Source organism: Vibrio fortis (assembly GCF_024347475.1).
GTDB lineage: Bacteria > Pseudomonadota > Gammaproteobacteria > Enterobacterales > Vibrionaceae > Vibrio > Vibrio fortis.
On record NZ_AP025487.1, the window covers coordinates 2883576 to 2938785 of the forward strand.

The window sequence follows — 55210 nt, forward strand, 5'->3', positions numbered from 1 at the left end:
GAGCAAAAATTCGACCATTGCCCGGAACAGTACGGATCAGGTGGTGGAATTGACGCTTAATCGCCTCAAGATCGTCGAAAATATCCGCATGATCAAACTCGAGATTATTCATAACCAAGGTGCGCGGATGGTAGTGAACAAACTTAGAACGCTTATCAAAAAAAGCACTGTCGTACTCGTCAGCTTCGACGACAAAAAACATGCTTTCACCCAGTCGCGCTGAGATACCAAAGTTACCCAACACCCCGCCAACTAAGAAGCCCGGCGCATAACCACAATCTTCGAGAACCCATGCCAGCATACTGGCAGTCGTGGTTTTTCCGTGTGTCCCTGAAACAGCAAGAACCCAACGGTCATGCAGCAGGAACTCTTGCAACCACTGCGGACCTGAGGTGTATTTCAGGTTGTTATCCAGTACATATTCAACACAAGGATTACCACGGCTCATCGCATTGCCAATCACGACCAAATCAGGTCTTGGCTCTAACTGGCTTGGGTCAAAACCTTCAATAATTTCGATACCTTGAGACTCTAATAGTGTGCTCATTGGCGGGTACACATTGGCATCACAACCTGTCACTTTGTGACCTAATTGACGGGCTAATACCGCTGCACCACCCATAAAGGTGCCGCAAATTCCTAAGATATGAATATGCATATATCGCTTCCAAAAACGGGGCAAAAAGACTGATTTCTTAATCAAGATTATGTGCATTTCTTATCATGAATCGCCCAACAAAAGCGAGTCACAATGCAAAACAAATTTAGTCGACATTCTAAGTGAGATCTGTGTCGCTTACTTCATTACCATTAAAAAGATCTAAAGCTTAGAATTTAAGTAAGCGACTAGATGAATAATGCCCACTTAAGAGGCAACCCAGTAGCGCTTGAATCCCCCAATTATTCAGAGAAGTTTAAGGAAATAACATGTCTGAGATGCGCACCCTTGGTGAGTTCATTGTTGAGAAACAAAGTGACTTTCCCCATGCAAGTGGTGATCTATCATCCCTTTTATCGTCGATCCGTCTTGCTGCGAAAATCGTTAACCGAGAAATCAATAAAGCGGGTCTTGTCGACATTACAGGTGCTGTCGGCACCGACAACGTACAAGGCGAAGCTCAACAGAAGCTTGACCTTTACGCGAATGACAAATTCAAAGCAGCTCTGGAAGCTCGTGACCAAGTATGTGGTGTAGCTAGTGAAGAGGAAGACGAAGCGGTAGCATTCAATAAAGAATTGAATAAAAACGCTAAGTACGTGGTGCTAATGGATCCTCTAGATGGTTCATCAAACATCGATGTGAACGTTTCTGTGGGTACGATCTTCTCGATCTACCGCCGCGTATCACCGATTGGTACTCCACCGACTCAAGAAGACTTCCTACAGCCTGGCAACAAACAGGTTGCTGCAGGTTACGTAATTTACGGCTCTTCAACCATGCTGGTTTACACAACAGGTAATGGCGTAAATGGCTTCACTTACGACCCATCGTTGGGCACTTTCTGTCTTTCTCACGAAAACATGATGATTCCTGACGAAGGTAAGATCTACTCAATCAACGAAGGTAACTACATTCGTTTCCCAACGGGCGTGAAGAAGTACATCAAGTACTGCCAAGAGAATGAGCCAAGTGATAACCGTCCATACACTTCACGTTACATTGGTTCTCTGGTATCAGACTTCCACCGTAACCTTCTAAAAGGCGGTATTTACCTGTACCCAAGCACGCAAAGCCACCCGAATGGTAAACTGCGTCTTCTTTATGAGTGCAACCCTATTGCCTTCATCATGGAACAAGCAGGCGGCGTAGCTTCTGATGGTGTTCAGCGTATTATGGACATCAAGCCAACTGAACTGCACCAACGTGTGCCATTCTTTGTTGGTTCCAAGAAAATGGTAAACAAGGTAGAAGAGTTCCTTGAGCTAAACCGAGATGAAGCTTAAAACTTAATTCTCCCTGAAACTAAAAAGCCAGTACTCACGTACTGGCTTTATTGTTTTTAGAGTTTCGAAAGGTCTAGCGAAGATCAAACTTCGACTGCGCACCACCTTCAAACTTAATACGGAACCACTTGTCTATATCATCACAGATACCGTGGTATTGCTCACCTTTACGACCTAATGATCTTGGATTCTGAGAGCAATACTCAATTCGTCCCGCCTCGTATCCTTTGTCATAAGCCGCATAAAGTTCAGAATCAACAGGTGATGCAGCTGACTTAGACAGTGTCGCTTCATCTTTTTTCGTGTAACCCTTCATCGCAGTTTGTTCACCAAACAACTGCCAATCATCAACATTCGATGTAGATGGTGGGGATTGAGCACAACCGAAAAGCACTAAAGAAAACACCAATACTAGATATTTCATAATTTCCTCCTACTAGAAAGACTCACTGAGACTCTAACTACTACGTCGGAACTTTACTCCTGGCTCATACTTCAAACACTTATTTTCGTTTACACCAGTCACCAGAAAGAATCTCTCGTTGCTCAGATAAATCAAACTGATACAAATAAACCCACGCTAATCCAAATATAGTCTCAATTTGTTCACGACGGTACTCAATAGGTACATCTTCGAGCCGATCGAGCGAAGCCAAAACATCGTCGTTGACTATATAGACCTCCCCAACCACTTTTTTCTTTCCGAAAATCATGCCTGGGTAGCGGCCTAAATCGTACAGTGCAAATTGAGCTGGGGTTACCCAATCGCCCAACTTCTTGCTCTGCTTTAGAAAGTGATGGTTATGCTGCCCTTTTCTAAGCGTCCCATAGACAAATACAAGGTGCGACATCATCTAGCCCAACTCATTTATCGATTACTCAAACTCGAACTGATAGAGCAGGTCTACCGCACTATCTACGCCAGACACCGCTTCTACATATAGGTCTTGCATCAAACGGTAACGCACAGTGAACTCGCCCAAAGAGTCGAAGATACCAACACCGTATTTCACTTGTAAGCCAGGTAAGATATAACCACTCACTGTCACTTGTGAGTCTTCACCAGAACCCGCGGTATCAAGCTGAAGATCTTGGACACCGAAGGCCTCACCAATCTCTCCCACCACCTTACCGCTCTTAGCTAAGCTTAAGCCAATCAAGGTTGTTGTCATCGAGCCACTACCCGCTTCACCATCGATATCTTGTCCACGAAGCAGGTACGAAAGCGCATTAGCTTGTGGCATCGAAGGTTCCGAGTAGATATCAATTGTTGGTTCCGTCGCTGGTCCTGTCACCCTAACACCCGCGGTCACATCATCTTGGGTATTGTCAGGGTTTCGAATTGCGTTGATTGCGACATAAGGCTGATCAGGTGGACCATTCATCAAGATCTTACCTTCTTCAATGATCAAATCCTGCCCAAAGGATTGGTACGTACCATCAACGATATTAACCTCCCCCGTAATGAATGGGCCTTGATCTTTTTGAGCCACATTCAATTTACCGACTAGGTCACCTTCAAGGCCGAACGCCGACAGTTTAAAGTCATCACCAATCGAAATATTGATATTCGTTTCGACATTAAATGGAACTTTAGTTTCGCCCTCTGGTTGCAAGTCTTTATTGAGAATCACTTGATCCGAAGATATGCCAACAGCACTTGGTGGCAGCTCTTCAACCACTATCCGTCCCCAAGGCAGTGCAATATCACCCGTGATACGAGCAAGCTTTGGAGAGACATCAATCGTCATGTCAGGTACAACTTTCACTTTGACCATTGGCGGGACATCGACCATCAGGTCATCTGCAAATACTCGCACCTGAGTACTCCACGCCTCAAGATCTTGCCATTGCCCGGTACCTTCAACATCTAGTTGCCCATCAGGGGTAACGATGTCTGCGTCCAGTTTTGCACTATAGCCATCAAAATCGAGTCCGATACGCCCATCTTTAATATCAACAGGCGTAATGTCGCCCTTCATTTGCATGTCATCTACCGCAAATGAGCCAAAGACTTGAGGGTGCATCAGAGAACCTTGTACCTTAAGGTCACTCGACAAGTTTGCTTGTAATAAGCTGTATTCACCTAATAGCGGCGCAAGGAAATCAAGGTGGAAAGTGCTGAGCTTGAGCGCAGCTTCTACTTGCTTATCTTCAACCACAACATCAGGCAATACCAGTGAGCCGGTTAGGTCTCCATTATCGGTCACATCAAGTAGCCAATCTGCCTCAAGTCGATTGTCCTTCAACTCGGCATTAACGGTTATGCTCTCCCAGCCTAATGTGATGGACTCTCCTGCATCTTGAATCACTTGACCTTTTGGCAGCTCTACTTGAGCGTTCACTTGAGGTGCGAGCTTCTCATCCCACTTCGCTTCAGCTTGAACATTTATTGAACCTGTTAGTTGAGTGGCCTTAGGGATGAACTGTTTTACCTGCTCAAAGTCGAAATCAGTGATCGCAAGTTTAGCTGCACCAGATTTACCCGCTCTAATATCTTCCGTTAAACAGACACTTGAACCAGCCTGTAACCAACAGTGCGCGGCAACGTCGGCAAATTGCTTATCAATATCCGCTGTGATAGCAACTGGCTTCTCAAGTCGCCATGGCCCCTGCTCTGTTGTGATCGTCACGCGTTCAAGTGCACCTTTCCAGATCATTGATGGCTTCTGAACCAATTCACCAGAGATAGCCAGACTGGTTGAGACAATGTCGGACACCACATCTAGAGTGAGCTTATGGTTCTTCTCACCGCCATCAACTCTGAGCTCAACACTCTCTACTTTCTGTTCTTGATAGCTGATGCCATTAGCATTGAGCACAATGTCAGCTTGAGGAGCCGGTAATGGTGTCACAGAGCCGTTTAAAGCTAAGCTGTCGAGTGTTGCCTCGTCTTTCCATTTAACGCTATTGATGTTCAGACCCAAATCGACATTTGGCTCTTTCATTGGACCCGATAGAACGATATCGCCAATCAAGGTACCTCTTAAATCAGGGACACTTTTCACCAACTCAGGGAAATCAATGGATACATTCATATCCCATTGCTTATCAAGCTTACCCACTACGTTGATAGCATTGATACCATGCGATAAACGTAATCCAGATGTCTGAACGCTTGGTTCTCCAGAGGCTGTTTTATCAGATGCGGAAAGCTGACCTTGAATATTGAGGGGGTACTCTCTCAAGATGCCATCGATATCTAAAGTTGGTAGCTCCACCTGCCAGCCACCAGCCTCAGTTAAACTGCCTGATGTTTTTAGGTTACCACTGATGTCCCCTTCGGCTTCTGGCCATTGCAACCCAGGCTGAATATGTTGTAAGCCAATGTCCGCTTGCCAGTTCACAAGGTCTTTCCAATTGGCTTTCACAGCACCAGTGACATGCCCACCCAATGTTGCGATATCAAGGCTCTGCAAGTCGATGTGCTCTGTGCTACCCGCACCTTCAACATTAAGACCAATATCCGGGATATCTTTCCCCTTAGCGTCCGCATCCAGATTTAATTGGAAACCTTCCAAAGAGCCATTGGCTTTTAGTTGTTTGATAGCAACCTGATAATCACTACTCCCTTTCAAAGGCCATTGCGCTTGCCCATCCGTCAGTTTAAGGTCAAACGGCAAGGTAGGTTCTAGAGGTTTAAGTTCGCCAGAGAGCTTTGCTTCAATCAAATCCGATAAGGTAGCATCCAGCGTCAACTCTTCCACGCTGCCGTTTGCTGATAGTTGTAGCTTTTGCCCAGCAACATCGGTCTCTTTAACCAATGCACTGAGGTCAAGTTCAAGAGGATAGCCGCCCTTTAGAGCCACTTTTGCTGCTAGGTTTGCTGTGGCTTGTGGCATGTCCAGCTCAAGTGTTTGCACATCCACATCATGTCCACCGACTTTCGCTTCTAGCCCTAGGTGATGAACGACAATGGGTGTCTCTTGCTCAAGCGTAAAGCGATTCAAATCAAAGCGTTCTAAAGCGATGGTCAATGGAATCCAAGCTTCTGGTAAAACTATTGCTTCGGCTTCTTTAGTTGCTTCAGGTTTTGCATCCTCTTCAACGGAAGGCTCTGCTTCCGCAAGCTTAACCGTTAGATCATCGAACAAGGTCGGAGAGATGGTTAACACGTCCCCTTTCATATTCATCGCCGTAGAAAAACGCTGCCAATCGACCTTATTTCCCAAGATATCGAGGGAGATATCCTCAAAATTGATTCGATTCAATGTAATAGGTAACGGCGTCGAGATAGAAGTCAGTGGTGCTGTTGGTTCTGGCTCTTCTTCTGCTGGGGGTGGCAGTTCAGTAAAGGCGAAATCGAGCCCTTTTAGCGTCAGTTCATCTACGCATACCTGAGGGTCGAGTAAACATCTTGGATTGATCGCCAGCTCAACCTTTTCGAGCTGAGTATTGATATGTAGGCTGTCATCGACAAATTGGACATTATGAAGGCTAAAACGAGGGAAAAGCGCCCCTTTGGTGCTCTCAACCTTTAGTTGTGGTAACGCTTTTTCGGCTCCCCAAAGCACAGCATTTAAGCCTGGATTGGTAAACAGAGCGAGGCCAACTAAGGTCAAGACAAGAAGCAAAATAGAGACGATAGAGATCGAAGTCCATTTGAAAATTTTGCCGATCACTTTAATCATAACTCAGGTCCTAAAGTGAAGTGGATTTGGAATTCATCACCTGGGTCTGCATCTAGACCCCATGCGAAGTCTAGGCTAACCGGCCCCACTGGAGATGCCCAACGAATACCGACACCAGTACCTGATTTTAAATCAGGTGTATCATTGAAGGCATCACCAACATCATAGAACATAGCCCCCCACCAGTTGCCATAGAGACGATACTGATACTCAAAGCTTGCTGTGGTCATAAACTTTGCACCCGTTAGTGCATTACTCTCATCTCGGGGGGAGATAGACTCATACCCATAACCACGAATACTATTGTCACCACCCACGAAGAATCGCAGAGATGGCGATAGCTTTTCAAATTCATCCGCAAAGTTAGCGCCATATTCCAAGCGCGTCAGGCCGCGATGATTCTCACCAAGGCTACGAATCCAAGCTGTACTGCCCTGAAAACGAATCACCTTAGTCTCAGACAGTAGTGAATCATCACCTGCTTCCAACATAATAGTTTGCTTGTCACCCCACATCGGCATCGCCCCACCACGAGTTCGTGTGCGAGAGAAAGAGACACCCGGCAAAACAAACTGAGCGACATCATCTTGAAGACCCTGCTCATAGTTCTCTAATAGGTAACGAACAAACACCGTGCGTTGCCAACCATTGTCCAAACGCCAATAGCGCTCAAGTTTCAGGTTTGACTCCAAGCTCTTAGTATCTCGGTTATCGACATTTTTCATACCGTAAGTGACTTGGTAGTAGTCGTTAAGCACATCATCAAGCGGTATTTTATAACTCGCCGTAATGGTCTGTTCTGGTTTTGAGATTGAGAGACTGCTATTGAAGCTGTGGCCGCTGCTATTTACCCACGGTTTTTTCCATTTCAGGCTACCTTTAACCCCTAAATCAGTAGAAACACCAATACCCGTTTCAATCTGATTTCGAGCTTGAGGCGCTAAACTCACCTTCATTGGAATCTCGCGGCCGCTGCCTAATTGACCAAGGTCGGGTTCAACGAACACAGAAGAGAACCAATCAGTGTTAGAGAGGTTTTGGTTATATTCCCCCACTTTAGCGATTTCGTAAGGCTGACCTTGCTCAAAAGGCTTCAATGACTGCACTTTATCGTCTTCAATCTGGCTGCCTGTCACGGTCGTTTCACCAAAGTGATAGCGAATCCCACTGTCGTAATGCAATCGAACATAAGCGCGATTCAGTTCGGGAGCGACCTCTAAGCGACTCAATTCGTAATTGCCATCAAAGTAGCCTTTGGCTAAACCCAGATTACGCATTGATGACTTTAACGAGTCGTAATGGCTGTGGTTAAGAACTTTTCCCTTCTCTAGGTTGCTCTTTTCTACTAACGCTAAGAAGTCAGGATCGTTTTCCGCTTCACCAGAAATAACAATATCAGAGGTGTAGATGATAACAGGCTCACCAGGCTTAACGTTGACCAAGAGTTCAGTGTTGTCTTCAGAGGGCGTGAAGGTAATTTTAGGGTGGTAATAGCCGAGCGCGTTAACCGCTTCTTTGATCATCGATTCTAGACGGGATTGAAAACGTAAAGATACAGAATACTCCTCTTCTGGAATGGCGCTTAGGTAAGCATCTACATTATCTTCAAGCGCACCATCTAGCCCCTCAATCTCAAGAGAGACATCGGCAAAGGCAAGGCTTGATGACAGCAAAGTGCCAATCAGAACTGGTAAAGTTTTTCTTATCATGTTTAATTGGTGAAAGTTATCAATACGTTAAGAATCAAAGGGAAATCATACCGCTAATTCAATGTCGCGTCTGTAATAATTCAAGCAATAAAACGGTCTAATTTAAAGAGTTAGTCGTATATTTAAAGACGTTTAAAGCGTAATGATACCTCTAAAAGGAACACAGACATGCTTAACAAACAACAAATGGTTTCTGAAGCAACGGCTTTGCCAGGGAACCTTCACCCCATCACAGTATCTGAACCACATTTCGTCAACCAAAGTGATCTGTCTGCTCCACCAGCCGCTGGACAACAAGAAATATTACTTGGCCTTGGGTGTTTTTGGGGGGCTGAGCGCTTGTTCTGGCAGCTTGAGGGGGTCGTTTCAACCTCTGTCGGTTATGCTGGTGGCTTCACTAAAAACCCGACATACCAACAGGTTTGTACTGGTGAAACAGGTCATACAGAAGTAGTACGCGTGATATTCGACCCGAGTATCTTACCTCTTGAAACACTGCTCAAAACGTTTTGGGAACGTCATGACCCAACTCAAGGTATGCGCCAAGGGAATGATTTAGGAACACAATATCGCTCTGCAATCTACACCTTTAGTGAGCAACAACAATCAATTGCTGAATCCTCGAAACAGAGTTACCAAAAAGCAATGCAAGCTGCGCGAGGATCAGAGATCACCACTGAGATACAACCAGCCGGTGAGTACTTTTATGCAGAAGATTATCATCAACAATATTTAGCTAAGAACCCAAACGGCTATTGTGGACTAGGCGGAACAGGAGTTTGTTTCCCACCTCAGTAACACGAGTCACTCATCGACAGAAACAAAAAAGGGCTTTGATATCTCAAGCCCTTTCATTCCAGCTATATCAGTCAAGCAATTACATCGACATACAAGCGATGGTGCCATTCACTTCTTTAAATACATTTAGCTTTTTTTGATCCGTTACTTCAGGAAGAAGAACTTTACCTTGGTCGAATCTAAATTCACCGATACCTTCGATGCTGAATTGACCTTTGAATAGGACTTTAACGAAACGCGCCACTTGACGAGGGCGGTAAGTAGAAAATTCACGTAGCATAAACAACCTCAATTCCTTTTGAGTACAACAGTTTGTGATCAGCTCTTCACTTTTGAGCAAAGCACAAATAACAGCCATATCCGTTGGCTGATAGCAAGAAAACCTGCCGATTCCCCTGATATAGTTGCATTATACCCTTTAGTAACAACTCCGCAACACCTTTCGACAACGTACGATAAAAAAGTAAGCAAGGCATTTTGTTTATTTCATATTATACTTCGAGGGCAAACCAACAAGCGGAACAAAAATATAATGAAAAACAAAACTCTACTGGCTTTATTAGCCGCAGCCTCTCCACTCTTCGCCAATGCTCACAACCTAACGGTCGGCGAAACTCTACCACCTGTCAGCGTCACTGCTCATGGTGAAATCACCTTAAATGACGGTTCGACAGGCTATCAAGCTTGGGCAACCACAGACATGCTAGGTAAGGTACGCGTTGTTCAAGCGATTGCTGGACGCAGCAGCTCGAAAGAGCTCAATGCTCCTCTAATGGCAGCGATTACCGCTTCTAAATTTCCAGAAGATGCTTACCAAACCACAACCATCATTAACCAAGATGATGCCATCTGGGGTACCGGTTCTTTTGTGAAGTCATCGGCAGAAAGCAGCAAGGAAGAGTTTCCTTGGTCTTCAATGGTACTGGATGAAGAAGGTACCGCAGCATCTGCTTGGGCTCTACAAGAAGAGAGCTCTGCGATTATCGTTCAAGACAAACAAGGTAAAGTCCTATTTGTAAAAGAAGGGGCGTTAAACGAATCCGAAGTCTCTGAAGTCATTCAACTTATTAAAGCAAATCTTTAATAATAATTACTCTCTTTTACGAGATTTCTTGAAAGGACATTGTTATATTATAACAACGTCCTTTTTCTTTTTTGGTTCAACTCATCATGATCTGGCGAGCCCACTCACTCACAACTAGACGTTCTGTCCTGTGCATGCTCGGGTTAATGATCATGTTGTCGTGGTCTGTGGCCCACCACATCGTTGATGCCGACATTGAACACCACACACACCATCAATGTGAACTTTTTTCAGCCAGTCAGCTTGGTTTTGCTCACGATTTACCACAACTGCCTGAATTAAGTATCAATTTCATTGTCCTAACCAGTGAACCAGCTCGTAAGCTACAAAGACTATACTTTGCTTATCTCGCGCGTTCACCACCTGTGAAGATGACTTAATCAATTAACCTGCTTTTAATTCATCTTTTTTATTTAGGAATACCCAATGAAACCTTCTATTTTAGCCGCTGTTATCGGCATGACTGTATCTGCTACCGCTATCGCTGATGATCACTTCCGTTCTCATGATGCTCACGTTCACGGAGCGGTTGAAGTCAATATCGCTCAAGATGGCAACGAGCTTTTGGTTGAAGTAACCGCTCCAGGTGCTGATGTTGTTGGTTTTGAGCACGCACCTCAGACACCAGAGCAAGTCGCAGCACTAGAAAAAGCAACTGCGCTACTGAATCAACCAAGTAAGCTATTCATGTTCGAAGGTGCGGATTGTACGCTAGAGTACAAATCTGTAACTCATACCTTGGGTGAAGACGAGCATGAAGGCCATGATCACGACGACCACAAAGGTCACGACCATGACAAACATGATCATGATGACCACGAAGGGCACGACCATGACAAACATGATCACGATGACCACGAAGGTCACGACCATGACAAGCATGAGCACCATGACCACGAAGGTCACGACCATGACAAGCATGAGCACCATGACCACGAAGGTCACGACCATGCTGCAGGTGGGCACGGTGAGTTCACTATTGAATACCATTACCAATGTTCAAACGTGGCTAAATTAGACACAGTTGAGACACAGTGGTTTTCTAACTTTGCCAATACAGAATCAATCACAGTTAATCTATTAACAGATCGTGTACAGACTCAACAGAAGCTAGCACCAAACAACACTAGCTTCCGTTTCTAACACTGTATTGATACAGAAGCACAACGTACAGCAGCCAAGTGAGCACTCACTTGGCTGCCTTGCTCTCAAACCAGTAGAGTTGCCCCAATGGTGATTCCTTGAGCAACTATTAAGAATATCGATTTAAGCAAAACCGCTTAGCGAGCAGGAGCTTATATGTCCTTTGACCAATCATCGCTTGTCGTTAAATTGGAAAATGTCAGTTTCCGATGGAAGCCAGACCTACCACCAACGCTCGAAATACCCTCTCTTCATATCCATGCCAAAGAGCACCTTTTTATTAAAGGGCCAAGTGGCTGTGGAAAATCAACATTACTAGGGTTATTGACGGGAATAAACCAAGCACAGCAAGGTGAGGTTTCTATCTTAGGTCAAGACCTAAACCAACTATCGCCGCGTCAACGCGACAAGTTTAGAGCCGACCACATAGGCTATATTTTCCAGCAATTTAATCTGTTGCCCTATCTATCTGTAACGGACAACGTGACACTACCTTGCCAGTTTTCCAACATCAGAAAGCAAAATGTCATTCAGGGAAATAGTGGATTAAAGGCAACCGCAGAAACCCTTCTTCAAAGGCTTAAATTGCCGGAAGCATTGATGGATAAGCCAGTAACCGAGCTCAGCATTGGCCAACAACAACGTGTTGCGGCCGCAAGAGCGTTAATGGGGCAGCCACAAATCATTATTGCCGATGAACCAACATCCGCACTAGACCATGACAACAGAGAAGCCTTCATTGAACTGCTGCTCGAGCAAGCGGACCAAGCTAACTCTACGCTTATCTTTGTGAGTCACGATCCCACACTGGAAAAGCTGTTCACACGCAGCATCGACCTTACGACCGTAAACCAAGCGAAGGCTATCGTATGAAAGTAATTACTCACTTAGCACTCAAAAGTGTGCTAAATCGTAAGGCCACCGCCATTCTTACGATTCTTACCGTAGCCGTTTCCGTCATTCTTTTGCTTGGCGTAGAGCGTGTACGTACAGAAGCCAAAAGCAGTTTCGCCAACACCATTTCAGGAACTGACCTTATTGTTGGCGGCCGTTCTGGACAGGTTAACTTGCTGCTCTATTCAGTATTTAGAATCGGCAACGCAACGAATAACATCGACTGGAAAAGCTACCAAGAGTTCAGCCAGCACAAAGCGGTAAAATGGGCGATCCCAATCTCACTCGGTGATTCGCACAAAGGTTTCCGCGTCATGGGTACTAACCACAGCTATTTTGAACACTATCGCTACGGCAGTAAGCAACTACTTACTATCGAGCAAGGACGTGAGTTTAATGAGCTATTTGATGTGGTTATCGGTGCTGATATCGCGAAAAAGCTCAACTATAAGATTGGCGATAAAATCATCTTAGCGCACGGTATTAGTGATGTGGCATTCAGTCGCCACGACAACCTGCCATTTACTGTCGTCGGTATCATTGCTCCAACAGGAACACCAGTAGACAAAACGGTACACGTGTCACTGGAAGCTATTGAAGCTATTCACGTTGGCTGGGAGTCAGGGGCTAACCTCGGCCATACACCAGATGCCGAGACACTTAAAACCTACGACTTTCAACCAAAACAGATCACGGCAATGATGCTTGGCTTAAACTCCAAGATTCAGACATTCGCACTGCAACGTGAAATCAACACCTACCATCAAGAACCACTGAGCGCAATCATGCCTGGTATTGCTTTACATGAATTATGGGGCATGATGGCGGTTGCGGAGCAGGCACTACTCGTTGTATCTGGTTTTGTCGTTGTGGCGGGACTACTCGGCATGCTCAGCAGTCTACTGACTAGCTTGCAAGAGCGTCGCAGAGAGATGGCTATCTTACGAGCGATGGGCGCAAGACCAAGGCATGTATTCGGTCTACTGATCAGTGAAGCCAGTGCGCTTACTTTCCTTGGTATTACGTTAGGCGTCGGATTACTCTTTGGTTTAATTGCAGTAGTTGCTCCTATCGTGCAACAAAGTTATGGTATCAACATATCAATATCCGCAATCACCCCACATGAGTGGAAACTCATTATGATGGTTCAGGTTGCTGGAATTATCATTGGCTTTATTCCCGCATTCCGAGCGTATCGTCAATCTCTTGCTGATGGCATGACCATTCGAATCTAATATAGGAACACATTATGCAGCACAAACTCTTGCTGATCCTTGGGTTGCTTCTTTTTCCGTTTGCGACAACCGCATACGCAGAAGCACCATCAACAGAAGAATCCGTCCTTACTTTGGAATGGATTGACCTAATTCCAGAATCGGAACGTGCCCAGCTCGACCCTTTTGGCATGCCAACCGTCGATCACAGCCAGGAAAGCCCTCAACAATCTAAACTAGGCGCTGTTCGTCCAGAACTGAATGGCAGCAAAGTAAAGATTCCAGGTTTTGTTATCCCGCTTGAAGGAGATGAGAATATGATCACCGAGTTTCTACTGGTGCCATATTTCGGAGCATGTATTCACGTTCCGCCACCGCCACCAAACCAGATCATCTATGTGAAGTTTCCAAAAGGCGCACCGATTCAACAATTGTGGGATGTTATCTATTTAGTGGGAACACTGAAAACAGAAACCATTACGCACGATTTGGCGCAGACTGGCTATCTAATTGAAGGGGTAGCAATCGAAGAATACGACGATATGTAGGGATATCGACTTATCGATTATGAAGATGGTAGCTCAATTGGGCTGCCATTTTTTATAGGCAACGTTTATAAGCAACTAGTGTTATAACAATTTTCTAACGATGAAGTATCGCTAGGTTAAGCAATATATTTAGACAGATACGCTAGAATAGCGACATAACTAACGAGTAATAGTCCGATTGCCAGCTGTTTCTTCAGCTTATTATCATTCACCTGATTCATAACTCCTCCTTGGATTACACAACAAATTTAACATTTTATTATCATCAGAAAAAGTAAATTTTGTTTAATCCTTCAACTTTACTCGTAATATCTAGTCACAAGTTCAATAAAGAGTTACATTTTAACCAGTTAGATTTCTGTCTTAAGGTTTGTAGGTATCGTTATGTCTGACTCTCAACAACCCGTGATCATTGAACACGTGAATGACACCGCTCCCAAGCAAGAAAAAAAGCCCCATATTGCTGACAGCGCCAGTCGCATGCTCAATATCGCCCAGAACTTCGGTTTAGATGCTCTGCTTAGCCCAGGAAGTAAATCGTCAGATAAAGGTGAGAAATCGCTAATAGAGCGAGCACTGCTGCGAGAAAAGAAGCGTAAAGAGCTACGTCAAAAGAACCTTGAACAGATCCTAAAATTAGCGCACATGTCGTGCAAAGATGAAGCAGCTGGCGACCCAGACCAAGACTGGCTGTATCGATTTTTCGACATGGCTCAAGAGATCCATAATAGCTCGATGCAGAGATTGTGGGCTCAAGTGCTAAAGAGAGAAGTGACCAATCCAGGCTCGACCTCAATGAAGGCACTGAAAATCCTGCAAGATATGACACCTAAAGAGGCACTAACTCTACAACGCGCTGCTTCGTTAGCATGTAGCTTTGGTAGCGACCATAGCCGCAAGCTATTGCTCGGTTTCAAAACGCAGGCGGGCTTATTCAGTTTTGGTAAAAGAACTGGCGCTAGCACTATCAATTTGGGCAGCCATAACCTGCCCTATTCAAGCTTATTGCATCTCATTGAGCTCGGTATTCTGCATGGAACAGAATTGGAATCCGGTGAAATTGATTTTGACCCAGCACTCAACCTAACCTATCAAGGAAAGCAGATGGCCATTACGCCGCTCTCAAAAGGGGTGAAACTTGTCTATTATCGCTTCAGCCCAACCGGTAATGAACTGTGTGTGCTGCTCGGAAATAAGCCTAATAGTGCCTATTATGACCAGCTTATTGCGCTGTTAAATCAGAAGTTTACGGTACAGGCCGAAGCGAAACCTGGCAGCGTAAACCACACCGTATAAAACAAAATAGCCTTGGTGATAAACCAAGGCTACATAGAGTTATGTTGACGATAACTTATTGTTAGTTAGCAATAATCTGGCGAGCTTCTAATGCTTCAATACACTGCTCCACCAGCTCATCTAATGTCTTATCACCAGCAGGAAGATCGATCTCTGGCGTTTCAGGAGCCTCATAAACGGAGCTGATGCCTGTAAAATTCGGGATCTCACCTGCTCTTGCTTTCTTATAAAGTCCTTTAGGGTCACGCTGCTCACACACCTCGATTGGCGTGTTCACATAAACCTCTAAAAACTCACCATCGGGTAATAGATTTCGTACTAACTCACGCTCAGCTTTATGAGGAGAGATAAAGGCAGAAAGTACGATGAGACCGGCATCGGCCATCAGCTTGGCGAGCTCACCAATACGACGAATGTTCTCACGGCGATCTTGCTCTGAAAAACCCAGATCACTACACAATCCATGTCGAACATTATCGCCATCGAGAAGATAAGTATGGTAACCCAGCTGTGCTAAGCGAGTTTCTAACGCACCAGCCACCGTCGATTTACCTGAACCCGATAACCCTGTAAACCACAATACCGCTGGTTTTTGTGACTTGAGTTGAGAGCGAAAGGCTTTATCAACAGAGTGCTCATGCCACACGATATTCTCGTCTTTCGGTTTCACTGCAGTGGTCATAATTAGTCCTTTAAATAAACAGCATTAAAATGGGAAAAAATAGGGGATTAGCGTGAGTACTAGCCCAGAATAAACAATGGAGATCGGGATACCGATACGCAGATAATCTGTCAGGTGGTAGTTGCCTACGCTATACACCAATAAATTGGTTTGATAGCCATAAGGGGAGATGAAACTCGCACTGGCTCCAAACAGAACTGCCATAATAAACGGCATAGGATCAACACCATAACCAACCGCCATGCTGTAGCCGATTGGAAAAGAGAGTGCTGCTGCGGCGTTGTTGGTCACCAGTTCAGTTAACACTAAGGTCATTAAATAGGTCGCCACCAGCGCACCAAATACGCCCCAGCCATTAAACGCTTCAATAAACATCTGCCCCATCTGTTCAGATAAACCAGATGAAATCATCAATTGTGCAATCGACAGCGCAGAGCCAACGATCACCACAATATCAACTGGGAAGCGACGTCTTAGCTCACTCAGCTGTACCACTCCAAACGCAACCAGCAATAACAGAAAACCAGCTAACCCTTTGATAATCGGTAGCATGTTAGTAAGCGCTAGGCCTATTACAGCCGCAAACCCCAATAAAACCAAGGCTGACTTATCCGAATCCAACTTGGCACTTGAATCCAAATCATTCATCAACACAAACTCTTTGCTGTGTTGCTGGCGTTGCTCTTCAAAGCGTTTACCCGGTACCAACACCAAAGTATCACCCGCCGTTAATGTGATGTTTCCTAACCCACCCTCAAGGCGTTCATGGCCGCGACGAATCGCCACGACTACCGCGTCAAATCGTTCTCTAAATTGGCTAGTTTTCAATGTTTTATTACAGAAGCTTGCTGATGAGCTCACGACCACTTCAACAAAGCTCTGGCCATTGAGATGATGCTGACCAAACAGAGTTAGTCCTTGGATTTCTTGCAGAGTCGCGACACTCTCGACATCGCCACAAAACAACAATCGGTCGCGTGCTTGCAACACGAAATCAGGGTCAATTGATGCCGTTGTCTTGCCATCACGAATGACTTCCGCCAGAAACAGTTTACGCAGTGCTCTGAGGTTATTTTCGCTTACGCTACGCCCTACCAGAGGAGAGCCAGGTTCAACACGAGCTTCCAAGAAATAAGGTAACTCATCTTGCGAGCCGTCATCGTAGCTTGGTAGGAAATAACTCAACGGAATCAAGATCAGTACACCACCGACTAACACCGCCAAGCCGATCAACGTCGGTGTGAAGAAGTTCAAACTCGGTAAGCCAGCGTCTTCCACAAAGCTATTGATGATCAAATTGGTTGAGGTGCCGATCAAGGTTAAGGTACCACCCAAAATCGCAGCATACGAAAGTGGGATCAGTAGCTTAGAAGGTGCATGTTGTTGATTGCGTTTGATCGCACCGATCAACGACACCACAACCGCAGTATTATTAGTAAAAGAAGAAAGTAACGCTGTGGAAACACCCAACTTTGCCACAACTGTACCAAGCCGACCTTCTGAAATGTTCCGGCTTACCCAGCTGATTAAGCGAGTTTTCTCCAACGCACTTGAAGCGAGAATTAGCAGCACTAAGGTAAGTAGTGATGAATTTGTGAAATTGCCAGCCAGACTGGATACATCGATCATTCCAGCCATAAACGCAATGAAAGCCGCACCTGCAAAAATAAAGCTCGGTTTAATACGCGTCGTTAGAAGGCAAGTTACGATGCCAAGCAATAGCGCTAATACAAATCTTTGTTGCCACATATACCTGTCCTTGTATGGCGAGAGCCTAAGCTCTCGCCGATTGCTTTACATCGAAGCTGAATTACTTAAGTAATTGACTGATATCTTTGGCATCCCAGTGTGGGAAATGCTTACGAACCAGAGCATTAAATTCGATCTCAAATGCTGAGAAGTCACCGACTTTTTGCTCAACAGAATCTAAGCGTTCACGGATTAAACCAGCACCAACCGTTACATTGGTTAGACGGTCAATCACGATGAAACCACCGGTATCCGCACTATCGCGATATTTATCCAGTGCAACGGTTTCATTTAATGACCACTCGCACAGACCAATACCATTAAGCGGCAGCTCAGAGGCATCATGTGTTGCAAGATTATTGATGTCGTATTGATGACGAACCGCTGTCACCTGACCTACCGTCTTCTTGCCCGCGATTTTGATATCGTACTCACGACCCGGTTGCAGAGCTTGCTCCGTCATCCAAACCACGTCAGCCAGGATGTGATTGGTTGATTGCACTTCAGCACTCTCAAGCACAATCAAATCACCACGACTGATATCGATCTCGTCTTCAAGCGTCAACGTCACAGCAAGGCCAGCCTGCGCCGACTCTAGATCACCATCAAAGGTAACAATGCGTGCTACTTTCGAGGTTTTACCTGATGGAAGCGCCTTGATTTCGTCACCCACTTTCACACTGCCAGAAGCTATCGTGCCGGCAAAGCCACGAAAATCTAGGTTTGGACGGTTCACATACTGAACAGGGAAGCGGAACTCACCTGCCGAGCGTTTCTGGTCGATATCAACGTTCTCAAGTACTTCAAGTAGCGATGGACCTTCAAACCAAGCCAGCTCTTTACTCGCCGCAGCAACGTTTGCACCCTCTAGCGCTGAAACCGGTAGGATTTGAATATTCGTCTCGCCCTCTAGGTTTTCTGCAAACTCTAGGTATTCGTCACGAATCTCTTCAAAGCGATCTTGTGAGTAATCGACGAGATCCATCTTGTTAACCGCAACCACGAAATGTTTCAAACCTAGTAGGTTAGAAATGAACGAGTGGCGACGAGTTTGATCCAGTACGCCCTTACGTGCATCAATCAAGATCACCGCCAGATCACAAGTCGATGCACCGGTTGCCATGTTACGTGTGTACTGCTCATGCCCTGGAGTATCAGCAATAATAAATTTACGTTTTTGAGTCGAGAAATAACGGTATGCCACATCAATGGTAATGCCTTGCTCACGCTCCGCTTGCAAACCATCAACAAGTAGCGCTAGGTCAGGTTTCTCACCCGTAGTACCTACGCGTTGGCTATCGTTATGAACCGCTGCCAGTTGATCTTCATAGATCTGTTGGGTGTCATGGAGTAAGCGACCGATCAAAGTACTCTTACCATCATCGACCGAACCACATGTTAGGAATCTAAGCATCGATTTATGTTGGTGCTGACTTAGGTAACCTTCGATCCCAAGTTCAGCCAATTCAGCTTCTACTGCACTATTCATTTTTCTTTCCTTAGATCCTTAGAAATAACCTTGACGCTTTTTCAGCTCCATGGAGCCCGATTGATCGTGGTCGATCGCTCGCCCTTGACGCTCACTGGATGTCGCCACCAGCATCTCTTCAATGATGCCTGTTAATGTATTGGCTTCAGATTCAATTGCCCCTGTCAGTGGGTAGCAACCAAGTGTACGGAAACGAACACTCTTCTCTTCAATCACCTCGCCTTCTTGCAGCTCCATACGGTCGTCATCAACCATAATCAGCATGCCATCACGCTCAACAACGGGACGCTTCTCTGAAAGGTAAAGCGGTACAATCTCGATGTTTTCTAGGTAGATGTATTGCCAGATATCCAGCTCAGTCCAGTTTGACAGCGGGAATACACGAATGCTCTCGCCTTTGTTTACCTGGCCGTTGTAGGTTTTCCATAGCTCTGGACGTTGGTTTTTCGGGTCCCATGTGTGGTTCTTGTCACGGAAAGAGTAAACACGCTCTTTCGCACGCGACTTCTCTTCATCACGACGAGCACCACCAAAGGCTGCATCAAAACCGTACTTGTTTAACGCCTGCTTCAAGCCCTGAGTCTTCATTATATCGGTGTGCTTTGATGAGCCGTGGACAAACGGGCTACAACCCATTGCTAAACCTTCTGGATTCTTATGAACCAAAAGATCGAAGCCGTACTTCTCAGCAGTACGATCACGAAACTCAATCATTTCACGGAATTTCCAGTCGGTATCCACGTGTAGAAGAGGGAAAGGGATTTTGCCCGGATAAAACGCTTTGCGAGCTAGGTGAAGCATCACAGAAGAGTCTTTACCGATGGAGTACATCATCACTGGGTTATCAAACTCAGCCGCTACTTCACGGATGATATGTATACTCTCCGCTTCAAGCTGTTTTAGGTGGGTTAAACGTTCTTGGTCCATTTCAGTGCTTCCTTTAAGGCTCGTATCACGAGCGATGCAATACTTGGTTCAACCAAGCATGGGAGTTAACTCATTCACCGTGATGTGAATTGGCGTATTCGGTAGCAACAAAAAATCTTTGCTATGCATTCAAGCCCAATACGCCCTCAATAAAAACATTATGACGAGCCTCTCATATTACTGGAAATTCTAAAATTTCATTTTTTATTCGAAAAGCTGATAAGGAATGGTTGTAACATTTATTCCTTATAGAAATGAATGGGCTACCTTTAATAAACGCTTGTTGCGTATGGATTGAGCGGTTTGGGATAAGGGTGGCAGAACAGCATAAAGTAATAAGATCCATGTCACGAATTAGCACATGTCGTACTCATTGTTTCATTCCACTTTGTTACATTACGCAACAAATTCTTCCCCATCCAATCTTGGAGCTCCATAATGAAAGTTGCAATGAAACCTTTATCGCTAGCGGTACTGGCTGGACTAGGTTTGACTCTAGCTGGCTGTACAACCACCCCAGACACAGATGAAGTAATCAAACTGCGCGTCGTAGAAACGACTGACATTCATACTAACCTAATGGATTACGACTACTACAAAGACAAGCCATCACAGAAGATCGGTTTAGCGCGTACTGCAACTCTTGTAAAAGAAGCTCAAAGTGAAGTAACGAACAGCATTCTTGTTGATAACGGTGACTTGCTGCAAGGTAGCCCTATGGGTGACTACATGGCAGACAAAGGCATTGTTGCTGGTGAAGTTCACCCAGCATACAAAGCGATGAATCAACTAGATTACGATGCAGCAAACATCGGTAACCACGAGTTCAACTACGGTCTTGAGTTCCTAGAAGAATCTATAAACGATGCTGATTTCCCATACATCAGTGCTAACGTTTACGATGCAGAAACTAAAGAACACTACTTCACGCCTTACATCATTAAAACTCACACCTTTGCAGATACTGCAGGTGTAGAGCATGAAGTAAAAGTGGGTTACATCGGTTTTGTTCCACCACAAATCATGACTTGGGATAAGAAGAACCTTGAAGGCAAAGTTATCGCTCGCGACATCCTAGAGACTGCGAATGAACTGGTTCCTCAAATGAAAGCTGAAGGCGCTGAGGTTATCGTTGCGATTCCTCACTCTGGCGTTTCTCAAGACCCATACAAAGCGGGCGAAGAAAACTCAACGCTTTACCTATCTGAAGTAGAAGGCATCGATGCGATTGCATTTGGTCACTCTCACGCGGTATTCCCAGGCAAAGGCTTTGACAACATCCAAGGTGTTGACAACCAAGCGGGCACAATGAACGGCGTTGCGGCGGTTATGCCAGGTCGTTGGGGTAGCCACGTAGGTATTATGGACCTAACGCTGGCACAGAAAGACGGCAAATGGGAAGTAGTAAAAGGTCAATCTGAAGCTCGTCCTATCTACGACAAAGTAGAGAAGAAATCACTGGCTGCGGCAGATGAAGGCATTGTGACAGCTCTGGAAAAAGATCACGCAGGTACTCGTGACTTTGTAAACCAACCAATCGGCCAAGCTGATGACGTGATGTACAGCTTCCTATCTCTTGTACAAGATGACCCTACGGTTCAAATCGTTAACCTTGCACAGAAAGACTACGTTGAGCGCTTTATTCAAGGCGACCCAGACCTGGACGGTACACCAGTACTTTCTGCAGCCGCTCCGTTTAAAGCAGGTGGCCGTAAGAATGACCCAGCAAACTTCACTGAAGTAGAGTCTGGTCAACTGACTTTCCGTAACGCTGCCGATCTATACCTATACCCGAACACGCTTGTTGCAATGAAGGTAAAAGGTAAAGAAGTTAAAGAGTGGCTAGAGTGTTCAGCAGGTCAATTCAACCAAATCGACGCGAACTCTACAGCTCCACAATCACTGATTGAGTGGGATAACTTCCGCACTTACAACTTCGATGTTATTGACGGTGTGAACTACCAAATCGACGTTACACAGCCAGCAAAATACGACGCGAACTGTAAAGTGGTTAACCCTGAGTCAGAGCGTATCATTGGCCTAACCTACCAAGGTAAGCCAATCGACATGAACCAAGATTTCTTGATTGCGACCAACAACTACCGTGCTTACAGTGCTAAGTTCCCAGGTACAGGTGTTGAGTACATCGCTTTTGATGCACCGGACGAGAACCGTACTGTTCTTGCAAACTACATCTCTCGCGTAAGCAAAGAGCAAGGTAAAGTAAGCCCAACAGCGGATAACAACTGGTCTTTTGCTCCAATCGAGACAAGCAAAAAGTTAGACATTCGCTTTGAAACATCACCAAGCGAGAAAGCGGCACAGTTCATCAAAGAGAAGGGTCAATACCCGATGAAACGTGTTGCGACTGACGATGTTGGCTTTGGCGTTTACCAAATCGACCTAACTAAATAAGATTTTTCAATCATCTTTAGTTAATGTTTCAAAAGGCTGAATTTAACGATTCAGCCTTTTTTTATATAGGTAAATCATCTCTGTAAAAATCTTTATTTTTCTGGATGTTAATCGTCAAAATCGTTTAATTTTAAGCAAGTCCCTTATCCCATAAATTCACAATTCCCTCCCCCTATTTCAGCTCTCAAGAGCGAACAGCAAGTACAAAAAGTCTACAACTCACTGCAAGTTTTTATCCACTGCCCGTGTCTATTTCATTTACTACACTCAATGAGTGGTCAGTAAGGCATTCATTTATACGATAGATAGGGACATTTGATGGGCACCATCGAAAGCATTCAAGCGTGGTTACATTCAGGGGAAGAGTCTCTGCTCTGGCTGATGCTCGGTACCATTGTGCTCTCTTATCTACTTGAAGACTTAGCCATTGTGTCTGCGGCAGGACTGGCGACTCAAGGCCTCTTGCCAGCACAGTATGCACTATTGGCTATTTTCATCGGTATCGCAACCGGTGACTTGGGGCTCTATTACCTTGGTAAATCAGGGCGATATTTTAGAGGTGTCCGTTATAAAGCTCTGACTAACCGTTACTTTCGCACGCTTCGAACCAAGCTTCGTCACAACTCATTCAGTAGCCTTTTTATCATTCGCTTTATTCCAGGGCTGCGCACTGTTGGTTTTACCTTAAGTGGCTTTTTCGTCATCCCTCTTCCGATTTTCTTATTGGCCGTTATCAGTGCGACTGCGCTCTGGACTGGTGTGGTCTTCTCTACCATCTACTATTTAGGGACATCAGCGTGGCTGCAAACCTCTGAATATCAATGGGTCGTTATCCCGTGTGCTATTGCATTGCTGTTTATCAGTAATCGATTAATGAATAAAACCTACTCTAGAGGACTGTCATGAGTTCACCGCAAGATATTCACATCATTCCAGCACATCAAATCAATGCCGGGATGCCCTTACTCGAAAAAGATACCGTGCGTAGCGTTTCTCCCTATGAGTTTCTTCCTGCTTGGTTTTTCTACACGCCAGTGGTGGCTCAGAGTTTGATTCAAGGGTTACGGCATTTTGACTGGGCCCTGCCTTTAGTTGCCAACCCAAGCATCAAACTCAGTGGCATGGTTGGAGAGTCAAAGCACGATATCTTGAGTCTTGCAGGATCATACAGTCAGCGCTGGATCTCTCCCTTTATTACGTTAACCAAAACCGATCTCAACAGTGAAAAACAGGCAGAGGATGCACACCGAGCCTTGATCCAATCGAATCTTGATTTCCCCGTCGTCGCTAAGCCGGATCTTGGCTGTCGCGGTGCGGGCGTTAAATTGATCAATACTCAAAATCAGCTAGAACAATATGTTGAGTCCTTCCCTCAAGGCGCTCGTTTTTTGCTACAAGAAAAAGCGCCTTACCAAGCAGAAGCGGGACTGTTTTACGTTCGTTATCCCAATCGTCGCCAAGGAGAGATCATTTCGATCACACTCAAATACGCGCCAATGGTGACAGGCGATGGCACATCTACAGTCAAGCAGTTAATTGAAAGCAGCCCACGCGCGGGACAGCTCAGCCACCTTTACCTGCCAAGGCATCAAGATAAGTTGGATCATGTACTTGCTGATGGCGAAGAGTTTCAACTCGCTTTTGCTGGCAGCCATAGCCGTGGCTCTATTTTTAGAGATGGTAATCAGTACATCACCAAAGCGCTAACCGAACGCCTAGATGAGATATTTAACGATTTTGATGGATTCCACTATGGAAGATTAGACGTCAAGTTCAAAGACATTCATAGCCTGATGAGGGGCGAAGAATTTACGATTCTTGAGGTCAACGGGGCGAGCAGTGAGGCAGCACACATCTGGGATCGAAACACCCCACTACGAGAAATATTTTCTACGCTGCTTCAGCAATATCGCATTCTTTTTGATATTGGCGCGCAACAGAAACAGCGAGGCCATCAGCCACCTTCTTTTAAAAGTCTGTTTGCTGCGTGGCAAGAAGAGCGACGCCTTGTTCAACAATACCCGACCACTGACTAACCTTATACGAGGATCATGAATGAACCCGATAGCCCAACCAAGCGCCTTCACTTCTTTCTCTCCTAGTATCCAAGGAGCTGTTGAAATATTGAATCAAGGCCAAGAGTTCTTGTTAGCCATCTCTGACAGTGACTACCTGATACGTGCTAAGCCACACGTCTCAAGCTCCATTGGTGAGCATACTCGCCACACGCTTGATCTCTTTCATGCTCTGATTTTAAAAGAGAACGCGACCATTGATTACAACACACGTCGCCGCGGTCATCCAGTCGAGTTCGACCGCTCGATTGCCTTAAAAGAGATCCAATATGTCATCAACTGGCTTGAGCGATTAGATCATGATGATCTCAAAGCTCCTATAACGGTCCAAACCGAGGTTTCAATGGATACTCAGGTGCTTGCAAATTTGCCTTCAACGCTCGAAAGAGAGATCACTTTTGCTGCCCTACATGCGAATCATCATTACGCAATGATCAAGGTGATCACCACCTTCCTTGACGTAGAAACCTGCAACACCTTTGGCTATGCCCCAACCACCAATAGCTACCTGAGGGAGCAGTAATCATGTGTTCAGTATCTTGGCTTCTCGAAGAAAATGGCTATCAGGTCTTTTTTAATCGTGATGAGCAGAAAACACGAGCGTTAGCTATGCCGCCGAAGCAATATCAGGTTAACGGTGTCGATATCATTATGCCGCTTGACCCTGCTGGAGGTGGTAGTTGGATCAGCATTAACGAGTTTGGTCTTTCACTGTGCTTGCTCAATAACTACCAAGGTATTGTGCCAGATGGTCCATTGACTAGCCGTGGGATATTGCTTAAGAACATGTCGTCATGTCGCAATATCAATCAGCTCACAGAGGCATTTCAGCGACTAGATTTGAATGCTTTCGCGCCATTTACCCTGCTCGCTTTCGCCCCCAATTTGACCCAACACAACGGTGTCGTCGTCGCTTACAAGTGGGATGGACTTGAGCACAACATTGTTGAAACCGATTCGCCACTGTTCTCTTCAGGCATCGATTTGGCAAGAGTGCAGGCCCACCGACAAGCAAAATACGACCAGCTTATCTCTGCAGGTAAGAACCAACAAAGTTTATTGAAGTTCCACTCTCACCATCACAGTGAACAACCCCATTTGGGTACTTGTATGCACCGTACCGATGCTCACACAGTCAGCTTTACCCATTTACGTAATCAGCAGGGCCAAGCGTCGATGTTCTACGCATCGGGAGCTCCCTGTGAACCGCTACAACCTGCTCAGATAAACCAGCAACGTTTCACCTTCGACCTTGCCCCAGCAATCAACTTATAGATGGAGTCTATTATGAGAAAACTACTCACGATGATCATGCTACTTGTAAGCCCATACGTGCTTGCCGCCGATGAAATCTATACCGGCTTTTTCAGCAATAAAGCACTCGATGGCTACGATACAGTCGCCTACTTCACTTCTGGCCAGCCCATTGAAGGAAGTAAAAAGTTCAGCACCGAATACAAAGGCGCGGATTGGTACTTCTCTTCTGAAAAGAATCTGACTTTATTTGTTAATAATCCTGAAAAGTATGCGCCTCAGTATGGTGGTTATTGCGCATGGGCCGTTTCTGCCAAAAACGACTTTGCACCTGGCGATCCACAATATTGGACCATAGTTGATGACAAACTTTACCTTAACTACGACCAAGAGATTCAAGAGACGTGGGAGCAAGACCGTGCACAACACATTCAACAAGCCGATAAAGCTTGGCCGAAGCTGATCAAGTAAGGGAATCACGAGGCATATTCCTAGCTTAACAACCTCCTTTAATAAGGTAGCTATATTATGATTGATAGTCCTTTTCGTTTACCACGTTACACGCCTTTTGGCCTAGGAGAGTCTGTTGTCGAGTGGGCAACTGGGCTATCTAAGCTAGACCGACTCTATCAAGATCGACAAGACGAGTTATCTAGCTTTGAATTCATGAATTACACCCTATCGGCACTCAATATTGACTACTCCATTGCATCGGGAAGCACGGACAACATCCCCAAAGAGGGGCCTGTGGTGATCGTGGCAAACCACCCGCTTGGCGCCATTGAAGGAGTGATCCTTGCTGATCTCGTCGGATCGGTTAGAAAGGATGTGAAGGTACTGGCCAATGAACTGCTCAAGCGACTGCCTGAGTTGGATGATCTTTTCATTGGTGTCGATGTCTTCAATAGCAAAGAATCAAAACGAACCAATGCCAAAGCGATCAGAGACGCTAATCGTCACTTAGCTGACGGCGGATTACTGATTGTATTTCCGGCTGGCGAAGTGTCTAGCTACCGTAAAGGAGCAAAAACACTCACTGATATCGAATGGAGCAAATCAGTCGCGAAATTCGTTAAACGTCATCAAGCCACAACAGTTCCTATCTTTATCAATGGCAAAAACAGTGAGCTTTTCTATCAAGCAGGGCGTGTTCACCCGCTGCTAAGGACGGCTTTACTTGGTCGTGAGCTCCTAAACAAGCAAGCGACAACCATCTCTATTTCAATTGGCGCTTCCATCCCTTATTCAGAGATAAAGTCGTTTGAACAAGAGATGGATATCGTCAACTACCTGAGGCTCAATACCTACCTAATGAGTCAACAAGCGAGTTCTGATAGCCCCATCCAAGCGCCCTCTTTTGATACTCAAGTGATCGCCCCAATTCCATCAGAGGTATTAGCGATTGAGGTTGGTTCACTTCCCAATGAAATGAAGCTCCTTGAGCAAGGCGAGTTTGAGGTCTACTGTACACCAAGCCAATCTATTCCTAATCTGATGCGTGAAATTGGCCGAGTTAGAGAAGAGAGCTTTCGAGAAGTCGGCGAAGGCAGTGGACTCGCCTGTGATTTAGATGAATACGACCTTTACTACCATCAACTGTTCGTATGGAACAAAGCCAGGGCGGAGCTGGTTGGTGCCTATAGATTGGGTATGGTGGACAAACTGATAGCCGAACACGGACTTGATCAGCTCTACTCCCGTAGCCTGTTTAACTACAATCAAGAGTTCATTGATACCCTTGAAAACAGCATTGAGCTGGGGCGTTCAGTGGTGAGTAAGCCTTATCAAAAGAGTCTTAATTCACTGTTGCTACTGTGGAAAGGCATCGCGACCTTTGTGTCTCGTCACCCACAATACACTCATCTTTTTGGCCCAGTCAGCATCAGCAACGATTACAGTCATAACGCACGATTGTTGATCGCCACGACCTTATCTATCCACCACTACGATGAAGAGAAAGCTAACCTAGTTTCACCATCATCGCCTTTGAACAGCAGTAGTCATGTGTTCTGGCAAAATCACTTGCTCTCTTCTTTGGCGAGTGTCCCATTGCTCTCCAAAGTCCTTGCACGCATGGAGCAAGGAAAAGGCCTTCCGGTGTTACTTCGCCAATATCTGGGCATGAACGGCAAACTGGTGTGTTTTAATGTCGACCCATCTTTTAATGACGCCTTAGATGGTTTGATTGTCGTGAACCTTAAAAAAGTACCGCTAAAAACGCTTGGTAAATACATGGGTAGAGAGCAAGCTCAAGATTACTTGGATTCTCATACCTCCTCTCAAGCTAAGTAATTCAACATAAGCTAGCGCTATACCTAAGCCATAGAAAGTGCGATTATCTTTGCATTGAAATGGCTTAGGTAGTGACCATGCACCACGCATTAACAGAACAATTAGAAAGCTTTGGCTTTACCCCATCCCAAATCGAGTCTCTCCTTGAGATAGCTAAACCACTAGAGTTGCCTACTCGACATATCCTCACCAATCAAGGCGAGGTGCCAGACTCGTTTTACTTCATTGTTGAAGGCCTATGCCACGCGTGTTATCTAACGCAAGAAGGTAAACAGTTCAGCAAAGAGTTCTATTGGGAGCATGATTGGGTGATAGGCTTTGAAAGCCTGATTAAGCAACAACCGTCTCCATACCTGTTAGAGACATTGACGCCAATCTCACTGTTTGAGCTACCAATGCAAGCCCTGACAGAGTGGCGCGATACGAACAACCCTCTGTACCTCAAGCTGCTCGAGACTCAATTGATGCACAAAGAGAACAAAGAACGCTTTATGTTGCTCTATACCCCAGAGCAGCGCTACCAACTGTTCTGTGAACATTACCCAGACTTGCTGCAGCGCTTGAACGACAATCAAATTGCAGCCTACCTTGGCATTACTGCAATCAGCCTGAGCAGAATCAAGAGCAGAATTAACAATGGTTAATGCACGGCATCCTCGGTGCTGCTAGATTGGCGCCAAGTACAGATTTAGGAAGATATTATGATCACTTGGTCTACCCCAACCTTTGCCGAATTAACCACAACCGAGCTTTATGAGTTACTGAAGCTGCGAGTAGACGTGTTTGTTGTCGAGCAAACTTGTCCCTACCCAGAACTGGATGGCAAAGACACTCAGCCTGGTGTGCGCCACCTCTTGGGGTATGAAGGCGGCCAACTGGTCGCTTGCGCTCGTTTGCTGCCTGCGGGTACCACCTATGACAATGTCAGTATTGGTAGAATCGCAACCAAAGCCGAAGCTCGAGGTGCCGGTTTAGGCCATAAGCTTTTAACGGAAGCCATCAAGCATAGCCATGAGCTGTGGCCAAATAGCACCATTGATATCGGTGCTCAACAACACTTAGAAGCCTTTTATCAAAGTCACGGCTTTGTCACGATCTCAGAGATGTACCTTGAGGACGATATTCCGCATATCGATATGAGATTACAGGGCTAATGTCCAACATTACACTTGGGATTTTGCTGCTGGTGGCGGGTAATTTTTTTGCTTCGCTCTCTGATGTGGCAGTAAAACTGCTCGATGGTGAAGTTCCGCCACTGCAATACATCTTCTTTCGCCAACTATTGTCGCTGCTCTTAATCACACCACTATGGCTGAGGCAAGACAAAGCAAAGCGCCGACTCAAACAGGCAAAAATAACCTTTGCTCGTGGTCAGCTTATACTCATCGGTAGTGGATGTATGGTTGTGGCCATCACTCACTTACCATTGGCAACAGCCAATGCCGTGTTTTATGTAGCGCCGCTGTTGATGTTGCCACTATCGATACTGCTATTAAGTGAACGACCAGCATTGGGGAAAGTGGTTGCCACAACGGTAGGTTTTATCGGTGCGCTCATCGTACTAAGACCATCACAATTTCATTGGGCTGCGGTGTTTGCACTTGGTACCGCATGCACGCTTGCACTGTTCAATGTATTGGTTCGCAAGCTCCCAAGTGAGCAATCCGTCGTTACAACCCTTTGGTGGACAACGCTGTTCTCGCTACCTGTGTCAATAGTACTGTGTATACTATTTTGGTCACCGGTGTCATGGGTTCATCTTAGCTACATAGCCTTAAGCGCAACGCTGATCTTGGCTTATAACGGGTTGGCAGTTTCGGCTTATCAGAAAGCACATTCGAGCCAAATTGCCCTAGCAGAATACTCGGGGTTAGTTTTCGTAGCGCTCATCGGTATGATTTGGTTTAACGAAGTCCCAGATATTCTCACTTTCATCGGTATTCTTTTGATTGTACTGCCATTAGCGCCAATTCCGCGCATAAAAAAAGGAGCGAGATAATCGCTCCTTTCTGAATTTTTTAATACTTACTTGCTGCGGCCAAAACCACCATCAGATAGGCGGAAGAACATCACCGAGCTGCTGCCTTTCTCAAGCTGAAGAATGTCTAACTGACCATTCTCTGCGAGCTTAAATCGAACTAATTGGCCTTTTCTGATCTGACTCAGAGGTTTATCGTCGCCCTCGATGCGTACCAGCGCATTAAGGTCAGACAACGGCAGTTGGTTATTACGAAATACCTGCGCTAAGGTATCCCCTTGTTGTACCAAGTACTCTTTCCAATGGCTTGATTTTAGAGACTGCTGTTGCTCACTTTTCTGCTCGCTCAAACCGACAGTATTAATCTCAAGCTCGACGCGGCTAGTTGCCGGCTCGCTTTGAGTCATTTCTGATTTTGGAAAAGGGACGATTAATAGCAACAATACGACAGGCGTCAGCACCATCAAAGCGCGTTGGTGTAATTTAGGCAAGCTCTGCCATAAGCCACTAATCTTATTTTTGACTTCGCCAAATTCGATGGCATTGAATTTATCTTTGCACAGCTGCAAATAATCTACTTGTTGTTTCTTCTTATGACGACGATTCATACGGCTGCGCCCTAACTATTGATTAACTACAGTATAAAAACCAAAACTTGAACAGTATAGATTTTTCCTTCATTACGGGAGCAATGCAATAAAAATAGTGCCATTGTGATTTGAGTACGTGAAAGCTAGGGCGAATCAGGGTGTAGCCGTTTCTTCGAGCTGTTAATACTGGTATTCTTACCTTTTTCGTACTGACACAAAAAGAGTAACTTTCATGTCTGAAGTAAAATTTGAAACTGTAGAGCAAAAAGCTAGCTACGGTATCGGTCTACAAATGGGCCAACAACTAGCTGGTTCTGGTCTTGAAGGCCTAAACGTTGACGCAATCGCTGCTGGTATCGCAACTGCACTAACTGGTGACATGCCAGCTATCGAAGTTGACGAAATCAACAAAGCTCTTCAAGAGCTTCACACTCGCGCAGAAGCAATCCGTCAAGAAGCAGCTAAAGCAGCAGCAGCTGACGGCGAAGCGTTCCTAACTGACAACGCTCTACGTCCAGAAGTAACTGTTCTTGAGTCTGGTCTACAGTACGAAGTAATCACTGAAGGTACTGGTGAAATCCCAACTGCTGATAAGCAAGTTCGCGTTCACTACCACGGTGAGCTAACAGACGGTACTGTATTTGACAGCTCTGTATCTCGCGGTCAACCAGCTGAGTTCCCAGTAACTGGTGTTATCCAAGGTTGGGTTCAAGCTCTACAAATGATGCCTGTAGGTTCTAAGTGGAAACTATACATCCCACAAGATCTTGCATACGGTGAGCGTGGCGCAGGTGCTGCTATCCCTCCATTTGCAGCTCTAGTATTCGAAGTAGAACTTCTAGCTATCCTTTAATTTTAAAAGCCCTTGGTAAACAATCTACTAAGAGCAAAATAAAGTTAAATTAATACAACGGCGATGTAACAACATCGCCGTTTTTCGTTTATAGTGAAAGTGACGATTACTTTATTACTTAAGGAAGAATAATGAAGAAAGCACTCATCACTGTATTCAGCGCATTGGCTGTTGCCTCTTGCGCAAGCACTTCAGACCAAGCTTCAACAAGCGCTGCCGCAACGACTGACTATTCTCAACTGACTCAAACAGCACTAATGGCTGCTGTAAACCTCTGGTCACAGCAAAATGAATCGACGCCTTTGGCAGATACTGTTGCTGAACAAGCATCTGTAAGTAGCGATCAAGCACTGGGTGGTATTGGTTCAATGCTGGCACTAGCACAAAACTCTCTAAGCAGTGCCGATAACAAAGAACTGTCTTCACTGATTCCAGGCATGTCGACGCTTGAATCGACAGGTTTAACTTCTATCCTAAATTCACAAGGTGCTGTAGAAAGTGCATTCTCTGGTCTAGGTATGGACTCTTCAATGATCACGACTTTTGCACCAATTATCCTACAAGCGCTTCAATCTCAAGGCGCAACGACTGGGTTACTTGATTCGTTATCGGCGATTTGGGGCTAATCCTTCAACCGATATGAGTTTAGATAGTTTGTATTAAGGGCACTTCGGTGCTCTTTTTTGTGGGTGTTAGAAATTGAGATACGAGATACGAGATACGAGATACGAGATACGAGATACGAGATACGAGATACGAGATACGAGATACGAGATACGAGATACGAGATACGAGATACGAGATACGAGATACGAGATACGAGATATTTTGAGAAAGGAACGCCGTAAAGCAAGAGAAAGTGCCAAGTATCATGATGCAAGATTGAAAAGTACCAGATACAAAAAAGCCGAGCTAGGCTCGGCTTTTTGTATTAACAATCTAGTATAGATTACTCAGCAGCTTCTTCAGCAGCTGGGCGGTCTACAAGCTCAATGTATGCCATTGGAGCTTTATCACCAGTACGGAAACCACATTTAAGAATGCGAGTGTAACCACCTTGGCGAGCCGCGAAACGCGGGCCTAGTTCATTAAATAGTTTTGCAACAACTTCGTTATCACGAGTGCGTGCGAATGCAAGACGACGGTTAGCAACACTGTCTGTCTTAGCTAGGGTAATCAACGGCTCAATTACGCGACGTAGTTCTTTTGCTTTTGGCACGGTAGTTTTGATAACTTCGTGACGAACAAGAGAGCTAGCCATGTTGCTGAACATCGCTTTGCGATGACTGCTGTTGCGGTTGAGTTGACGACCACTCTTACGATGGCGCATGACCTAATCCTTCTAACTTTTTCGATTAATCTTCAGCGATTGACGCTGGTGGCCAGTTTTCTAGACGCATGCCTAGAGATAGACCACGTGAAGCAAGCACATCTTTAATCTCTGTAAGAGATTTCTTACCAAGGTTTGGCGTTTTAAGTAGCTCAACCTCAGTGCGCTGTACAAGATCACCGATGTAGTGAATCGCTTCTGCTTTCAAACAGTTAGCAGAGCGAACTGTTAGTTCAAGATCGTCTACAGGACGTAGTAGGATAGGATCGAATTCTGGCTTCTCTTCCTTCTCCTCAGGTACACGTACATCACGTAGATCTACGAACGCATCCAGTTGTTCAGCTAGGATAGTAGCTGCGCGACGGATTGCTTCCTCAGGTTCTAGAGTACCGTTCGTTTCCATATCGATAACAAGCTTGTCTAAGTCAGTACGTTGTTCTACACGTGCCGCTTCTACAGCGTAAGCGATTTTATCAACCGGGCTGTAAGTAGCGTCAACTAGTAGACGACCGATTGGACGCTCATCTTCTTCAGTATGGATACGAGCTGAAGCTGGAACGTAACCACGACCACGTTCTACTTTGATACGCATAGCGATCTCAGCGTTGTCATCCGTTAGGTGACAAATTACGTGCTCAGGGTTAGCGATCTCTACATCACCATCGTGGGTGATGTCACCTGCAACAACAGGGCCTGAGCCTGATTTGTTCAGTGTAATAAACACTTCATCTTTGCCTTCAGCAACGCGTACAGCCAAACCTTTTAGGTTTAGAAGGATTTCAAGGATATCTTCCTGAACGCCTTCTTTAGTGCTGTATTCGTGTAGCACACCTTCAATTTCAACTTCTGTTACGGCACAACCCGGCATAGAAGATAGAAGAATGCGGCGAAGAGCATTACCTAGAGTATGGCCGAAACCGCGCTCTAATGGCTCAAGAGTTACTTTTGCGTGTGTCGTATTGATCTGTTCAATGTCAACAAGACGCGGCTTAAGAAATTCTGTTACAGAACCCTGCATTGTGTCCTCTCTTTTTTTAACCTTACTTAGAGTAAAGTTCGACGATCAAGTGTTCGTTGATGTCAGCTGATAGGTCAGAACGCTCAGGCATACGCTTGAATGTACCTTCCATTTTGCCAGCATCTACTTCAATCCAAGTTGGTTTTTCACGTTGTTCAGCAACTTCTAGAGCAGCTTTAATACGAGATTGCTGTTTAGCTTTCTCGCGGATAGAAACAACGTCATTAGCCGCTACTTTGAAAGAAGGAACGTTTACAACTTTACCGTTAACTAGGATAGCTTTGTGGCTAACTAGTTGACGAGATTCAGCGCGAGTTGCACCAAAGCCCATGCGGTAAACTACGTTATCAAGACGACCTTCAAGAAGCTGAAGTAGGTTTTCACCTGTGTTGCCTTTAAGACGTGCAGCTTCTTTGTAGTAGTTACGGAATTGTTTTTCTAGAACGCCGTAGATACGACGAACTTTTTGCTTCTCACGAAGCTGAACGCCATACTCAGATAGACGACCGCGACGAGCGCCGTGTACACCTGGTGCGTTATCAATTTTACACTTGGTATCGATCGCGCGAACACCAGACTTAAGAAATAAGTCAGTGCCTTCACGACGGCTAAGCTTCAGCTTAGGACCCAAATATCTTGCCATGATCTTTCTCCAATTATCCTAGAAACGAATTAAACGCGACGTTTCTTAGGTGGACGACAACCGTTATGAGGGATTGGAGTCGCATCAACAATGTTTGTGATACGGAAACCAGCAGCGTTCAGTGCGCGAACAGTAGATTCACGACCTGGACCTGGACCCTTAACCATAACTTCCAAGTTCTTTAGGCCATATTCTTTAGCCATTTCACCACAACGCTCAGCTGCAACTTGTGCTGCGAACGGAGTAGATTTACGAGAACCACGGAAACCTGAACCACCTGCTGTAGCCCATGCAAGAGCGTTGCCTTGACGGTCAGTGATAGTTACGATTGTGTTGTTGAAAGAAGCATGGATGTGCGCTACGCCATCAGCTACTTGCTTGCGTACGCGCTTACGAGCGCGAGTTGGTTGTTTTGCCATTGTACTCTACCTTATCCGATTATTTCTTGATCGGCTTGCGCGGACCCTTACGGGTGCGAGCGTTGGTTTTAGTACGCTGTCCACGTAGTGGTAGACTGCGACGATGACGAAGACCGCGGTAACAGCCAAGGTCCATAAGACGCTTGATGTTCATCGATACTTCACGACGTAGATCACCTTCTACAGTGTACTTAGCTACACCATCACGCAGTTGATCGATCTGCTCTTCAGTTAGTTCACTGATCTTAGCATCTTCAGCAATACCCACTTCAGCTAGAATAGCTTGAGAGCGAGTTTTACCGATACCGTAGATTGCAGTAAGTGCAATCACAGAATGCTTGTGATCAGGAATGTTAATGCCTGCTATACGGGCCATTATTCACTCCAATGTTTCATAAAAGAATTATCCGCAGCAAAGCCCGTTATGGATACGCTGCGGCATACTACTTCTTTTGCACGCAAAAGGTAGGCCGAGAAATATACTCGACTCTACCTTGTATTTCAAGTAAAAATTTCTGCTAATTAGCCTTGGCGTTGCTTATGCTTTGGCTCACTGCAAATCACGCGAACGACACCGTTACGCTTGATAACTTTACAGTTACGGCAGATTTTTTTAACGGAAGCACGAACTTTCATTGCTAAACTCCGTAAATGGAACTGAACGTCACCGCCGGATTAACGGCCGTAACCTTTCAGATTCGCTTTCTTTAACACAGAATCATACTGTTGGGACATCAGATGAGTCTGTACCTGTGCCATGAAATCCATGATAACAACAACTACGATTAGTAGTGATGTACCGCCGAAGTAGAAACGTACGTTCCACGCGACCATCATGAATTCAGGAATCAGACAGATAAAGGTAATGTATAGAGCGCCCGCTAGGGTCAATCTTGTCATCACTTTATCGATATACTTCGCTGTCTGCTCACCTGGGCGGATACCGGGTACGAATGCACCAGACTTCTTCAAGTTATCAGCTGTTTCACGTGGGTTAAACACCAACGCTGTATAGAAGAAACAGAAGAAGATTATAGCTGCAGCATATAGCATTACATACAGAGGTTGACCTGGGCTAAGAGCCAATGACACGTCAGTTAACCAACCGAACGCGCTGCTCTCACCATTCTGACCAAACCACTGAGCCAATGTTCCTGGGAACAAGATAATGCTCGATGCAAAGATTGCTGGAATAACACCTGCCATGTTGATTTTCAACGGTAGGTGCGAGCTTTGTGCTGCAAATACTTTACGACCTTGTTGACGCTTCGCGTAGTTAACAACGATTCGGCGTTGACCACGTTCCATGAAAACAACGAAGTAAATTACAGCAAAAGACAGTACAGCAATTAACAGCAGAAGAAGCACATGCAATTCACCTTGACGCGCTTGCTCGATTGTTTGACCGATTGCAGAAGGCAATCCAGCAACAATACCTGCAAAAATCAGAATGGAGATACCATTACCGATTCCTCGCTCAGTGATTTGTTCACCTAACCACATTAAGAACATGGTACCAGTTACTAAACTCACGGTAGCAATAAGCGTAAACATGGTTTGGTTGATAACAACCAGATTATCGACCATGTTTGGTAAGCCCGTTGCAATACCAATAGCTTGGAATGTTGCAAGTACAAGCGTGCCGTAGCGTGTATATTGGCTGATCTTACGACGGCCTGCTTCACCCTCTTTCTTGAGTTCCGCTAACGCTGGATGAACTACAGTTAACAATTGGACTACGATCGATGCCGAAATATACGGCATGATACCCAATGCTAATATAGATGCACGCTCAAGAGCACCACCGGAGAACATGTTAAACATTTCAACGATGGTACCTTTTTGCTGTTCGAACAAATCGGCAAGTACAGCAGCGTCAATACCAGGGATCGGCACAAAAGAGCCTGCTCGGAATACTAAAAGTGCACCAATTACGAATAATAAGCGCGACTTTAGTTCACTTAAGCCGCTCTGAGCACTACGAAAATCTTGTCCTGGTTTCTTAGCCATCTGTACCTCGTTCCTCGAGATTATTCCTCGATTTTACCGCCTGCAGCTTCGATTGCAGCTTTAGCGCCTTTAGTCACGCGTAGACCTTTAACAGTCACAGCTTTGCTAAGTTCACCAGAAAGAACGATCTTAACGAATTCGATGTTCTTAGTGATAACGTTAGCAGCTTTTAGGCTGTTCAGATCAACTACGTCACCAGTTACTTTCGCTAGCTCAGCTAGACGAACTTCAGCAGACACTAGGCTCTTACGAGAAGTGAAACCGAATTTTGGTAGACGCTGTTTCAGAGGCATTTGACCGCCTTCGAAACCTGGACGAACTGAACCGCCAGAGCGTGATTTTTGACCTTTGTGACCGCGGCCACCTGTTTTACCAAGGCCAGAACCGATACCACGACCTACACGCTTCTTAGAAGGTTTAGAGCCAGCAGCCGGTGATAGAGTATTCAAACGCATTCTGATTACTCCTCAATCTTAACCATGTAGTAAACCTTGTTGATCATACCGCGTACGCACGGAGTATCTTCAAGTTCTACTGTATGGTTGATGCGACGAAGGCCTAGACCTTTAAGACACGCTTTGTGCTTAGGTAGGCGACCAATTGAGCTTTTAGTTTGAGTTACTTTAATAGTTGCCATCGTGTGCTTACTCCGAAATAGATTCAACAGTTAGACCACGTTTAGCAGCAACCATTTCTGGTGACTTAACGTCTACTAGAGCACCAATCGTTGCACGAACGATGTTGATAGGGTTCGTAGAACCGTATGCTTTAGAAAGTACGTTGTGTACACCTGCAACTTCAAGTACAGCACGCATTGCACCACCGGCAATTACACCTGTACCTTCTGCAGCTGGCTGCATGTAAACTTTAGAGCCCGAATGACGACCTTTCACCGGGTGGTGAAGTGTGCCTTCGTTCAGCGCAACAGTAACCATATTACGACGCGCCTTTTCCATTGCTTTTTGGATCGCTGCAGGTACTTCACGAGCTTTGCCGTAACCGAAACCTACACGACCGTTACCGTCACCAACTACTGTTAGTGCAGTGAAGCTCATGATTCGACCACCTTTAACCGTCTTAGAAACACGGTTAACTGCGATCAGCTTTTCTTGCAAATCATTAGCTTGTTGTTGTTCTTTAGCCATCTTCCAACCCTACCTTAGAATTTCAGACCAGCTTCGCGAGCAGAATCTGCTAGCGCCGCTACTCGACCGTGGTATTGGAAACCAGAACGATCAAATGCAACAGCAGTTACGCCTTTTTCAAGAGCGCGCTCAGCAACAGCTTTACCTACTGCTTTAGCTGCATCGATGTTACCAGTGTTCTTAACTTGCTCACGGATCGCTTTTTCTACAGTAGAAGCAGCTGCGATAACCTCAGAGCCGTTTGCCGCGATAACTTGTGCGTATACGTGACGAGGAGTACGGTGTACTACTAGACGCTCAACGCGAAGTTCTGCAATCTTACGACGTGCACGTGTAGCACGACGGATGCGAGATGCTTTCTTATCCATAGTGATACCTTACTTCTTCTTAGCTTCTTTAGTACGCACATTTTCATCTGCGTAACGTACACCCTTGCCTTTGTATGGCTCAGGTTCACGGTAAGAACGAATGTCAGCCGCAACTTGACCAACTAGTTGCTTGTCACAACCAGTTACAACGATCTCAGTTTGGCTAGGGCACTCAGCTTTAATACCTTCAGGTAGAGCGTGCTCTACTGGGTGAGAAAAACCAAGAGTTAGAGCTACAGAGTTGCCTTTCATAGCAGCACGGTAACCAACACCCTTTAGAGTTAGCTTCTTAGTGAAGCCCTCAGTAACACCCACAACCATGTTGTTAACTAGAGCGCGAGCTGTACCAGCTTGTGCCCATGCGTTAGCAACACCTTCTTTCGGACCGAAAGTTAGGTTGTTTTCTTCCTGTGCGATAACTACGGCGTCGTTAAGAACGCGAGTAAGCTCACCTTTACCACCTTTTACAGTGATTTCTTGGCCGTTTAGTTTCACCTCTACGCCAGCTGGAATAGCGACAGGTGCTTTAGCAACACGAGACATAATCTACTCCTTATTAAGCTACGTAACAGATGATTTCACCGCCAAGACCTGCTTTGCGAGCAGCACGGTCAGTCATAAGACCCTTGGAAGTAGAAACAACTGCAATACCAAGACCACCCATCACTGTTGGTAGCGAGTCTTTATTTTTATAAACTCGTAGACCAGGGCGTGATACGCGCTTGATTTGCTCGATTACAGGTTTAGCTTGGAAGTACTTAAGAGTAACTTCTAGCTCAGGTTTTGCTTCGCCTTCTACAGCGAAGTCAGTGATGTAACCTTCAGCTTTTAATAGTGCAGCAATTGCAACTTTAAGCTTTGAAGAAGGCATTTTAACAGCAACTTTGTTTGCTGCCTGACCGTTACGAACGCGGGTCAGCATATCCGAAATCGGATCTTGCATGCTCATAAGATTTACTCCAAATGATTAAGTGGCAATTACCAGCTAGCCTTACGAAGTCCAGGAATCTCGCCTTTCATGCAAGCTTCACGAACTTTGATACGGCTTAGACCGAACTTACGTAGGTAACCGTGTGGACGACCAGTTTGGTTACAACGGTTGCGCTGACGTGATGCACTTGAATCACGTGGAAGAGCTTGCAGTTTAAGAACTGCGTTCCAACGTTCTTCTTCAGATGCGTTTACATCGCTGATTAGAGCTTTTAGTGCTGAACGCTTTTCAGCGAATTTAGCAACTAGCTTCGCACGCTTAGCTTCACGTGCTTTCATTGATTGTTTAGCCATAACAGTAACCCTTCACCTTACTTACGGAATGGGAAGTTAAAGGCAGCCAGCAGAGCACGGCCTTCCGCATCAGTGCCAGCAGACGTCGTGATAGTAATATCAAGACCGCGCACACGATCGACTTTATCGTAGTCGATTTCCGGGAAGATGATTTGCTCGCGAACGCCCATGCTGTAGTTACCGCGACCGTCAAAAGACTTAGCGCTAACACCACGGAAATCACGTACACGTGGAAGAGCGATAGAGATAAGACGCTCTAGGAACTCCCACATACGTTCGCCACGTAAGGTTACTTTACAACCAATTGGGTAGCCTTCACGAATTTTGAAACCTGCAACAGATTTACGCGCTTTAGTGATAAGAGGCTTTTGACCAGAGATCGTTGCCATATCAGCTGCTGCGTTTTCTAGCAGTTTCTTATCGTTGATTGCTTCACCAACGCCCATGTTTAGGGTGATTTTCTCAATCCTAGGGACTTGCATGACGCTTGTGTAGCCGAACTCTTTGGTAAGCTCAGCGACTACAGACGACTTGTAGTAATCATGCAGTTTCGCCATAGTAGAACTCCAAATTACTTCTAATTAGTTAGAAACAGTTTCGCCGTTAGACTTAAAGAAACGAACTTTCTTACCATCTTCGATACGGAAACCGATGCGGTCTGCTTTACCAGTAGCCGCGTTAAAGATTGCAACGTTAGAAGCATCGATTGCTGCTTCTTGTTCAACGATGCCACCTTGTTGACCTAGAGCCGGTTGAGGCTTTTGGTGCTTCTTAACAAGGTTGATACCTTCAACGATAACTTTACCAGTTGTCAGAACCTTAGTTACTTTACCTTTCTTGCCTTTATCTTTACCAGCAAGAATGATTACTTCGTCATTACGACGGATTTTAGCTGCCATGTTGCCGCTCCTTACAGAACTTCAGGTGCTAGTGACACAATTTTCATGAATTTCGCGTTACGAAGTTCACGAGTCACAGGACCAAAGATACGTGTGCCGACTGGTTGCTCAGTAGTGTCGTTTAACAATACACAAGCATTACTGTCGAAGCGAATGACAGAACCGTCTGGGCGACGAACGCCTTTACGGGTGCGCACTACAACCGCCTTCAGAACATCACCTTTCTTTACTTTACCGCGAGGAATTGCTTCCTTAACTGTAACTTTGATGATGTCACCGATATGTGCATAACGACGGTGAGAGCCACCCAGAACCTTAATACACATTACCTTGCGCGCGCCAGAGTTATCTGCTGCGTCAAGTGTACTTTGCATCTGGATCATTGTTAGTGCTCCGCTAAATATTAAAACTAGACCCTCTCGGGTCGGGCTGCCTCTTTAAAAGGGACGCGAATTGTACCACCCTTTTTTGGAATTGGGTAGACAAAAAACAAGCGGCCCCAAAAAATATTTTGGAGCCGCTTATAAGTTATAGAATTACAAAGATTAAATCTTCGCTTTTTCTAGAACTTTAACCAATGTCCAAGACTTAGTCTTAGACAGAGGACGACACTCAGCGATTTCAACTTTGTCGCCTAGGCCACAAGTGTTGTTCTCGTCGTGTGCGTGTACTTTAGTCGTGCGCTTAACGTATTTACCGTAAATTGGGTGTTTTACAGTACGCTCGATAGCAACAACGATAGACTTGTCCATCTTGTCACTAATTACACGACCTTGCTGGATGCGGTTAGTTTCGCTCATTATGCGCCTGCCTTTTCAGTCAAAACAGTTTTCACACGTGCGATATCACGGCGTACAGCTTTTAGAGTATGAGTTTGCTGAAGCTGACCAGTAGCAGCCTGCATGCGCAGGTTGAACTGTTCGCGTAGCAAATTCAATAGCTCAGCGTTAAGCTCTTCAACGTTCTTTTCGCGTAGATCTTGTGCTTTCATTACATCACCTGCTTAGTTACAAAAGTAGTTTTAACAGGCAGTTTACGTGCCGCTAGGCGGAACGCTTCACGTGCCAACTCTTCTGGTACGCCATTCATTTCGTACATAACCTTACCAGGTTGGATTTGTGCTACCCAGTACTCAACGTTACCTTTACCTTTACCTTGACGAACTTCAAGAGGTTTTTCAGTAATCGGTTTGTCTGGGAAAATACGAATCCAGATTTGACCTTGACGCTTAATGTGACGTGTCATAGCACGACGTGCCGCTTCGATCTGACGAGCAGTGATACGGCCACGGCCAACAGCTTTAAGACCGAATTCGCCGAAGCTTACTTCTGTGCCTTTAGCTAGACCACGGTTACGACCAGTCTGAACCTTGCGGAACTTAGTACGTTTTGGTTGTAGCATCGTTCGACTCCTTACTTACGGCCTTTACGCTGCTTCTTAGGCTTATCGCCTTTAGGCTCTACTGCGTTAGCAGCTGGCATACCGCCTAGAATCTCACCTTTAAAGATCCAAACTTTAATGCCGATCACACCGTATTGAGTGTGAGCCGAAGAAGTTGCGTAATCAATGTCTGCACGTAGAGTGTGTAGAGGCACACGGCCTTCACGGTACCACTCAGAACGTGCGATTTCAGCGCCGCCTAGACGACCGCTTACTTCCACTTTGATACCTTTAGCGCCTAGACGCATAGCGTTTTGTACTGCGCGCTTCATAGCACGACGGAACATAACACGACGCTCTAGTTGAGACGCGATGCTATCAGCTACTAGCTGACCATCCAACTCAGGCTTACGTACTTCAGCGATGTTAATCTGCGCTGGTACACCTGCGATTTTAGCTACAGCTGCGCGTAGCTTCTCAACGTCTTCACCTTTCTTACCGATAACAACGCCAGGACGAGCTGTGTGAATTGTCACACGGATGCTCTTAGCTGGACGCTCGATAACGATACGAGATAGTGATGCTTTTTGTAGTTCCTTAGTAAGGAACTGACGTACCTTGAAGTCGCCGTCTAGGTTGTCAGCGAAATCTTTGGTGTTAGCAAACCATGTAGCATTCCAAGGCTTAACGATGCCAAGACGAATACCATTAGGATGTACTTTCTGACCCATTGCTTACTCTCCTAGTCTCTAGCGATCTGCTACAACAACAGTGATGTGGCTTGAACGCTTCAAGATACGATCCGCACGGCCTTTAGCACGAGGCATAATACGCTTCATGATAGGGCCCTCATCTACGAAGATTTTAGCGACATTTAGATCGTCGATATCTGCACCTTCGTTATGCTCCGCGTTTGCGATAGCTGACTCTAGAACTTTCTTAACTAGAACAGCAGCTTTTTTGTTGCTGAAAGTTAGAATTTCTAGAGCTTGGTCTACCGACTTACCGCGAATTTGGTCTGCAACTAAGCGAGCTTTCTGTGGAGAAATACGAGCAAAGTTATGTTTAGCTAAAGCTTCCATCATCTACTCCTTACTTCTTCTTAGCTTTCTTATCTGCAGCGTGACCGCGATAAGTACGAGTTGGTGCAAATTCACCCAGTTTGTGACCGATCATTTCTTCGGTAACGAAAACTGGAACGTGCTGACGACCATTATGGACAGCGATGGTCAAACCAATCATTGTTGGGATGATCATTGAGCGACGGGACCAAGTCTTAATAGGCTTTTTGTCTCCGCTTTCCACCGCTTTCTCTACCTTCTTCAGCAAGTGTAGGTCAATAAAAGGACCTTTCTTGAGAGAACGTGGCATGGCGATTCCTCTTTATATAGATTACTTGTTACGACGACGTACGATGTACTTGTCAGTGCGCTTGTTCTTACGAGTCTTGAAGCCCTTAGTAGGAACGCCCCAAGGAGAAACTGGGTGACGACCACCAGATGTGCGGCCTTCACCACCACCGTGTGGGTGATCAACCGGGTTCATTACTACACCACGTACGGTTGGACGTACGCCGCGCCAGCGTGAAGCACCAGCTTTACCAAGTTCACGTAGCATATGCTCAGAGTTACCAACTTCACCGATCGTTGCACGACCTTCAGAAAGTACTTTGCGCATTTCACCAGAACGTAGACGGATAGTTACGTATGCACCGTCGCGAGCAACGATTTGAGCATAAGCACCAGCCGAACGAGCTAGTTGAGCACCTTTACCAGGCTTAAGTTCAACACAGTGTACAGTAGAACCTACTGGGATGTTGCGCATCGGCAGAGTGTTACCTGCTTTGATTGGCGCATCTACACCAGATTGGATCTGGTCACCTGCGTTAACACCTTTTGGTGCAATGATGTAACGACGCTCACCGTCTGCGTACAGAACTAGAGCGATGTTAGCGCTACGGTTTGGATCGTATTCTAGACGCTCAACTTTCGCTGGGATACCGTCTTTAGTACGTTTGAAGTCAATTACACGGTAGTGGTGCTTGTGACCACCGCCGATGTGACGTACTGTGATACGACCGTTGTTGTTACGACCACCGTTCTTAGAGTTTTTCTCTAGAAGTGGTGCGTATGGCTTACCCTTGTGTAGGTCAGCGTTAACAACTTTAACGACGTGACGACGACCAGGGGAAGTCGGCTTACATTTAACAATAGCCATTTTTAACTACTCCTGTTATTCCGCGCCGCCAACGAAGTCAAGATCTTGACCTTCTTTCAAAGTAACGTAGGCTTTCTTAACGTCTGAACGACGGCCTTCACGCATACCTTGACGTTTGGTCTTACCCTTAAGAACAAGAGTATTTACAGACTTAACTTCAACTTCAAATAGCTTTTCTACAGCTGCTTTGATCTCTTTTTTAGTCGCATCTTTAGCTACTTTGAAAACGATAGTGTTCGCTTTCTCAGCTGCCATAGTTGCTTTTTCAGAGATGTGCGGAGCACGTAGAACTTTTAAGATACGCTCTTCAGTGATCATGCTAGCGACTCCTCAACTTGCTTAACTGCGTCAGCAGTCATTAGAACCTTGTCAAACGCAATTAGAGATACTGGGTCGATACCAGCAACGTCACGCGCGTCAACTTTGTAAAGGTTACGAGCAGCTAAGAATAGATTTTCATCTACTTCGCCAGTAACAATCAGAACGTCGCTTAGCTCAAGCTCTTTAAGCTTAGCTACAAGTTCTTTTGTTTTTGGTGCTTCTACTGAGAAGTTATCAACAACGATTAGACGCTCTTGACGAACAAGCTCAGAAAGAATGCTCTTCATAGCACCACGGTACATTTTCTTGTTTACTTTTTGGCTGTGATCTTGAGGTTTCGCAGCAAAAGTAACACCACCTGTACGCCAGATTGGGCTACGAATTGTACCAGCACGTGCGCGGCCAGTACCTTTTTGACGCCATGGCTTAGCGCCACCGCCAGATACTTCAGAACGAGTCTTTTGAGCACGAGTACCTTGACGAGCACCTGCTGCGTATGCAACAACTACTTGGTGTACAAGAGCTTCGTTGAAGTCACGTCCGAAAGTAGTCTCGGAAACAGTTAGTGCATCAGCACCTTTAACCATCAATTCCATTACTTACTCCTAGACGTTATGCTTTAACAGCAGGTTTTACGATCACGTTGCCGCCTGTTGAGCCTGGTACTGCACCTTTAATAAGAAGCAGATTGCGCTCAGCGTCAACACGTACGATCTCTAGGTTTTGAGTCGTTACACGCTCAGCACCCATGTGACCTGCCATTTTCTTGCCTTTAAACACGCGACCTGGAGTTTGACATTGGCCAATTGAACCCGGTGCACGGTGAGACAAAGAGTTACCGTGAGTCATATCTTGAGTAGAGAAGTTCCAACGCTTAACTGCGCCTTGGAAGCCTTTACCTTTAGATGTACCAGTAACGTCTACTTTTTTAATTTCGTTGAAAAGTTCTACGTTTAGCTCAGCGCCAACTTCAAACTCTTCGCCGTTTTCTAAACGGAATTCCCAAAGACCGCGGCCTGCTTCAACACCCGCTTTCGCGAAGTGACCAGCTTCAGGCTTAGTTACACGGTTAGCTTTCTTAGCACCAGTAGTTACTTGGATTGCTGCGTAGCCGTCGTTCTCTAGAGTTTTAACTTGAGAAATACGGTTCGCTTCAACCTCAACAACAGTTACTGGGATAGAAACGCCTTCTTCAGTAAATACGCGGGTCATACCCACTTTACGTCCGACTAGACCAATCATTATTCTTATCTCCCTTAACCTAGGCTGATTTGAACATCAACGCCAGCAGCAAGATCAAGACGCATTAGAGCATCAACAGTTTTGTCTGTTGGCTCAACGATGTCGATCAAACGCTTGTGAGTACGGATTTCGTACTGGTCACGTGCATCTTTGTTGACGTGTGGAGAGATAAGAACAGTGAAACGCTCTTTACGAGTAGGTAGTGGGATAGGACCACGAACCTGTGCGCCAGTACGTTTTGCTGTTTCAACGATTTCCGCAGTAGAAGCGTCGATTAGCTTGTAATCGAAAGCTTTTAGGCGGATACGAATACGTTGGTTCTGCATGAGACAGAGCTCCAATTATTAAAAATTACACAAACAATATCGCCACTCAAACTCGAAAAGACGAGAGAATGCCGATTGATTTATGTGAAACCGTAGTATCCAAAATTAGGACACATTGTCAGTTAACTTTTGAAGTAAGACGAGCTTACTATTTTTATTAACCGCGAACATAAGCTGAGTATACATTACTAGGCAAAACCTACTCCTCAGTGCTCATTGGTTCACAACCAGCTTAAGCCAGTGCGGTGCATTATACAGATCACACTTTGGTATGCAAGTGGTGTTTGAAAATTAATCGCGAAAACTTCAAGCCCGACCTACCAGCCCCTTATATAACGCAAAAAGCAGAGGCAAGGTGCTCTCTGCTTTTTGCGATAATCTTACCGATTTTAACTAACTACTTTTAGCCATCGTCATCTTCATCAACATATTGAGCTTGTAGGTAGTTTTGGATTCCTGTCATTTTAACAAGACCTAGCTGTGTTTCTAACCAGTCAACGTGTTCCTCTTCGTCTTCCAATATTTCAAGGAACAGATCACGTGATACATAGTCATGAATATCTTCGGCATAAGCGATGGCATTTTTCAGATCCGGAATGGCCTCCATCTCTAAAGCTAAATCGCACTCCAACATTTCCTGGGTATCTTCACCTATTTTGAGTTTACCTAAGTCTTGCAGATTAGGTAGCCCTTCGAGAAACAAGATTCGTTCTATCAGGTGGTCGGCATGTTTCATCTCGTCAATAGATTCATGATATTCCTTATCAGCCAAATGCTTTAGACCCCAGTCTTTGTACATTCGCGCATGAAGAAAATATTGGTTAATGGCAACCAGCTCGTTACCAAGAATTTTATTGAGATGTTGAATTATGATTGGATCGCCTTTCATGAGCACACTCTCCTCTTCGGTTCTTCTAACTGTAGAACCAAATCGAGAAGTGTCAAAAAGCTTGGTTAAGTTCTAAGTAACTAACCAGCTTGCTTAAACAATGTGGCGGCGCTTTCGTTGATGATTTCTTTCGCTGAACGTACACACTTTCCGCATTGACTGCCGAGTGCCGTACATTTCTTAATTCCTTTTATATCAGTAATGCCCTCTTCAACAACGAGTTTTCGGATTTTCTTATCCGATACTCCATGGCATAAACAGACGTACATATTCAAACCTAAACTTATAACTTGAGATTAAATATAAAGAGGAATCATTCTTATTACCAGTCTTATCTTTTACTACTGTTAGACCGTTTTGTTATAGAAAAATCATGCTTTTCACAGATGGGAACACTTAGCGAAACTGCGTTAAGACTATATTCTGCTAAGTAATTGTATTACCGGATATTAGAGGTACGCGTTAATAGCGCATTTCAAAGTTTTCTTATAACCACTCGTATTTTACTCAAAATAAAAAAGGGAAGCCGAAGCCTCCCTTTTTATGATGCGCCTCTTCTAATGAAGAGAGAGCAAAATCATTCGTTATTAAGCGAAGATTTTAGCTACAACACCAGCACCTACAGTACGGCCACCTTCACGGATAGCGAAACGTAGGCCTTCGTCCATTGCGATTGGAGCGATTAGCTCAACAGTCATTTGAACGTTATCACCTGGCATTACCATCTCTACGCCTTCTGGTAGAGTGATGTCGCCTGTTACGTCAGTTGTACGGAAGTAGAACTGTGGACGGTAACCTTTGAAGAAAGGAGTGTGACGGCCGCCTTCATCTTTAGAAAGTACGTACACTTCTGACTCAAATTTAGTGTGTGGGTTGATAGAACCTTTAGCAGATAGTACTTGACCACGTTCAACTTCGTCACGCTTAGTACCACGTAGAAGTGCACCAACGTTCTCACCTGCACGACCTTCGTCAAGAAGCTTACGGAACATCTCAACACCAGTACAAGTAGTCATTGTTGTTTCTTTGATACCAACGATTTCTACTTCGTCACCTACGCGTAGGATACCACGCTCGATACGACCAGTTACAACAGTACCACGACCTTGGATCGAGAATACGTCTTCGATTGGTAGTAGGAACGGTTGGTCTACTGCACGCTCTGGCTCTGGGATGTAAGAATCTAGTGCTTCTGCAAGCTCAACGATCTTGTCTTCCCATTGCTTCTCGCCGTTTAGTGCGCCAAGAGCTGAACCTTGGATTACTGGTAGATCATCACCTGGGAATTCGTACTCAGAAAGAAGTTCACGAACTTCCATTTCTACTAGTTCTAGTAGCTCTTCGTCATCAACCATGTCACATTTGTTCATGAATACGATGATGTAAGGGATACCAACTTGACGACCAAGTAGGATGTGCTCACGAGTTTGAGGCATTGGGCCGTCAGTCGCAGCAACAACTAGGATACCGCCGTCCATTTGTGCAGCACCAGTGATCATGTTTTTAACATAATCCGCGTGTCCTGGACAGTCTACGTGTGCGTAGTGACGTGATGGAGTGTCGTACTCAACGTGAGAAGTTGCGATTGTGATACCGCGCTCACGCTCTTCTGGAGCGTTATCGATAGATGCGAAGTCTTTCGCTTCACCACCGTACACTTTTGCAAGTGTAGTACAGATAGCAGCAGTTAGAGTTGTTTTACCGTGGTCAACGTGGCCGATAGTACCAACGTTTACGTGCGGTTTCGTACGTTCAAATTTTTCTTTAGACACGATCGTGTTCCTTCCTAGTTATGATTCGCCACGACCATTATTGGTCGAGACGCGCCAGAAATTGCTATTTTATGCGCCAACTCTCGTTAGCGCAATATTTGGACGCATTAGATCTTTCAAAAAAATGAAAAAAATGCAGCCCTATTGTTTAACCACGCTCTGCAATGATTGCTTTTGCAACATTGTTTGGCACTTCAGCGTACTCACTAAACTCCATAGAGTAAGAAGCACGACCTTGTGTCGCAGAACGTAAATCAGTTGAATAACCGAACATGACAGACAACGGAACTTGTGCACGAATTATCTTCAGGCCAGCTGTCCCCTCGTCCATACCTTCGATGATGCCGCGACGACGGTTAATATCGCCAACAACGTCACCCATCCAGTCTTCTGGAGTAGTTACTTCAACTTTCATCATAGGCTCAAGCAGAACCGGTTGCGCTTCTAGTGCACCCGTTCTGAAAGCCATAGAGGCAGCGATTGTAAACGCCATCTCACTTGAATCTGTTTCATGGTAAGAACCATCATATAGTGTAGCTTTGATATCCAGAACTGGGTAGCCAGCAAGCACACCATTGTTCATCTGCTCTTCAACGCCTTTGGCCACTGAAGCGATAAACTCTTTTGGTACAGTACCATTGGCAATTTCATCCACGAAGACAAAGCCTTCGCCAACTTCTGATGGTTCCAGTTTCAGCCACACGTGACCGTACTGACCTTTACCACCGTGTTCACGGATAAATTTACCTTCCGCTTTCGCTGTACCACGAATTGTTTCACGGTAAGCCACTTGCGGATTACCAACGTTGCAGTTCACGCTAAATTCGCGCTTCATACGGTCAACGATGATATCTAAGTGTAGTTCACCCATACCAGAAATCAGAGTCTGGCCTGTTTCGTCGTCCATATCGACGCGGAACGATGGGTCTTCTGCTGCTAGCTTAGCTAGAGCAATTGTCATTTTATCTTGATCAGCTTGTGAGCTTGGCTCTACAACGATCTGGATAACTGGATCTGGGAACTCCATGCGTTCAAGAACAATCTTATGGTTCTGGTCACATAGCGTTTCGCCGGTAGTCACTTCTTTCAAACCAATAATGGCTGCGATGTCACCAGCTCGTACTTCTTTCACTTCTTCACGCTTATTTGAGTGCATTTGTACAATGCGCCCTAGACGTTCACGCTGTTTCTTCACTGAGTTGTAAGCCGTTTTACCACTTTCAACCACACCAGAGTAAACACGGATGAAGGTTAGAGTACCAACGAATGGGTCGGTTGCGATCTTAAATGCAAGTGCAGAGAACGGTTCGTTGTCATCTGCGTGACGCTCTGCTTCATTCTCGTCTTCGTCGATACCTTTGATTGCAGGTACATCAACTGGAGAAGGAAGGAAATCAACCACTGCATCAAGAACAGCTTGTACGCCTTTGTTTTTGAATGCACTACCACAAGTTGCCAGTACAATTTCATTGTTAAGGGTACGAGTACGAAGGCCTAGCTTAATCTCTTCTTCTGATAGTTCACCTTCTTCAAGGTACTTATCCATCAGCTCTTCAGAGGCTTCAGCCGCCGCTTCAATAAGTTCTGTACGATATTCTTCCGCCATTTCTTGCATGTCTGCAGGAATGTCTTCGTACGTAAACGTCATGCCTTGGTCAGCTTCGTTCCAGTTAATTGCCTTCATCTTGATAAGATCGACAACACCTTGGAAGTTTTCTTCGGCACCGATGTTCAATTGAATTGGAACAGGTGTCGCGCCTAAGCGATCCTTGATTTGATCAATTACACGTAGGAAGTCTGCGCCTGTACGGTCCATTTTGTTAACGAAAACCATACGAGGAACTTGGTACTTGTCGGCTTGACGCCATACTGTCTCTGATTGAGGTTCAACACCAGACGAGCCACAGAACACAACAACTGCGCCATCAAGTACACGAAGAGAACGTTCTACTTCAATCGTGAAGTCAACGTGTCCAGGAGTGTCGATGATGTTGATACGGTGATCTGGGAATTGAGCTTCCATACCACGCCAAAACGTAGTGGTTGCTGCTGAAGTGATTGTGATACCACGTTCTTGCTCTTGCTCCATCCAGTCCATGGTTGCTGCACCATCGTGAACTTCGCCGATTTTGTGAGAAAGACCGGTATAGAACAGAATACGTTCACTTGTGGTTGTTTTACCTGCATCTACGTGAGCAACAATACCGATATTACGGTAGCGCTCAATAGGAGTTTTACGAGCCACGGTTGAATCCTCTTTACTTAGAGACTTAGGGACTATTGCTATATCCAGATTAGTTGCTAAAAAAGCATCCCTCTAGAAATAGCAATAGTTCCTAGCATACGCATAGGAACTAAAGAAGTGCTGCAAGGAACCTTGCAGCACTGAAAAGGTATTACCAACGGTAATGAGCGAACGCTTTGTTTGCGTCAGCCATGCGGTGAACGTCTTCACGTTTCTTAACCGCAGTACCTTTGTTCTCAGACGCGTCTAGCATTTCAGCTGCTAGGCGTTGAGCCATAGATTTTTCACCACGCTTACGCGCAGCTTCAACTACCCAACGCATAGCAAGTGCGTTACGGCGAACCGGACGTACTTCTACAGGTACTTGGTAAGTTGAACCACCTACACGGCGAGATTTAACCTCTACCGCTGGGCGAACATTTTCAAGAGCTTCTTCAAATACAGCTAAGTGATCTTTACCAGATTTCTCAGCCATTGCATCTAGTGCAGTGTAAACGATTTTTTCTGCAGTAGATTTCTTACCGTCAACCATTAGGATGTTAACGAATTTTGCCAGCAGTTCAGATTTGAACTTTGGATCTGGAAGGATCTTACGCTGACCGATGACGCGACGACGTGGCATGGATTTTCTCCGTTGTCTTCTTCAGGTTATCCAAAACTTTTCAGTTTCTTCAAAAATTAAAATTAATTCAGTGTTTGGCCTTACTTAACGGATACCATTAAGATTTTGGACGCTTAACACCGTACTTAGAACGACCTTGCTTACGGTCGTTAACGCCAGCACAGTCTAGTGCGCCGCGAACTGTGTGGTAACGTACACCCGGAAGGTCTTTTACACGACCGCCACGGATTAGAACAACACTGTGCTCTTGAAGGTTGTGACCTTCACCACCGATGTACGAAGTTACTTCGAAACCGTTAGTTAGACGTACACGACATACTTTACGTAGTGCCGAGTTAGGTTTTTTAGGTGTAGTAGTGTAAACACGAGTACATACACCACGTTTTTGTGGACACGCTTCTAGTGCAGGCACGTTGCTTTTAACAACTTGCTTTGCACGAGGCTTACGTACCAACTGGTTAATAGTTGCCATTAACTAGCTCCTGAAATTTACTTGAAAGTAAGCTTTGTGAAAAATCTATCCCTAACTACACGTGGCAATTAGGGACGCAAAATTCTATTCAGCAGTGGGATGTGTGTCAAGAAATATACAGATCTTTTTTAGCCATCTAGAGCTAAGGATGCTCTATTCGGTCGATAAAAGTGGGAAAGGACTACCAAGTGATGGATTGTTGATGCTGCTCGGTGAGCGTAACGAAGCCCAAATAGTCCACTTTTGTTAATGATTCCGACACAAGAGTTTGCAAACCACGGCTGTTGAGATCTGGCTCCAGCACAGACACTTCTTCGATATCCATTAACTGCTGCGCAAGCTCATGACTTGGCAATGTTGCGTAAACCGCCTCTTCAGTTAACAATAAGTGTTCGCCAGGCTGACGATAGGTGAGTGCGAGACTGAGCTTTTCAATCGTCTTGATGATGTGCAGCATGTTAAACCTCTAAAATGTGAGTATCTGGTCGCATTGCGCAAATTGCTGCGCCATAGCACTTGGGGCCAACACTTGAGTATCAATCACGAGTTGCTCACTCGATAGTCCAAAGCGCTGTAAACTCTGCTCACATACATAGACCTGCTCGATATCGTAAAGCTCCATCAATTTAAATGCTGCGATATAATCGCGAGATAAAGACTCTCTTGGTTGCTGCTGTTCTAGCAGTTGTGTCACCCCATTACCGACAAAAAACACTGAGATCTCTTCGGTATAAGCTGATGCCGCTAGTAGCGCATCCAGGCCTTCTCTGCCCGATGCAGTACTATGAGGAAAGCTGTTAAATACGTACCCTAACTTTTTCAAAACTGTACTACCCTATCGTGAGTCAACATTGCCTCAGCCAGGCTACCTAAACCCGCTTGCTCAAAACCTTCTGCCAAGTTATGGCTATCAAGCTGATGTTGATTCGCTTCGTCTTCGCTCACCACACCTCGACGCAATGCCGCTGCCACACAAGTTTCCAATCGAACCTCATGTTGTGACGCTAACTTTTGCCATGCTCCAGCAAGATCGAATTCGTCATTAGCCGGTACGGTCAGTGCTGAACCATTGCTCACGCCGTCTTGATAGAAGAAGACACTCTTGAGTTGGTGTCCTCTCTCTATCACTGCAAGCGCAAACTGGTAGGCATTTTTCGCAGACTGGGAGCCGTAGATTGGCCCATTAACTAACAGGGTATACGTTAGGCTTGAACTCAACTCTCATCATCCTCTGTTTTACGCTGACGGATATACAGGTAAACCGTATGTTTTGAGATATTTAGGCGCTCTGCAACGCGGTTAATCGCATCTTTAATATCGAAGATCCCTTTGTCGTAGAGTTCCATGACGATTTGACGGTTCTTAGTGTTGTTCGACACCGACTTATCCGCATTGATCTCTTCGATTGTGCGCTCTACGGTTTGGTCTACCAGCTCTTCAACGTCACTTGCAAAGTTCACTGAAGACGCCGCTTCATCTGCATCTTGCGTTGGCATGAACGATTGCAACACTTGTGAGAACGGTGCATCAAGGTTTACGTTGATACAAAGCAGGCCAATAACTCGGTCGTCACCATTACGGATAGCCACCGTAATCGACTTCATTAACACACCACCTTTTGCGCGAGTAAAGTATGAACGAGAGAAATTACGCTTAGAGCCTTCGATATCTTTCAGCATTTTTAGCGCTAAATCGGTGATTGGAGAGCCAACCTGACGCCCAGTATTCTCGCCGTTGGCAATCTTAATCGCAGAGGTATTGAGATCCTCTAACGAGTGCAAAACGATTTCACAAAACGGACCAATAAGACTTGCGATGCCATCAACAACGGCCTCATAAGATCTTAGAATGATTTTATCGTGTTCACTGAATGGCATGACATTGACTGATTCCATTTCAAGTAACACATCCGCATTGACTGTTTCTGTAGTAGTCACTTAATTCCTTACCTTCGTGTGAAAAATCAACAAATTTATGTAAGTTTATCAGAAATTTTTAATTGCACACCTAGCTAACATTGCAACTAGTGATTTAGAACAAGTTAAAAAAACAAATACTCAAATTGAAAGCATAAAAAAAGGCCTAACTGAGTTAGGCCTTAGAACACTTCGTGAAACGCTTATTGTGCAGCTGTTTCTTCTGCGTTATCAATTTTCAGTAGCTCAACTTCGAATACAAGCGTTGAGTTTGCTGGGATTGTTGGTGTGTCTTGCTCACCGTACGCTAGCTCTGGCGGGATAACAAACTTGTACTTAGAGCCAACTTGCATTAGCTGTACGCCTTCAGTCCAACCTGGGATTACGCGGTTTAGTGGGAATGTTGCTGGTTCGCCACGGTCGTAAGAGCTATCAAACTGAGTACCGTCAGTTAGTGTACCTTTGTAGTGTACTTGTACTGTGTCAGTGTCTTTTGGAGACTCGCCTTCAGCTGCAGTCATCACTTGGTATAGTAGCCCAGAGTCAGTTTTTTGAACGCCTTCTGTCTTCTCAAACTCAGCACGGTACTCATCACCCGCTTTCTTAGTTTCTGCTGATTTCTCCGCAGCTTGAGCTTGCATTGTTTCTGCTACACGCTGATCAAGAGCTTCTAGTGCCGCGCGAGTCTCGTCTTCATTTAATGCTGTATTGCCTGCGAACACATCTTCGATACCTTTTAGTACCATCTCTTTGTCTAGGTTAATACCTAGCTCGCTTGGCTTATCAATGCTTGTGCTTAGGTAGTTTGCGAATGAAACACCGATTGCGTAAGCCGCTTTGTCGTCTTCTGTTTTAAAGTTTACTGCTTCAACTTTCACTTCTTCGACTTGAGGAGCTTCTGCCTTTGGTTCTTCTTTCTGACAACCAACTGCTAGCATAACCGTCGCGGCAAGCAGTGATACTTTTAAAACTGATTTCATTGAATACTCCAATTAATGGCCAAGCCATTGGTTATTGTGCACAAATCTAATGATTAGATTGGTGTGAATACGTTAGTTATAACAATATACTAGTTCTATGTCTTCTGACACAAACCGGATTGTTAGACGTGATGCGAATATTTTTTC

The 55210-nt window shown here is 45.2% G+C and carries 72 protein-coding genes (2 of these 72 only partly in view); 22 read left to right on the plus strand and 50 right to left on the minus strand.

What is annotated here, in order from left to right:
• Positions 1–658, minus strand: partial view of a UDP-N-acetylmuramate:L-alanyl-gamma-D-glutamyl-meso-diaminopimelate ligase gene (mpl, locus tag OCV50_RS12725; protein ID WP_261903200.1) — the beginning only. The gene continues 701 nt to the left of window position 1, outside the view; the window shows 658 of its 1359 coding nt (coding positions 1–658); the start codon lies at positions 656–658; its stop codon lies off the left edge, out of view.
• A gap of 269 nt (positions 659–927) precedes the next feature.
• On the opposite strand from mpl, the gene fbp reads away from it, so the two are divergent.
• Entirely contained in the window at positions 928–1944 is a 1017-nt protein-coding gene (gene fbp / locus OCV50_RS12730) for a class 1 fructose-bisphosphatase (RefSeq protein ID WP_239841856.1), read from the plus strand.
• Positions 1945–2017: 73 nt separating this feature from the next.
• Here fbp and OCV50_RS12735 read toward each other — a convergent pair whose 3' ends face one another.
• From OCV50_RS12735 to tamA, 4 genes are all read right to left on the minus strand, one after another.
• Entirely contained in the window at positions 2018–2368 is a 351-nt protein-coding gene (locus tag OCV50_RS12735) for a DUF2799 domain-containing protein (protein ID WP_261903201.1), read from the minus strand.
• 79 nt (positions 2369–2447) lie between these two features.
• On the minus strand, positions 2448–2795 hold the full coding sequence (locus tag OCV50_RS12740) for a gamma-glutamylcyclotransferase family protein (protein WP_239841984.1): 348 nt from the start codon (positions 2793–2795) through the stop codon (positions 2448–2450).
• A gap of 24 nt (positions 2796–2819) precedes the next feature.
• Complete coding sequence (gene tamB / locus OCV50_RS12745) at positions 2820–6575, minus strand: autotransporter assembly complex protein TamB (RefSeq protein WP_261903202.1); 3756 nt, start codon at positions 6573–6575, stop codon at positions 2820–2822.
• Positions 6572–8284, minus strand: a complete 1713-nt coding sequence (gene tamA, locus OCV50_RS12750) for an autotransporter assembly complex protein TamA (RefSeq protein ID WP_261903203.1) — start codon at positions 8282–8284, stop codon at positions 6572–6574. Before tamA ends, tamB begins: the two co-directional genes overlap by 4 nt.
• 168 nt (positions 8285–8452) lie before the next feature.
• Between tamA and msrA the strand changes: the two genes are divergently transcribed.
• Positions 8453–9082 carry a peptide-methionine (S)-S-oxide reductase MsrA gene (msrA, locus tag OCV50_RS12755; RefSeq protein WP_239841860.1) on the plus strand — a complete coding sequence of 210 codons (630 nt, stop codon included), beginning with the start codon at positions 8453–8455 and terminating at the stop codon, positions 9080–9082.
• A gap of 79 nt (positions 9083–9161) precedes the next feature.
• Here the strand turns inward: msrA and OCV50_RS12760 are convergent, their stop codons facing one another.
• On the minus strand, positions 9162–9362 hold the full coding sequence (locus tag OCV50_RS12760; protein ID WP_032553292.1) for a DUF1107 family protein: 201 nt from the start codon (positions 9360–9362) through the stop codon (positions 9162–9164).
• Between the two features lie 252 nt (positions 9363–9614).
• Here OCV50_RS12760 and OCV50_RS12765 point away from each other — a divergent pair, with 252 nt between their 5' ends.
• The 7 genes from OCV50_RS12765 to OCV50_RS12795 all read left to right on the plus strand — a co-directional run bounded on the left by OCV50_RS12765 (position 9615) and on the right by OCV50_RS12795 (position 15261).
• Positions 9615–10166, plus strand: a complete 552-nt coding sequence (locus OCV50_RS12765) for a YtfJ family protein (protein ID WP_261903204.1) — start codon at positions 9615–9617, stop codon at positions 10164–10166.
• Positions 10167–10255: 89 nt separating this feature from the next.
• Complete coding sequence (locus OCV50_RS12770; RefSeq protein ID WP_390905152.1) at positions 10256–10546, plus strand: DUF2607 family protein; 291 nt, start codon at positions 10256–10258, stop codon at positions 10544–10546.
• A gap of 46 nt (positions 10547–10592) precedes the next feature.
• Positions 10593–11309 carry a zinc uptake protein ZrgA gene (gene zrgA / locus OCV50_RS12775; protein ID WP_261903206.1) on the plus strand — a complete coding sequence of 239 codons (717 nt, stop codon included), beginning with the start codon at positions 10593–10595 and terminating at the stop codon, positions 11307–11309.
• A gap of 156 nt (positions 11310–11465) precedes the next feature.
• Entirely contained in the window at positions 11466–12182 is a 717-nt protein-coding gene (locus tag OCV50_RS12780) for an ABC transporter ATP-binding protein (protein ID WP_239841865.1), read from the plus strand.
• Entirely contained in the window at positions 12179–13438 is a 1260-nt protein-coding gene (locus OCV50_RS12785; protein WP_261903207.1) for an ABC transporter permease, read from the plus strand. The genes OCV50_RS12780 and OCV50_RS12785 overlap by 4 nt, the downstream gene beginning before the upstream one ends.
• A 14-nt stretch (positions 13439–13452) precedes the next feature.
• Entirely contained in the window at positions 13453–13965 is a 513-nt protein-coding gene (locus OCV50_RS12790) for a DUF3299 domain-containing protein (RefSeq protein WP_239841867.1), read from the plus strand.
• A gap of 384 nt (positions 13966–14349) precedes the next feature.
• Complete coding sequence (locus OCV50_RS12795) at positions 14350–15261, plus strand: TIGR03899 family protein (RefSeq protein ID WP_261903208.1); 912 nt, start codon at positions 14350–14352, stop codon at positions 15259–15261.
• Between the two features lie 61 nt (positions 15262–15322).
• Here OCV50_RS12795 and cysC read toward each other — a convergent pair whose 3' ends face one another.
• The 4 genes from cysC to cysD all read right to left on the minus strand — a co-directional run bounded on the left by cysC (position 15323) and on the right by cysD (position 20108).
• Entirely contained in the window at positions 15323–15943 is a 621-nt protein-coding gene (cysC, locus tag OCV50_RS12800) for an adenylyl-sulfate kinase (RefSeq protein WP_239841869.1), read from the minus strand.
• A 24-nt stretch (positions 15944–15967) separates the two neighbouring features.
• Positions 15968–17692 carry an SLC13 family permease gene (locus OCV50_RS12805; RefSeq protein ID WP_261903209.1) on the minus strand — a complete coding sequence of 575 codons (1725 nt, stop codon included), beginning with the start codon at positions 17690–17692 and terminating at the stop codon, positions 15968–15970.
• Positions 17693–17753: 61 nt separating this feature from the next.
• Positions 17754–19181, minus strand: a complete 1428-nt coding sequence (gene cysN, locus OCV50_RS12810) for a sulfate adenylyltransferase subunit CysN (protein WP_261903210.1) — start codon at positions 19179–19181, stop codon at positions 17754–17756.
• 18 nt (positions 19182–19199) lie between these two features.
• Positions 19200–20108, minus strand: coding sequence for a sulfate adenylyltransferase subunit CysD (gene cysD, locus OCV50_RS12815; RefSeq protein ID WP_032553303.1), 909 nt, complete (start codon positions 20106–20108; stop codon positions 19200–19202).
• 438 nt (positions 20109–20546) lie between these two features.
• On the opposite strand from cysD, the gene OCV50_RS12820 reads away from it, so the two are divergent.
• The 10 genes from OCV50_RS12820 to OCV50_RS12865 all read left to right on the plus strand — a co-directional run bounded on the left by OCV50_RS12820 (position 20547) and on the right by OCV50_RS12865 (position 30143).
• On the plus strand, positions 20547–22523 hold the full coding sequence (locus OCV50_RS12820) for a bifunctional 2',3'-cyclic-nucleotide 2'-phosphodiesterase/3'-nucleotidase (RefSeq protein ID WP_261903211.1): 1977 nt from the start codon (positions 20547–20549) through the stop codon (positions 22521–22523).
• Positions 22524–22841: 318 nt separating this feature from the next.
• Positions 22842–23429, plus strand: a complete 588-nt coding sequence (locus OCV50_RS12825) for a DedA family protein (RefSeq protein ID WP_261903212.1) — start codon at positions 22842–22844, stop codon at positions 23427–23429.
• Positions 23426–24559 (plus strand): ATP-grasp domain-containing protein, encoded by a 1134-nt coding sequence (locus OCV50_RS12830; protein ID WP_261903213.1) that lies wholly within the window; start codon positions 23426–23428, stop codon positions 24557–24559. Before OCV50_RS12825 ends, OCV50_RS12830 begins: the two co-directional genes overlap by 4 nt.
• 19 nt (positions 24560–24578) lie before the next feature.
• The gene (locus tag OCV50_RS12835; protein ID WP_261903214.1) at positions 24579–25121 is read left to right on the plus strand and encodes a DinB family protein; all 543 of its coding nucleotides are present in this window, start codon (positions 24579–24581) and stop codon (positions 25119–25121) included.
• A 2-nt stretch (positions 25122–25123) separates the two neighbouring features.
• Positions 25124–25873, plus strand: a complete 750-nt coding sequence (locus OCV50_RS12840) for an NRDE family protein (RefSeq protein ID WP_261903215.1) — start codon at positions 25124–25126, stop codon at positions 25871–25873.
• Positions 25874–25885: 12 nt separating this feature from the next.
• Positions 25886–26323, plus strand: a complete 438-nt coding sequence (locus OCV50_RS12845) for a YHS domain-containing (seleno)protein (RefSeq protein WP_239841877.1) — start codon at positions 25886–25888, stop codon at positions 26321–26323.
• A 57-nt stretch (positions 26324–26380) separates the two neighbouring features.
• Complete coding sequence (locus OCV50_RS12850; protein WP_261903216.1) at positions 26381–28144, plus strand: lysophospholipid acyltransferase family protein; 1764 nt, start codon at positions 26381–26383, stop codon at positions 28142–28144.
• A 77-nt stretch (positions 28145–28221) separates the two neighbouring features.
• Positions 28222–28788, plus strand: a complete 567-nt coding sequence (locus tag OCV50_RS12855; protein ID WP_239841879.1) for a Crp/Fnr family transcriptional regulator — start codon at positions 28222–28224, stop codon at positions 28786–28788.
• Between the two features lie 57 nt (positions 28789–28845).
• A complete protein-coding gene (locus tag OCV50_RS12860; RefSeq protein ID WP_261903217.1) occupies positions 28846–29298 on the plus strand; it encodes a GNAT family N-acetyltransferase in 453 nt (150 codons plus the stop codon).
• Positions 29298–30143 carry a DMT family transporter gene (locus tag OCV50_RS12865; RefSeq protein ID WP_261903218.1) on the plus strand — a complete coding sequence of 282 codons (846 nt, stop codon included), beginning with the start codon at positions 29298–29300 and terminating at the stop codon, positions 30141–30143. The genes OCV50_RS12860 and OCV50_RS12865 overlap by 1 nt, the downstream gene beginning before the upstream one ends.
• Positions 30144–30169: 26 nt before the next feature.
• On the opposite strand, the gene OCV50_RS12870 is transcribed toward OCV50_RS12865, so the two are convergent.
• Positions 30170–30730, minus strand: a complete 561-nt coding sequence (locus OCV50_RS12870) for a LysM-like peptidoglycan-binding domain-containing protein (RefSeq protein ID WP_261903219.1) — start codon at positions 30728–30730, stop codon at positions 30170–30172.
• 214 nt (positions 30731–30944) lie between these two features.
• On the opposite strand from OCV50_RS12870, the gene OCV50_RS12875 reads away from it, so the two are divergent.
• Positions 30945–31565 (plus strand): FKBP-type peptidyl-prolyl cis-trans isomerase, encoded by a 621-nt coding sequence (locus OCV50_RS12875; RefSeq protein WP_032553319.1) that lies wholly within the window; start codon positions 30945–30947, stop codon positions 31563–31565.
• Positions 31566–31696: 131 nt separating this feature from the next.
• Positions 31697–32191 carry a DUF2780 domain-containing protein gene (locus tag OCV50_RS12880; protein ID WP_261903220.1) on the plus strand — a complete coding sequence of 165 codons (495 nt, stop codon included), beginning with the start codon at positions 31697–31699 and terminating at the stop codon, positions 32189–32191.
• Between the two features lie 323 nt (positions 32192–32514).
• Here OCV50_RS12880 and rplQ read toward each other — a convergent pair whose 3' ends face one another.
• The 39 genes from rplQ to fkpA form a co-directional block, all read right to left on the minus strand.
• Positions 32515–32895: a 50S ribosomal protein L17 gene (rplQ, locus tag OCV50_RS12885; protein WP_004729812.1), complete on the minus strand. Its 381-nt coding sequence runs from the start codon at positions 32893–32895 to the stop codon at positions 32515–32517.
• 25 nt (positions 32896–32920) lie between these two features.
• Entirely contained in the window at positions 32921–33913 is a 993-nt protein-coding gene (locus OCV50_RS12890) for a DNA-directed RNA polymerase subunit alpha (protein WP_004729813.1), read from the minus strand.
• Positions 33914–33935: 22 nt separating this feature from the next.
• Positions 33936–34556, minus strand: coding sequence for a 30S ribosomal protein S4 (gene rpsD, locus OCV50_RS12895; protein WP_032553321.1), 621 nt, complete (start codon positions 34554–34556; stop codon positions 33936–33938).
• A 29-nt stretch (positions 34557–34585) separates the two neighbouring features.
• A complete protein-coding gene (gene rpsK, locus OCV50_RS12900; RefSeq protein ID WP_004738778.1) occupies positions 34586–34975 on the minus strand; it encodes a 30S ribosomal protein S11 in 390 nt (129 codons plus the stop codon).
• Positions 34976–34994: 19 nt separating this feature from the next.
• Positions 34995–35351 carry a 30S ribosomal protein S13 gene (gene rpsM / locus OCV50_RS12905; protein ID WP_004738779.1) on the minus strand — a complete coding sequence of 119 codons (357 nt, stop codon included), beginning with the start codon at positions 35349–35351 and terminating at the stop codon, positions 34995–34997.
• A 146-nt stretch (positions 35352–35497) separates the two neighbouring features.
• Positions 35498–35611 (minus strand): 50S ribosomal protein L36, encoded by a 114-nt coding sequence (gene rpmJ, locus OCV50_RS12910; protein WP_000868186.1) that lies wholly within the window; start codon positions 35609–35611, stop codon positions 35498–35500.
• Positions 35612–35650: 39 nt separating this feature from the next.
• Positions 35651–36985 (minus strand): preprotein translocase subunit SecY, encoded by a 1335-nt coding sequence (secY, locus tag OCV50_RS12915; RefSeq protein WP_032553323.1) that lies wholly within the window; start codon positions 36983–36985, stop codon positions 35651–35653.
• A gap of 20 nt (positions 36986–37005) precedes the next feature.
• Entirely contained in the window at positions 37006–37440 is a 435-nt protein-coding gene (rplO, locus tag OCV50_RS12920; RefSeq protein WP_032553324.1) for a 50S ribosomal protein L15, read from the minus strand.
• A 5-nt stretch (positions 37441–37445) separates the two neighbouring features.
• Positions 37446–37622 carry a 50S ribosomal protein L30 gene (gene rpmD, locus OCV50_RS12925; protein ID WP_004736756.1) on the minus strand — a complete coding sequence of 59 codons (177 nt, stop codon included), beginning with the start codon at positions 37620–37622 and terminating at the stop codon, positions 37446–37448.
• A gap of 7 nt (positions 37623–37629) precedes the next feature.
• The gene (rpsE, locus tag OCV50_RS12930) at positions 37630–38130 is read right to left on the minus strand and encodes a 30S ribosomal protein S5 (RefSeq protein WP_004738783.1); all 501 of its coding nucleotides are present in this window, start codon (positions 38128–38130) and stop codon (positions 37630–37632) included.
• A gap of 14 nt (positions 38131–38144) precedes the next feature.
• Positions 38145–38498 (minus strand): 50S ribosomal protein L18, encoded by a 354-nt coding sequence (gene rplR / locus OCV50_RS12935; RefSeq protein ID WP_032553325.1) that lies wholly within the window; start codon positions 38496–38498, stop codon positions 38145–38147.
• Between the two features lie 9 nt (positions 38499–38507).
• Positions 38508–39041, minus strand: a complete 534-nt coding sequence (rplF, locus tag OCV50_RS12940) for a 50S ribosomal protein L6 (RefSeq protein ID WP_032553326.1) — start codon at positions 39039–39041, stop codon at positions 38508–38510.
• A 13-nt stretch (positions 39042–39054) separates the two neighbouring features.
• The gene (gene rpsH, locus OCV50_RS12945; RefSeq protein ID WP_032553327.1) at positions 39055–39447 is read right to left on the minus strand and encodes a 30S ribosomal protein S8; all 393 of its coding nucleotides are present in this window, start codon (positions 39445–39447) and stop codon (positions 39055–39057) included.
• 29 nt (positions 39448–39476) lie between these two features.
• On the minus strand, positions 39477–39782 hold the full coding sequence (gene rpsN, locus OCV50_RS12950; RefSeq protein ID WP_150869362.1) for a 30S ribosomal protein S14: 306 nt from the start codon (positions 39780–39782) through the stop codon (positions 39477–39479).
• Between the two features lie 17 nt (positions 39783–39799).
• Positions 39800–40339 carry a 50S ribosomal protein L5 gene (gene rplE / locus OCV50_RS12955; RefSeq protein WP_239841884.1) on the minus strand — a complete coding sequence of 180 codons (540 nt, stop codon included), beginning with the start codon at positions 40337–40339 and terminating at the stop codon, positions 39800–39802.
• 24 nt (positions 40340–40363) lie between these two features.
• Positions 40364–40681, minus strand: coding sequence for a 50S ribosomal protein L24 (rplX, locus tag OCV50_RS12960; protein ID WP_032553330.1), 318 nt, complete (start codon positions 40679–40681; stop codon positions 40364–40366).
• Between the two features lie 11 nt (positions 40682–40692).
• Entirely contained in the window at positions 40693–41064 is a 372-nt protein-coding gene (rplN, locus tag OCV50_RS12965; protein ID WP_004738793.1) for a 50S ribosomal protein L14, read from the minus strand.
• 162 nt (positions 41065–41226) lie between these two features.
• Positions 41227–41481: a 30S ribosomal protein S17 gene (gene rpsQ, locus OCV50_RS12970; protein WP_239841885.1), complete on the minus strand. Its 255-nt coding sequence runs from the start codon at positions 41479–41481 to the stop codon at positions 41227–41229.
• On the minus strand, positions 41481–41672 hold the full coding sequence (rpmC, locus tag OCV50_RS12975) for a 50S ribosomal protein L29 (RefSeq protein WP_004736737.1): 192 nt from the start codon (positions 41670–41672) through the stop codon (positions 41481–41483). Before rpmC ends, rpsQ begins: the two co-directional genes overlap by 1 nt.
• Positions 41672–42082 carry a 50S ribosomal protein L16 gene (gene rplP / locus OCV50_RS12980; protein ID WP_004398466.1) on the minus strand — a complete coding sequence of 137 codons (411 nt, stop codon included), beginning with the start codon at positions 42080–42082 and terminating at the stop codon, positions 41672–41674. The genes rpmC and rplP overlap by 1 nt, the downstream gene beginning before the upstream one ends.
• 11 nt (positions 42083–42093) lie before the next feature.
• Complete coding sequence (rpsC, locus tag OCV50_RS12985) at positions 42094–42792, minus strand: 30S ribosomal protein S3 (protein WP_004738797.1); 699 nt, start codon at positions 42790–42792, stop codon at positions 42094–42096.
• Positions 42793–42810: 18 nt separating this feature from the next.
• Positions 42811–43143 carry a 50S ribosomal protein L22 gene (rplV, locus tag OCV50_RS12990; protein ID WP_032553332.1) on the minus strand — a complete coding sequence of 111 codons (333 nt, stop codon included), beginning with the start codon at positions 43141–43143 and terminating at the stop codon, positions 42811–42813.
• Positions 43144–43153: 10 nt separating this feature from the next.
• Positions 43154–43432: a 30S ribosomal protein S19 gene (rpsS, locus tag OCV50_RS12995; protein ID WP_004736729.1), complete on the minus strand. Its 279-nt coding sequence runs from the start codon at positions 43430–43432 to the stop codon at positions 43154–43156.
• 21 nt (positions 43433–43453) lie between these two features.
• On the minus strand, positions 43454–44278 hold the full coding sequence (gene rplB, locus OCV50_RS13000; RefSeq protein ID WP_032553333.1) for a 50S ribosomal protein L2: 825 nt from the start codon (positions 44276–44278) through the stop codon (positions 43454–43456).
• Between the two features lie 15 nt (positions 44279–44293).
• Positions 44294–44596, minus strand: a complete 303-nt coding sequence (gene rplW / locus OCV50_RS13005) for a 50S ribosomal protein L23 (protein WP_004736765.1) — start codon at positions 44594–44596, stop codon at positions 44294–44296.
• Positions 44593–45195: a 50S ribosomal protein L4 gene (gene rplD, locus OCV50_RS13010; protein WP_032553334.1), complete on the minus strand. Its 603-nt coding sequence runs from the start codon at positions 45193–45195 to the stop codon at positions 44593–44595. Before rplD ends, rplW begins: the two co-directional genes overlap by 4 nt.
• A 16-nt stretch (positions 45196–45211) precedes the next feature.
• Complete coding sequence (gene rplC / locus OCV50_RS13015) at positions 45212–45841, minus strand: 50S ribosomal protein L3 (RefSeq protein WP_004738804.1); 630 nt, start codon at positions 45839–45841, stop codon at positions 45212–45214.
• A gap of 14 nt (positions 45842–45855) precedes the next feature.
• The gene (gene rpsJ / locus OCV50_RS13020) at positions 45856–46167 is read right to left on the minus strand and encodes a 30S ribosomal protein S10 (RefSeq protein ID WP_001181007.1); all 312 of its coding nucleotides are present in this window, start codon (positions 46165–46167) and stop codon (positions 45856–45858) included.
• Positions 46168–46570: 403 nt separating this feature from the next.
• Complete coding sequence (bfr, locus tag OCV50_RS13025; protein WP_032553335.1) at positions 46571–47056, minus strand: bacterioferritin; 486 nt, start codon at positions 47054–47056, stop codon at positions 46571–46573.
• Between the two features lie 80 nt (positions 47057–47136).
• Positions 47137–47325 carry a (2Fe-2S)-binding protein gene (locus OCV50_RS13030; RefSeq protein WP_032553336.1) on the minus strand — a complete coding sequence of 63 codons (189 nt, stop codon included), beginning with the start codon at positions 47323–47325 and terminating at the stop codon, positions 47137–47139.
• 318 nt (positions 47326–47643) lie between these two features.
• Positions 47644–48828 (minus strand): elongation factor Tu, encoded by a 1185-nt coding sequence (tuf, locus tag OCV50_RS13035; RefSeq protein ID WP_261903221.1) that lies wholly within the window; start codon positions 48826–48828, stop codon positions 47644–47646.
• 148 nt (positions 48829–48976) lie between these two features.
• Positions 48977–51073 carry an elongation factor G gene (gene fusA / locus OCV50_RS13040; RefSeq protein WP_261903222.1) on the minus strand — a complete coding sequence of 699 codons (2097 nt, stop codon included), beginning with the start codon at positions 51071–51073 and terminating at the stop codon, positions 48977–48979.
• A gap of 151 nt (positions 51074–51224) precedes the next feature.
• Positions 51225–51695 carry a 30S ribosomal protein S7 gene (gene rpsG, locus OCV50_RS13045; RefSeq protein ID WP_004737195.1) on the minus strand — a complete coding sequence of 157 codons (471 nt, stop codon included), beginning with the start codon at positions 51693–51695 and terminating at the stop codon, positions 51225–51227.
• A gap of 97 nt (positions 51696–51792) precedes the next feature.
• Positions 51793–52167: a 30S ribosomal protein S12 gene (gene rpsL, locus OCV50_RS13050; protein WP_004399892.1), complete on the minus strand. Its 375-nt coding sequence runs from the start codon at positions 52165–52167 to the stop codon at positions 51793–51795.
• Between the two features lie 181 nt (positions 52168–52348).
• The gene (gene tusB, locus OCV50_RS13055) at positions 52349–52624 is read right to left on the minus strand and encodes a sulfurtransferase complex subunit TusB (RefSeq protein ID WP_261903223.1); all 276 of its coding nucleotides are present in this window, start codon (positions 52622–52624) and stop codon (positions 52349–52351) included.
• Between the two features lie 9 nt (positions 52625–52633).
• The gene (gene tusC, locus OCV50_RS13060) at positions 52634–52990 is read right to left on the minus strand and encodes a sulfurtransferase complex subunit TusC (RefSeq protein WP_261903224.1); all 357 of its coding nucleotides are present in this window, start codon (positions 52988–52990) and stop codon (positions 52634–52636) included.
• Complete coding sequence (gene tusD, locus OCV50_RS13065; RefSeq protein ID WP_239841890.1) at positions 52987–53385, minus strand: sulfurtransferase complex subunit TusD; 399 nt, start codon at positions 53383–53385, stop codon at positions 52987–52989. Before tusD ends, tusC begins: the two co-directional genes overlap by 4 nt.
• Complete coding sequence (locus OCV50_RS13070) at positions 53382–54104, minus strand: helix-turn-helix transcriptional regulator (protein ID WP_032550043.1); 723 nt, start codon at positions 54102–54104, stop codon at positions 53382–53384. Before OCV50_RS13070 ends, tusD begins: the two co-directional genes overlap by 4 nt.
• Positions 54105–54286: 182 nt before the next feature.
• A complete protein-coding gene (gene fkpA, locus OCV50_RS13075; RefSeq protein ID WP_261903225.1) occupies positions 54287–55063 on the minus strand; it encodes an FKBP-type peptidyl-prolyl cis-trans isomerase in 777 nt (258 codons plus the stop codon).
• Positions 55064–55194: 131 nt separating this feature from the next.
• On the opposite strand from fkpA, the gene OCV50_RS13080 reads away from it, so the two are divergent.
• Positions 55195–55210, plus strand: the 5' portion of a protein-coding gene (locus tag OCV50_RS13080) for a WD40 repeat domain-containing protein (protein WP_261903226.1). Its footprint extends 962 nt past the window's final position; only the first 16 of its 978 coding nucleotides appear in the window; the start codon lies at positions 55195–55197; the stop codon falls past the right edge of the window.

Coding starts and splice junctions, on each gene's coding strand:
- fbp (WP_239841856.1), top strand. CDS start 928: ATGTCTGAGATGCGCACCCTTGGTGAGTTCATTGTTGAGAAACAAAGT.
- OCV50_RS12735 (WP_261903201.1), bottom strand. CDS start 2,368: ATGAAATATCTAGTATTGGTGTTTTCTTTAGTGCTTTTCGGTTGTGCT.
- OCV50_RS12740 (WP_239841984.1), bottom strand. CDS start 2,795: ATGTCGCACCTTGTATTTGTCTATGGGACGCTTAGAAAAGGGCAGCAT.
- tamB (WP_261903202.1), bottom strand. CDS start 6,575: ATGATTAAAGTGATCGGCAAAATTTTCAAATGGACTTCGATCTCTATC.
- tamA (WP_261903203.1), bottom strand. CDS start 8,284: ATGATAAGAAAAACTTTACCAGTTCTGATTGGCACTTTGCTGTCATCA.
- msrA (WP_239841860.1), top strand. CDS start 8,453: ATGCTTAACAAACAACAAATGGTTTCTGAAGCAACGGCTTTGCCAGGG.
- OCV50_RS12760 (WP_032553292.1), bottom strand. CDS start 9,362: ATGCTACGTGAATTTTCTACTTACCGCCCTCGTCAAGTGGCGCGTTTC.
- OCV50_RS12765 (WP_261903204.1), top strand. CDS start 9,615: ATGAAAAACAAAACTCTACTGGCTTTATTAGCCGCAGCCTCTCCACTC.
- zrgA (WP_261903206.1), top strand. CDS start 10,593: ATGAAACCTTCTATTTTAGCCGCTGTTATCGGCATGACTGTATCTGCT.
- OCV50_RS12780 (WP_239841865.1), top strand. CDS start 11,466: ATGTCCTTTGACCAATCATCGCTTGTCGTTAAATTGGAAAATGTCAGT.
- OCV50_RS12785 (WP_261903207.1), top strand. CDS start 12,179: ATGAAAGTAATTACTCACTTAGCACTCAAAAGTGTGCTAAATCGTAAG.
- OCV50_RS12790 (WP_239841867.1), top strand. CDS start 13,453: ATGCAGCACAAACTCTTGCTGATCCTTGGGTTGCTTCTTTTTCCGTTT.
- OCV50_RS12795 (WP_261903208.1), top strand. CDS start 14,350: ATGTCTGACTCTCAACAACCCGTGATCATTGAACACGTGAATGACACC.
- cysC (WP_239841869.1), bottom strand. CDS start 15,943: ATGACCACTGCAGTGAAACCGAAAGACGAGAATATCGTGTGGCATGAG.
- OCV50_RS12805 (WP_261903209.1), bottom strand. CDS start 17,692: ATGTGGCAACAAAGATTTGTATTAGCGCTATTGCTTGGCATCGTAACT.
- cysN (WP_261903210.1), bottom strand. CDS start 19,181: ATGAATAGTGCAGTAGAAGCTGAATTGGCTGAACTTGGGATCGAAGGT.
- cysD (WP_032553303.1), bottom strand. CDS start 20,108: ATGGACCAAGAACGTTTAACCCACCTAAAACAGCTTGAAGCGGAGAGT.
- OCV50_RS12820 (WP_261903211.1), top strand. CDS start 20,547: ATGAAAGTTGCAATGAAACCTTTATCGCTAGCGGTACTGGCTGGACTA.
- OCV50_RS12825 (WP_261903212.1), top strand. CDS start 22,842: ATGGGCACCATCGAAAGCATTCAAGCGTGGTTACATTCAGGGGAAGAG.
- OCV50_RS12830 (WP_261903213.1), top strand. CDS start 23,426: ATGAGTTCACCGCAAGATATTCACATCATTCCAGCACATCAAATCAAT.
- OCV50_RS12835 (WP_261903214.1), top strand. CDS start 24,579: ATGAACCCGATAGCCCAACCAAGCGCCTTCACTTCTTTCTCTCCTAGT.
- OCV50_RS12840 (WP_261903215.1), top strand. CDS start 25,124: ATGTGTTCAGTATCTTGGCTTCTCGAAGAAAATGGCTATCAGGTCTTT.
- OCV50_RS12845 (WP_239841877.1), top strand. CDS start 25,886: ATGAGAAAACTACTCACGATGATCATGCTACTTGTAAGCCCATACGTG.
- OCV50_RS12850 (WP_261903216.1), top strand. CDS start 26,381: ATGATTGATAGTCCTTTTCGTTTACCACGTTACACGCCTTTTGGCCTA.
- OCV50_RS12855 (WP_239841879.1), top strand. CDS start 28,222: ATGCACCACGCATTAACAGAACAATTAGAAAGCTTTGGCTTTACCCCA.
- OCV50_RS12860 (WP_261903217.1), top strand. CDS start 28,846: ATGATCACTTGGTCTACCCCAACCTTTGCCGAATTAACCACAACCGAG.
- OCV50_RS12865 (WP_261903218.1), top strand. CDS start 29,298: ATGTCCAACATTACACTTGGGATTTTGCTGCTGGTGGCGGGTAATTTT.
- OCV50_RS12870 (WP_261903219.1), bottom strand. CDS start 30,730: ATGAATCGTCGTCATAAGAAGAAACAACAAGTAGATTATTTGCAGCTG.
- OCV50_RS12875 (WP_032553319.1), top strand. CDS start 30,945: ATGTCTGAAGTAAAATTTGAAACTGTAGAGCAAAAAGCTAGCTACGGT.
- OCV50_RS12880 (WP_261903220.1), top strand. CDS start 31,697: ATGAAGAAAGCACTCATCACTGTATTCAGCGCATTGGCTGTTGCCTCT.
- rplQ (WP_004729812.1), bottom strand. CDS start 32,895: ATGCGCCATCGTAAGAGTGGTCGTCAACTCAACCGCAACAGCAGTCAT.
- OCV50_RS12890 (WP_004729813.1), bottom strand. CDS start 33,913: ATGCAGGGTTCTGTAACAGAATTTCTTAAGCCGCGTCTTGTTGACATT.
- rpsD (WP_032553321.1), bottom strand. CDS start 34,556: ATGGCAAGATATTTGGGTCCTAAGCTGAAGCTTAGCCGTCGTGAAGGC.
- rpsK (WP_004738778.1), bottom strand. CDS start 34,975: ATGGCAAAACAACCAACTCGCGCTCGTAAGCGCGTACGCAAGCAAGTA.
- rpsM (WP_004738779.1), bottom strand. CDS start 35,351: ATGGCCCGTATAGCAGGCATTAACATTCCTGATCACAAGCATTCTGTG.
- rpmJ (WP_000868186.1), bottom strand. CDS start 35,611: ATGAAAGTTCGTGCTTCCGTTAAAAAAATCTGCCGTAACTGTAAAGTT.
- secY (WP_032553323.1), bottom strand. CDS start 36,985: ATGGCTAAGAAACCAGGACAAGATTTTCGTAGTGCTCAGAGCGGCTTA.
- rplO (WP_032553324.1), bottom strand. CDS start 37,440: ATGCGTTTGAATACTCTATCACCGGCTGCTGGCTCTAAACCTTCTAAG.
- rpmD (WP_004736756.1), bottom strand. CDS start 37,622: ATGGCAACTATTAAAGTAACTCAAACTAAAAGCTCAATTGGTCGCCTA.
- rpsE (WP_004738783.1), bottom strand. CDS start 38,130: ATGGCTAAAGAACAACAACAAGCTAATGATTTGCAAGAAAAGCTGATC.
- rplR (WP_032553325.1), bottom strand. CDS start 38,498: ATGGATAAGAAAGCATCTCGCATCCGTCGTGCTACACGTGCACGTCGT.
- rplF (WP_032553326.1), bottom strand. CDS start 39,041: ATGTCTCGTGTTGCTAAAGCACCTGTCGCTATTCCAGCTGGCGTAGAG.
- rpsH (WP_032553327.1), bottom strand. CDS start 39,447: ATGAGCATGCAAGATCCGATTTCGGATATGCTGACCCGCGTTCGTAAC.
- rpsN (WP_150869362.1), bottom strand. CDS start 39,782: ATGGCTAAACAATCAATGAAAGCACGTGAAGCTAAGCGTGCGAAGCTA.
- rplE (WP_239841884.1), bottom strand. CDS start 40,339: ATGGCGAAACTGCATGATTACTACAAGTCGTCTGTAGTCGCTGAGCTT.
- rplX (WP_032553330.1), bottom strand. CDS start 40,681: ATGGCAGCTAAAATCCGTCGTAATGACGAAGTAATCATTCTTGCTGGT.
- rplN (WP_004738793.1), bottom strand. CDS start 41,064: ATGATCCAGATGCAAAGTACACTTGACGCAGCAGATAACTCTGGCGCG.
- rpsQ (WP_239841885.1), bottom strand. CDS start 41,481: ATGAGCGAAACTAACCGCATCCAGCAAGGTCGTGTAATTAGTGACAAG.
- rpmC (WP_004736737.1), bottom strand. CDS start 41,672: ATGAAAGCACAAGATCTACGCGAAAAGAACGTTGAAGAGCTTAACGCT.
- rplP (WP_004398466.1), bottom strand. CDS start 42,082: ATGCTACAACCAAAACGTACTAAGTTCCGCAAGGTTCAGACTGGTCGT.
- rpsC (WP_004738797.1), bottom strand. CDS start 42,792: ATGGGTCAGAAAGTACATCCTAATGGTATTCGTCTTGGCATCGTTAAG.
- rplV (WP_032553332.1), bottom strand. CDS start 43,143: ATGGAAGCTTTAGCTAAACATAACTTTGCTCGTATTTCTCCACAGAAA.
- rpsS (WP_004736729.1), bottom strand. CDS start 43,432: ATGCCACGTTCTCTCAAGAAAGGTCCTTTTATTGACCTACACTTGCTG.
- rplB (WP_032553333.1), bottom strand. CDS start 44,278: ATGGCTATTGTTAAATGTAAGCCGACTTCCCCTGGTCGTCGTCACGTC.
- rplW (WP_004736765.1), bottom strand. CDS start 44,596: ATGATCACTGAAGAGCGTATCTTAAAAGTTCTACGTGCTCCGCACATC.
- rplD (WP_032553334.1), bottom strand. CDS start 45,195: ATGGAATTGATGGTTAAAGGTGCTGATGCACTAACTGTTTCCGAGACT.
- rplC (WP_004738804.1), bottom strand. CDS start 45,841: ATGATTGGTCTAGTCGGACGTAAAGTGGGTATGACCCGCGTATTTACT.
- rpsJ (WP_001181007.1), bottom strand. CDS start 46,167: ATGCAGAACCAACGTATTCGTATCCGCCTAAAAGCTTTCGATTACAAG.
- bfr (WP_032553335.1), bottom strand. CDS start 47,056: ATGAAAGGCGATCCAATCATAATTCAACATCTCAATAAAATTCTTGGT.
- OCV50_RS13030 (WP_032553336.1), bottom strand. CDS start 47,325: ATGTACGTCTGTTTATGCCATGGAGTATCGGATAAGAAAATCCGAAAA.
- rpsG (WP_004737195.1), bottom strand. CDS start 51,695: ATGCCACGTCGTCGCGTCATCGGTCAGCGTAAGATCCTTCCAGATCCA.
- rpsL (WP_004399892.1), bottom strand. CDS start 52,167: ATGGCAACTATTAACCAGTTGGTACGTAAGCCTCGTGCAAAGCAAGTT.
- tusB (WP_261903223.1), bottom strand. CDS start 52,624: ATGCTGCACATCATCAAGACGATTGAAAAGCTCAGTCTCGCACTCACC.
- fkpA (WP_261903225.1), bottom strand. CDS start 55,063: ATGAAATCAGTTTTAAAAGTATCACTGCTTGCCGCGACGGTTATGCTA.